This window comes from Amycolatopsis sacchari, from assembly GCF_900114035.1.
Classification (GTDB): domain Bacteria; phylum Actinomycetota; class Actinomycetes; order Mycobacteriales; family Pseudonocardiaceae; genus Amycolatopsis_E; species Amycolatopsis_E sacchari.
Genome location: NZ_FORP01000021.1, coordinates 56,098 through 111,555, shown reverse-complemented (window position 1 = coordinate 111,555; position 55,458 = coordinate 56,098). Strand labels below are relative to the sequence as shown.

The following is a 55,458-nucleotide window of genomic DNA, read 5'->3' as shown; positions in this document are numbered from 1 at the left end:
AACGGCGACGACCTCGACGCGGTGATCTCGCACCACGCCGCGCGGATCGGGCACGTCCAGGTCGCCGACGTGCCCGGCCGCCACGAGCCCGGCACCGGTGCCCTGGACATCCCCGGCTACCTGGCGAAACTCGCCGAGGCGGGCTACGACGGGTATGTCGGGCTCGAATACGTGCCGAGCGGGCGCACCGAGGACTCGTTCGGCTGGCTGGGAGGGCGGCGATGACGAAGATCGGCTTCATCGGCCTGGGCATCATGGGCGGTCCGATGGCGGCGAACCTGGTCAAGGCCGGGTTCGACGTGACGGGCTACAACCGCAGCCGCGCCAAGGTGGACAGGCTCGTCGAGGCCGGCGGGCGGGATGCGGACAGCGTCGCCGACGCGGTGCGCGACGCGGACGTGGTGGTCACGATGCTGCCCGACTCGCCGGACGTGGAGGCGGTCGTCCTCGGCGAGGACGGCGTGCTCGCCCACGCGAAACCGGGCACGCTCCTCGTCGACTGCAGCACCATCCGGCCGGATGTGTCCCGCGCGATCGCGGAGCGGATGCGGGCGCTCGACGCGCCCGTGTCCGGTGGTGAGCAAGGGGCGATCGAGGGCAGCCTGTCGATCATGGTCGGCGGCGGCGCCGAGGACTTCGCCGCCGCGCGCCCGGTGCTCGACGCGGTGGGCAGCACGGTCGTGCACGTGGGCGAGGCGGGCGCCGGGCAGACGGTCAAGGCCGCCAACCAGCTGATCGTCGCGGGCACGATCGAGCTCGTCGCCGAGTCGCTGGTCTTCCTCGAAGCCCACGGCGTGGACACCGAAGCCGCCATCAAGGTGCTCTCGGGCGGGCTGGCGGGAAACCGCGTCCTCGACCGCAAGGCCGCCGCGATGGTCCGGCGCGAGTTCACGCCGGGGTTCCGGGTCGAGCTGCACCACAAGGATCTCGGCATCGTGCAGGCCGCCGCGCGTGAGGCCGGGGTGGCGATCCCGCTGGGTGCGGCGGTGGCGCAGTTGATGGCCGCGCTGAACGCCCAGGGCCACGGCGGTCTCGACCACGGCGCCCTGCTGAAACTCGTAGCCCAGTTGTCCGGGCGGGAGGAGGTCTGATGCGGCTGGTGTTCCGGGCGCGGCGAGCGGTGACCGCCGCGGGTGAAGGGGCCTTCGACGTGGGGGTGGACGGCGAGACCGTGACCGCGGTCGAGCCGTACGGCACGTTGCGTGGTGACCGGGCGGTGGAGCTGGGCGAGGACGTCGTCCTGCTGCCCGGTCTCGTCGACACCCACGTGCACGTCAACGACCCCGGGCGCAGCGAGTGGGAGGGCTTCGAGACGGCCACCCGCGCGGCGGCGGCCGGCGGTGTCACGACCATCGTCGACATGCCGCTCAACAGCCTGCCGCCGACTGTGGACGTCGCCGCGCTGGACCTCAAGCGCAAGACGGCGGCCGGGCGCGTGCACGTGGACGTCGGCTTCTGGGGCGGCGCGATCCCCGGCAACGCCGGTGAGCTGCGGGCACTGCACGCGGAGGGCGTGTTCGGCTTCAAGTGCTTCCTGCTGCACTCCGGCGTCGACGAGTTCCCGCCGCTCGGCGACGAGGAGCTGGAAGGCGACCTGCGCCTGCTGCGTGACCTCGGCGCCCTGATGATCATCCACGCCGAGGACTCGGAGACGATCGAGCACGCGCCCCAGCCCCACGGCCGCCACTACGGCGACTTCCTCGGCTCCCGCCCGCGTGAGGCCGAGAACCGCGCGATCGCCCGTGTTATCGAGCTCGCCCGGCGGACCGGCGCCCGCGTGCACATCCTGCACCTGTCCTCTTCGGACGCACTGCCGCTGATCGCCGCCGCGCGAGAGGACGGGGTGTCGCTGACCGTCGAGACCTGTCCGCACTACCTGACGTTCACCGCCGAGGAGATCGCCGACGGGGCCACGCAGTTCAAGTGCTGCCCGCCGATCCGCGAAGCCGGCAACCGCGAACAGCTGTGGCAGGGGCTCGCCGACGGGCTGATCGACTTCGTGGTCAGCGACCACTCGCCGTGCACGCCCGAGCTGAAACGCTTCGACAGCGGGGACTTCGGCGAGGCGTGGGGCGGGATCTCCAGCCTGCAGGTCGGCCTGCCCGCGGTCTGGACGGGCGCTCGTGCGCGTGGTTTCGGCCTCGCCGACGTGGTGCGGTGGATGGCGGAGCGCCCCGCCGCGCAGGTCGGGCTGACCCACAAGGGCCGGATCGCGGCGGGTGCCGACGCGGACTTCTGCGTGTTCGCGCCGGACGAGGAGTTCGTGGTGGACGTGGCGAACCTGCGGCACCGCAACCCGGTGAGCGCCTACCACGGCCGGTCGCTGACCGGCGCGGTGCGCTCGACGTGGTTGCGGGGCAAGGAGATCACCGGAGAGCCGCGGGGCCGGTTGCTGGTGCGGGGGAGGAAGTAGTGGACCGTCCGGAGTGGACCGCCGACCCGGATCTGGCTTCGCGCCGGGTCGGGGGCAGCGTGGTGTGGGCGAACGACGAGCTGTTCGCCGAGCGGGAGAACCTGATCAAGCCCGAACAGCCGGAGTTCCGGCCGTGGAGCTTCGGGCACAAGGGGCAGATCTACGACGGCTGGGAAACCCGGCGGCGCCGCGAACCCGGTATCGACCAGGCGATCGTCCGCCTCGGACTGCCGGGTGTGGTGACCGGTGTCGTCGTGGACACCGCGTTCTTCACCGGCAACTACCCGCCGTTCGCGTCCGTCGAGGCGGTCGCGGTGGACGGTTACCCCAGCCCCGGGGAACTGTCCGCTTTGGACTGGACGACGCTCGTGCCGAAGTCCGCCCTGAAGGGGGACAGCGAGAACCCGTTCCAGGTTTCCTCGTCGCGTCGGTGGACGCACGTGCGGCTGAGCATCCACCCGGACGGCGGGGTGGCGCGGTTCCGGGTGCACGGCAGGCCGGTCGCGGACCCGCGGCTGCTCGACCTCGGCTCGTTCGACCTCGCCGCGCTGGAGCACGGCGCACGCGTGACGGGTGCGAGCAACATGTTCTACTCCTCGCCGAACAACCTGATCTCGCCCGGCTTCGCGAGCGTGATGGGGGAGGGCTGGGAGACCGCCCGCCGCCGCGACGACGGCAACGACTGGGTCGAGATCGCGCTCGCCGGCGAGGGCGTGCCGCGGCTGGCGGAGCTGGACACCAGCCATTTCAAGGGCAACGCGCCCGGCTGGGCGTCGCTGTCGGGTTCGCTGGACGGTGAGACGTGGTTCGAGGTGCTGCCCCGCACCCGGCTGCAGCCGGACACCCGGCACCGCTTCCCGCTGGAGCAGCCCCGCGAGCTTTCGCACCTGCGCCTGGACATCTACCCCGACGGCGGCATGGCGCGCCTGCGGTTGTACGGCGGGCTGACCGAGCGCGGCCGGTCGGAGTTCACCGAGCGGTTCCGGGCGGCGCAGTCCGGCTGATGGCCGAAAAGGTGGGTTCCTCGACGTTGTGGTCATCGGGCGGCTCCCGCCAGCATGGGTGGCATGGGAACCCGCACGGTGCTGATCGTCCTGTTCGAGGGCGTGCAGAGCCTCGACCTGACCGGGCCGCTGGAGGTGTTCAGCACCGCCAACCGGTTGCGAGGGGAGCGGGGGTACGCCGTCACGACGGCGGCCCCCGGTGGCCGTCCCGTGCACACGTCGAGCGGCCTGCTGGTCACGCCCGACGAGGACCTCGGCCGGGCCAGGGTGACGGACCTGCTGCTCGTGCCCGGCGGCGAGGGCACGCGCGATCCGGATCCTGACGTCGTCGGCTGGCTGCGGCGGCACGCGGGGGAGGCGCGGCAGGTGGTGTCCGTGTGCACGGGTGCGTTCCTGCTCGCCGAAGCCGGGCTGCTGAACGGGCACCGGGCGACGACGCACTGGGCCTACTGCGGCACGCTCGCCGGCCGCTACCCGGACGTGGAGGTGGACGCGGAGCCGATCTTCGTGCGGGACGGGCGGGTCGCGACGTCGGCCGGGGTGACCGCGGGCATCGACCTCGCGCTCGCGCTGGTCGAGGAGGACTTCGGCCGGGAGCTGGCGCTGCGCGTGGCACGGCAGCTCGTGGTGTTCCTGCGCCGTCCGGGCGGGCAGGCGCAGTTCAGCGTCCAGCTCGCGACGCAGACCGCGAGCAGCGAGCCGCTGCAGGGGATCCAGCAGTGGATCACCGAACACCCTGGCGACGACCTGACGGTGGACGCGCTGGCGCGGCGGGTGAACCTGTCGCCGCGGCACTTCGCGCGCGCGTTCACCGCGGAGGTCGGGATGTCGCCGGGCCGGTACGTCGACCGCGTGCGGCTGGAGGCCGCGCGACGGCAGCTCGAAGACACGACGGACGGGGTCATGCACATCGCGCACCGGTGTGGTTTCGGCACACCGGAAGCGATGCGGCGCGCGTTCCTGCGCACGCTCGGCGTCGGCCCCGCCGAATACCGCCGCCGGTTCCAGTCCGGCCTACGGAGGGAAAGAGATGCAGATCGCCATCCTGCTGTATGACCGCCTCACGGCGCTCGACGCCGTCGGACCGTACGAGGTGTTCAGCCGGATCCCGGAGGCGCAGGTCGTCTTCACGGGTGAGCGCACCGGTCCCGTGCGCACTGACATCGGCAGCCTCGGGCTGGTGGTGGACGCGCCGCTGGAGGAGGTGACGCGGCCGGACATCGTGGTGGTGCCGGGCGGACCGGGCCAGACGGCGCTCATGGCCGACGGCCCGGTGCACGAGTGGCTGCGGGCGGTGGACGCGACGAGCACGTGGACGACCTCGGTGTGCACGGGCTCCCTGATCCTCGGCGCGGCGGGGTTGCTGAAGGGGAAGCGCGCCACGTCGCACTGGCTGGCGCTGGAGCAGCTGCCCGCGCTGGGCGCGACGCCGGTGAGCGAGCGCGTGGTCTTCGACGGCAAGTACGTGACCGCGGCGGGCGTGTCGTCGGGCATCGACATGGCGCTGACGCTGGCGAACCGCTTGGGCGGGGATTTCCTGTCGCAGGCCGTGCAACTGGGCATCGAGTACGACCCCCAGCCACCCCACGACGCGGGCAGCCCGGCGAAGGCCCCGGCGGAGGTGGTGGAGTTCCTCCGCTCGCGGAGCCGCTTCGTGCTGGAGGGGGCGGAGTAGGGGTTAGCGGGCGTCGAACTCGTACACCACCCAGGGGCCGCCGGGCTCGTCATGCGCGGGCACCTCGACGAAGCCGCACTGCGCGACGAGGCGGCGCGAGGGGACGTTGTCCGGGCGGATCACCGCCCGTACGGTCACCACCTCCGGCGCCCTGACCGACCGCGCGAGCAGCTGCTTCAGCGCGGCACGTGCGTAGCCCTGGCGGCGGTACTCGGGCTCGACCCCGTAGGTCACCTCGACGCGGCCCGCGGGGTCGGGCAGGTCGTGAAAGCCTGCCCGGCCCACGACCAGCTGCCGGTGCTCGTCCCAGATCACGTGTGCCAGCCACGCGGCGGCGCGTGGGTCGGCGTCCAGGCGGGCCCGTGCCCGCCCCCAGCCCGGCACCCACTCCGGCCGCCCGAAGAACGGCGGCAGCGGCACCGGAACCGAGCGGGCTGCCCCAGCGAAATCCCCCTCGGCGAGGGCGCGGATCGCGACTTCGCCGAGGGGCAGCAGCCTTACGCCGCTCACTCGCCGCGGCGGGAGACCAGCGTGATCGACTCGCCGGGTTCGAGCACGCGCAACCGCTCGCTCAACCCCGCGTTCGCGAACGCCTTGCGCACAGCGTCGGGGCCTTCCGTGAAGTGGCCCCAGCCGCGGGTGTGCAGCGGGATCACGATCTTCGCGTTCAGGATGCGCGTCGCCTCGGCGGCGAGTTCGCTCGTGAGCGTCAGTGGCGCGCCGTCGAACAACGAGGTGCGTGCCGCGCCCGCGAACAGCAGCGCCACGTCCACCGGACCGACCCGGCGCGCGATCGCCCGCACCTGGTCCAGCGAAGCGTTGTCACCCGACACGTACACCGACGGCACGTCCCGCCCGCGCAGCACGAACCCGATCACCTCGCCCGTCACGCCCTCGGCCCCGGCCGGGCCGTGTTGCGCGGGCACGGCGATCACCTGCAGCGAACCCAGGTTGATCGCGGCCCACGGCGGCAGGCCCTGCGCGGTCCCGCCGAGCCGGCGCGCGCCGCTCACCGTGGTGAGCGTCAGCAGGATCCGCCCGACGAGGTCACGCCCCGCCGGGTCGAGGTTGTCCGCGTGCTGGTCGTGCGACAGCAGCACGGCGTCGACCGGCTCCAGCGACTCGAGCGGCACCGCGGGCCCCTCGGTCTTCGTCAGCGTGCGTCCCGGCCCGGTCTCGTACTCCCCGGCGGGGCTGAACGTGGGGTCGGTGAGCAGCCGCCGGTCGGCGATCTCCAGCAACGCGGTCGGCCCACCGACGAACGTCACCCGCAGCTCTCCGGTCATGACAGGAACAACCGTTTCGGCATGGCGATCCTTCCCCTCACGGCGCCGACTGGCGCCGCGAGCTGACGACCCCGGTGTTGAAGCCCGCGAGGTGCAGGCCACCGGCGAACCGCGCGTGCTCGATCTTCACGCACCGGTTCATCACCACGTCCAGTCCGGCCTCGGTGGCGCGTCCGGCCACCGGCTCGTGCCACAGGCCCAGCTGCAGCCACAACGTGCGCGCCCCGGCCTTGATCACCTCTTCCGCGACGTCCGGCAGGTCGGAGTGCTTGCGGAACACGCTCACCAGGTCCACGTCCGGCACGTCCGCCAGCGACGCGTACACCGGCTGCCCGAGCAGCGTCTTCAGCCGCGGGTTGACGAAGTTCACCCGGTACCGGCTGGACGACAGCAGGTACGTCGCGACGAAGAAGCTCGGCCGCGCCGGGTTGTCCGACGCGCCGATGATCGTCACCGACTTCGTCCGGCGCAGGATCGCCTGCCGTTCCCGCGCGGTCGGCGCCGTCCACGACACCGCACCCTCCGACCGCACCGCCCCGGCCGGAACACTCGTCTCCAGACTCATGCGGCCTCCCGTCGGACGCGGCAAGCCGCGGCAGTGTCCTTTGCCAGCATGGTGTTCGATGATTCGGACCTGCAAGCAGTCCTCATGCCTTCACCGCCGCAGCCAAAGCCTGGTCGATGTCCCAGCAGATGTCCTCGACGTCCTCCAGACCGATCGACAGGCGGATCAGGTCCGGCCCCACGCCACCGGCCTCCAGCTGCTCGTCGGACAACTGCTGGTGCGTCGTCGACGCCGGGTGGATCACCAGCGTGCGGGCGTCGCCGACGTTCGCCAGGTGGGACAGCAGCTCCACCGACTCGACGAACTTCTCGCCCGCCGCCCGGCCGCCCTTGACGCCGAACGAGAACACCGCGCCCGGCCCGAGCGGCAGGTACTTCTTCGCGCGCTCGTGGTGCGGGTGGTCGGGCAGGCCCGCGTAGCTCACCCACGCCACGCGCTCGTCGGCGGCCAGGAACTCCGCCACCGCCTGCGCGTTGCGCACGTGCGCGTCCATCCGCTGCGGCAGCGTCTCCACGCCCTGCAGCAGCAGGAACGCCGAATGCGGCGAGAGCACCGCGCCGATGTCACGCAGCTGCTCGGCGCGCAGCCGCGTGCAGAACGCGTACTCGCCGAAGTTCTCCCAGTACTTCAGGCCGCCGTAGGAGGGCACGACCTCCGTCATCCGCGGGAACTTGCCGTTGCCCCAGTCGAACTTCCCCGACTCGACGACGACGCCGCCGAGCGTGGTGCCGTGCCCGCCGAGGAACTTCGTCGCCGAGTGCAGCACGATGTCCGCCCCGTACTCGATCGGCCGGCACAGGTACGGCGTCGCGAGTGTGGCGTCGACCACCAGCGGGATGCCGTGGGCGTGCGCGAGGTCGGCCAGGCCGGAAATGTCCGCTATGCCGCCGCTCGGGTTGCCGATGACCTCGGTGTAGATCAGTTTCGTGCGGTCGGTGATCGCCGCCGCGTACGCGTCGAGGTCGTCCCCCGGTACGAACGTCGTGTCCACGCCGAACCGGCGCAGCGTGCCGTCGAGCTGGGTGACCGTGCCGCCGTAGAGCCCGCTGGCCGACACGATGTGGTCCCCGGCCTCGGCGAGCGCGGCGAACGTGAGGAACTCGGCCGCCTGCCCGCTGCTCGTCGCGACCCCGCCGATACCGCCTTCCAGGCTCGCGAGCCGCTCCTCGAAGGCGGCCACCGTCGGGTTGCCGATGCGGCTGTAGATGTTGCCGTACTTCTGCAACGCGAACAGGTTGGCCGCGTCGGCCGCGTCTTCGAACACGAAGCTCGTCGTCTGGTAGATCGGGACCGCCCTGGCCCCCGTCGCCGGGTCGGGGGTGCCCCCGGCGTGCAGGGCACGGGTGCGGAAACCCCAGCTGCGCTCACTCACCCCTGGGACGTTACCCAGGATTTCCCCGGCAGGCCAAGGTTCCCGGCCGTTGGAAGTGGGTAGTTGCCCTGCCATGACGAACTTCCAGTCCGCTCCAGGAGGCACTTTCCCGCTCGGCGGCGACCTGCCCGTGCACCGGCTCGGCTACGGCGCGATGCAGCTCACCGGCCCCGGCGTCTGGGGCCCGCCGGCGGACTCCGAAGGCGCCGTCGCCGTGCTGCACCGGGCCGTCGAACTCGGCGTGAACCTCATCGACACGGCCGATTCCTACGGGCCGTCGGTGGCCGAGGAGCTGATCCGGGAGGCGCTGTACCCGTACCCGGACGACCTGGTCATCGCCACCAAGGCGGGGCTGCTGCGGACCGGTCCCGACGAGTGGGTGCCGTGCGGCCGCCCGGCGTACCTGCGGCAGCAGCTCGAAATGAGCCTGCGCCGGCTCGGGCGGGACCGCATCGACCTGTTCCAGCTGCACCGCGTCGACCCCGAGGTCCCGCTGGCGGACCAGGTCGGTGAGCTCAAACTGCTGCGGGACGAGGGCAAGATCCGGCACATCGGACTGTCCGAGGTGAACGTCGACCAGCTGGAACAGGCGCGCGAGGTGGTCGAGATCGTCAGCGTGCAGAACCTGTTCAACCTGGCGGACCGGCACAACGAGGCCGTGCTGGAGCACGGGGAGGCCGAGGGCATCGCCTTCATCCCGTGGTTCCCGATCGCGACCGGTCAGCTCGCCCAGCCCGGCGGTGTGCTGGAGCAGGCGGCCAAGGAGCACGACGCGACGCCCGCGCAGCTGGCGCTGGCGTGGCTGCTGCGGCGGTCCCCGGTCATGCTGCCGATCCCGGGCACGCGTTCGGTGGCGCACCTGGAGGAGAACGTCGGCGCCGCGGACGTGGAGTTGACCGACGAGGAGTTCGCGTCACTGTCCGCGCTGGGCGAAGGCTGACCGCAGGCGCCGCTCGCGCTCGGCGGGGGTCTGCCGCGGGCAGCTCAGGCACTTGTCCTGCCGGGTGGCGAGGTAGATGAGGCAGCACGACGCGCGCCGGACGACCGTCGTGCCGTCCACGTCGGTGTAACGCGGCTTCGGCAGGCCGATGGCGGTGGCGAGCGGTTCCGCGAGCGCGGGCGCGCCGTTCCACAGTAGACGGTTGGCGATCGAGTCCGTCGCGATCGCGCGCAGTGCCGGGGCGCGGGCGCCGGTCACGTCGGCGAGTGCCGCGACGACGGACTCGATCATCCCGGCGAACGCCGTCGCGACGTCACCGGTGAGCCGCCGTGCGGAGTGCGCGGCGACGAGGCTGCCGTCTTCGAGCAGGTCCAGGCTGAGCGCGTCGAGCGCCGGGTCGAGGAGCGGTTCGGCCCTCGCCAGCGTTTCCAGCGTCGGGGCGACCAGCACGGACGACGCCGAGTACCACCAGATCGTGCCGAGCACGTCCGGCGCCGCGCAGCCGTAGCGCCGGGCGGCGAGGCCGATCTGCGCGCGCAGCCACGCCCGGTCTTCGATGCGTGCCGCCGGGACGGCGATCACGGCAGCCGCCGGTATTCGGACAGCAGGAAGGACGCGGTCACGTCGAGCGGCTCGGTCACGTCGCCGAGCCGCGTCAGCCGTTCGGGGTGGTGGGCGTTGGGGCCCATCAGCACCGCGCGCCGGACGTCCACAGGGGACAGTGTGAGCCGCTCGGTGTGCTCGGTGCGGGACACCGGTGCGAAGTGCCCGGCCAGCGCCGCGTCGAGCCGCTCCTCCTTGCGCCCGTCCACCTCCAGCAGGTCTGCCACCGACGCCAGCTCCCGCAGGTGCGCCGGCTGCGGCGACACCACGAGCAGGCGCCCGCCGGGCCGCAGCACGCGGGCGAACTCCGCCCCGTTGCGGGGTGCGAACACGTTCAGCACCAGCTCCGCCGAACCGCTCGCGACCGGCCACGGCTCCCACAGGTTCCACACCGCGGCGCCGATGCGCTCGTGCGCCCGTGCCGCGCGCCGCAACGCGAGCGCGGACACGTCCAGGGCCAGCCCGTGTGCCCCGGAGACCTCGTCCAGCACCCGCGCGAGGTGGTAACCGGTGCCCGCGCCCGCGTCCACCACGAGTTCCGGCCGCAGCTCCGCCGCGCGGCGCGCCAGCGCGTCCGCGAGCCCGGCGTAGTGCCCCGCGCCGAGGAACTCGACCCGCGCCGCGACCATCTCCGCGGTGTCGGCCGTGCCCGACGGGACCTTCGCGTGCAGGAGGTTCACGTACCCCTGTTTCGCCAGGTCGAAGGCGTGCGCACGGGCGCAGCGCAGGGCGCGGCCGGTCAGCTCGACGGGATCGCCGCACACCGAGCACCGCAGCGCGGCGACGACGGGAGCCGGAAGCGTCATTGCTCCATCTCAGCACGCGCCCGCCGCCCGTCACGCACGGTATCTGACGACGACGTTTCGTGAATGGACACCACGACCTCGGCGGCGGGAAACCTGGTCGTAACACTCGCGCCCGGACAGTTCACGTCGGTGAAACGTCCGATGCGGTCCGGTGAAACACCCGAATTCAAAACTCCCGGGCAATATCTCGAGCCGGGAGGAAGATGTGCTGAACGCAGGAGACACCGCATGGGTGTTGGCCAGCGCCGCGCTGGTCATGCTCATGACACCAGGGCTGGCGTTCTTCTATGGCGGCATGGTTCGCGTGAAGAGCGTCCTGAACATGCTCATGATGAACTTCATCTGCTTGGCGATCGTGTCCGTGCTGTGGGTCCTCTACGGGTTCGGGGAGACGTTCTCGACCGACGCGTTCAGCGGCCTGATCGGCAACTTCCACCACGCCGGTTTCGCGGACACGTGGGGCCAGCTCGCCGGGTTCGCCACGGCGGCCACCAGCACGAGCCCCGCGGTCGCGTGGCCGGGCGCCGACGCGCTGCCGGTGCTCGCGTTCGCCATGTTCCAGCTGATGTTCGCGATCATCACCCCCGCGCTGATCTCCGGTGCGATCGCCGACCGCGCCAAGTTCTGGGGCTGGGCCCTGTTCGTGGTCCTGTGGGTGACGATCGTCTACTTCCCGGTCGCGCACTGGGTGTTCTCGTTCGACGGCTTCATCGGCCCCGACTCGGCCGGTGGCTGGATCGCCAACAAGCTCAAGGCGCTCGACTTCGCGGGCGGGACGGCGGTGCACATCAACGCCGGTGCCGCGGGTCTCGCGCTCGCGATCGTGCTGGGCAAGCGCAAGGGCTGGCCGAAGGACACCGGACGCCCGCACAACGTGCCGTTCGTCCTCCTGGGCGCCGCGTTGCTGTGGTTCGGCTGGTACGGCTTCAACGCGGGCTCGGCCCTGTCCGCCGGTGACCTCGCCGGCGTCGCCTTCACCAACACCACCGTCGCCACCGCGGCCGCGGTACTGGGCTGGCTGCTCGTCGAGCAGCTCCGCTTCGGCAAGCCGACCACGCTGGGTGCCGCGTCCGGTGCCGTCGCCGGTCTCGTCGCGATCACCCCGGCGTGTGGTTTCGTCACCCCGCTCGGCGCGATCGCGATCGGGGTCATCGCCGGTGCCCTGTGCGCGCTGGCGATCAGCCTGAAGTACAAGCTCGGCTTCGACGACTCGCTCGACGTCGTGGGCGTGCACCTGGTCGGCGGTCTCGTCGGCACCCTGCTGATCGGCTTCTTCGGCACCACCAAGGTCAACTCGCTCGGCGCGGACGGCCTGTTCTACGGCGGTGGCCTCGGGCTGCTGGGCAAGCAGGCGGCCGCGGCCGTCACGGTGATGGTCTACTCGTTCGTGATCACGCTCATCCTCGGCTTCCTCATCAAGGCCGCGGGCGGCTTCCGCGTCAGCACGGAGGACGAGGTCAGCGGTATCGACGAGGCGCAGCACGCGGAGAGCGCCTACGACTTCGGCGGGTCCGTCCTCGGTGGCCACAGCGGTGCCACCCCGGCGGCGGTCGCCTCGGCCAAGGACGGCGCGGCACTGGAAGGGAGCAAGGCATGAAGCTGATCACCGCCATCGTCAAGCCGTTCACGCTCGACGACATCAGGGCCGCGCTGGAGCAGCTGGGCGCGCTGGGCATGACCGTCAGCGAGGTCCAGGGCTACGGCAGGCAGAAGGGCCACACCGAGGTCTACCGCGGCGCCGAGTACGCCGTGGACTTCGTGGCCAAGCTCCGCGTCGAGGTCGTCACGGACGACGCGAACGTGGAGAAGGTCATCGAGGCGATCGTCAACGCCGCGCACACCGGCAAGATCGGTGACGGCAAGGTGTGGGTGACGCCGGTCGAGACCGTGGTCCGGGTTCGCACCGGCGAGCGCGGCACGGACGCGCTGTAGGCGCGGATGGTTCTCGGGGGGGAACTCGCGCAGGCCGCGAACCGGCTGCTGGAAGGTCGCCACGGCCGGCTCGGCGCCGCCGCACTGCGGGCGGCACTGGTGGACCTGTACGAGTTCTGGCTCAGCAAGGCCGCGGCGGCGGCCGGCGTCGACACCGCTGAACCCGGTGTCGCGCTGGTCGCCGTCGGCGGCCTCGGACGGCGCGAACTGGTGCCGTTCTCCGACCTCGACCTGGTGCTGGTGCACAACCAGAACCCCGGTGTCGCCGAAATCGCCGACGCGCTGTGGTACCCGCTGTGGGACGCGCGCATCGGCCTCGACCACTCCGTGCGCACCCCGGCCGAAGCGCTGCAGGTGGCGTCGGAGGACCTGCGGACCGCGATGGGCCTGCTCGACGCCCGCCACCTCGCGGGTGACGAGCAGCTCGCGGACCGGCTCATCACCGCGGCGCGCGACCAGTGGCGCCGCACGGCCCGCAAACGCCTGCCGGACCTGGCGGAGTCGACCCGCAAACGCTGGCAGCGCAGCGGGGAGATCGCCCAGTCCGCCGAGCCGGACCTCAAGTACGGCAAGGGCGGGCTGCGGGACCTCGGCGTGCTGGACGCGCTCGCCGCGGCCCAGCTGACCGACCGCCCCGGCGAGGAGCTGCGCGCGGCGAAGGAACTGCTGCTCGACGTGCGCACCGAGATGCGGCGTGAACTCCGGCGCGACCGGGACGTCCTTGGCGCGGTGGACGCCGAGCTGGTGGCCGCCGAACTCGGTTTCGGTGACCGCTTCACGCTCGCCCGCAAGCTCGCCGGTGCCGGCCGCACGGTCGGCTACGCCGTCGAGGTCGCCCTTCGGTCCACTGTGGACCAGCCGAAGGGCAGGTTCGGGCGGCGCCCCAGCCGCACCCCGCTCGACGAGGGCGTGGTGCTGCACGGCAGCGAGGTGTCGCTGGCCCGCGACGCCGTGCCCGCCAAGGACCCGGGCCTGTTGCTGCGGGTCGCGGCCGCCTCGGCACGGACCGGAGCGCCGATCGCGCACGGCACGCTGCGCACGCTCGCCGACTCCGCACCGGAACTGCGCACCCCGTGGCCGCCCGACGCGCGTGACGCCCTCACCGAGCTGCTCGGTGCGGGCGACGGGCTCGTCGACGCGGTCGAGGCGCTGGACCGCACGGGTCTGTGGGCGCGGTTGTTCCCGGAGTGGGGCGCGGTGCGTGACCTGCCGCCGCGCGAGCCGGTGCACGCGTGGACCGTGGACCGGCACCTCGTGCAGACGTGCGTGGAGGCGGCGAAGCTGGCCACCACGGTGTCGCGGCCGGACCTGCTGCTGCTCGGTGCCCTGCTGCACGACATCGGCAAGGGCCGCGAGGCCGACCACTCGGAGCTGGGTGCGGCGATCTCGGCGCAGGTGGCCCGGCGGATCGGCCTGTCCGAGCCCGACGCCTCGACGGTGTCGGCGATGGTGCGGCACCACCTGCTGCTGGCGCACACCGCCACCCGGCGGGACATCGAGGAGCCGGGCACGGTCGCGCGGGTCGCCAAGACGCTGGACAACGACGTCGTCCTGCTGGAGCTGCTGCACGCGCTCACGGAGGCCGACTCGCGGGCCACCGGGCCGGGCGTGTGGACCGACTGGAAGGCGGGGCTGGTCGCGAACCTGGTGAGCCGCTGCCGGCACGTGGTGCAGGGCAAGGGTTTCGCGCCGCCGGAGCCGCTCGACGCCGAGCAGCGGGAGCTCGTCGCCACCGCCGTGCGCACCGGTCGCGGGGAGGTGTCGATCAGCTCGGAGGGCAACCTGGCGAAGGTCGTGCTCGCCGTGCCCGAACGCGTCGAGCTGCTCGCGCCGGCCGCCGGGGTGCTCGCGCTGCACTCGCTGGAGGTGCACACGGCGGTGCTGCGCAGCTCCGGCAACGGCCGCGCGGGGATCTTCACGGCCTCGCCGAAGTTCGGTTCGCTGCCGGATCCGGCGTTGCTGCGGGAGCAGTTCTCGCGGGCGGTGTCGGGCGGGCTCGCGCTGGAGCAGAAGCTGGCCGCGAAGGAGCGGGACTACTCGTCGCCGGTGCGGATCGTGGCGAAGCCGAAGGTGCTGTGGTTCGACGACGAGACCTCCGGCGCCAGCACGGTCGTGCTGGAACTGCGGGCGCAGGACCGGATCGGCCTGCTGCACCGGGTCGCGGCCGCGTTGCAGGCGTGCGACGCGGAGGTGCGCTGGGCGAAGGTCGCGACGCTCGGCGGGGCGGTGGTGGACTCGTTCGCCGTCGCGCCGAGGGGTGCGCCGCTGGACCAGACGTGGCGGCGGCGGGTCGAGCGGGCGGTGCTGGCGGCGGCGTCCTGATCGGTGTCGGGCGGGCGGCGCGGGCCGCGGCCCGGGATCGTGCGGCCGCGGCCTCCCGCCCCAGCCGGGTCGCGGGCGCGAGCGGTCCCGGACGGATTCGGGGAGCGGCCGGGGTGTCGCACGGGCGTTCGGTGATCGCGATGGCAGGATGGCCGCCATGCCGGAGATCGAGCCGACGGTCCTGCCGTCCACCGTGGCCGCTTCCCACCTCCGCGCCTGCGCCGCCGAACTCGACAACGCCGACGAGGTGGAGCTGGGTGAACTGGCCACGGTGATCAGCGATCTGGTGAACGGGCAGCGGCTGCTGTCGAGCGCGCTGGCCCGGCTCGCGGAGCGGGTCGAGGACGGGCGCTCGGGCGTGCTCGCGGCGGCGCCCTCACCGGAGGTCGGCGCGTTGTCGCAGGTGCTCCAGGCGGCGGCGGGTGCGTTCGGCTATTCGGCGGACGCGTTGGCGGAGAGCCAGCCGTTCGCCCAGCTCGCGGCCGAATTCGCCGGGCCGAACACCCGTTTGTAGCAAGAATTGCGAGCTGGTGTTCGCTACGCTGTTCGAATGCGGACCGTGTGGAAAGGCACCATCGGCTTCGGCAGCTCGGCGATCCCGGTGAAGGCCTACAGCGCCACCGAGGACCACAGCACCGGGCTGCACCAGTTGCACGCGGTGGACGGCGGGCGCATCCGCCTCAAGCGCGTGTGCGAGGTGGACGGTGCCGAGATCCCGCAGGAGGAGGTCGGCCGGGGCTACGTGCTGCCGGGCGGTGACGTCGTCGTGCTGTCCGAGGACGAGCTGGCCGACCTGCCGTTGCCCACGGCGCATTCGATCGAGATCTGCGGGTTCGTCCCGCCGGGCCAGCTGGATCCGCTGTACTTCCTGAAGAGCTACTACCTAGAGCCCGAAGTGGCCGGCACCAAGCCGTACGTGCTGCTCAGTGAAGCGCTGCAGCAGGCCGACCGGCTCGCGATCGTGCGGGTCGCGTTGCGGCAGAAGGAAACGCTGGGCGCGCTGCGCGTGCGCGGGCAGGTGCTGATGCTCGACACGCTGCACTGGCCGGACGAGGTGCGGGCCCCGGATTTCCCGTTCCTGCACGAGGACATGGACATCCACACGGCACAGGTGCGGGCCGCCGCCAACATCATCGAGAACCTGTCCGGCAATTTCGAACCGGCGCGCTACGCGGACAGGTATTCGGCGGCGCTGCAGGAGCTGATCCAGGCGAAGGTCGAGGACCGCGAGGTACTGCGCCCGACGGCGGCGATCCAGGACGCGGGTGTCGAGGCGTTGCTGGACGCGTTGCAGGAGACGGCGCAGGAGCGCACGGACACCGACCAGGCCACGTCGCCTGCGGTGAAACGCGCCAAGGCGGCGGCGAAGAAGGCGGCGGAGGCCAAGGAAGGCGCCAAGAAGGCGGCGTCGAAGGCCCGCTCCGCGCCGAAGTCGAAGCGCTGAAAAAAATCTTGGAAAAGTCGCGTCACGGGGTTCTCCGTGCCGCGTCACCCCTGCGCGTGCGAACGAAGCCGCGGGAAACCTGAGTAGATCTACGCAGCGCTACTTGGGGGTCTTCACGCTGCCGGGCGCACCCCGGGACCGGGCAGGCTAAGGCCATCGCGTCGGAGACGGCGAAGGCCATCTCGCCAGGTACTGGGGGTCCGGCGAGCGGAAGCCCACCCGCTTTCGACGCGACCATGCGGGTGGCTCGGCGAGGGGGCGAGCCACCCGCATGAGTATTTCCGGGGGTTTTCAGGCTCGTGGTCCGGGTTTCTCGGCTCCGCACCCCACCTCGCTGCGGCTCCCGGCTCCGACTTCGCGCCCTCGGAGGCCGCCGCCGCGGGGCTCCCGGCCCGCCACCGTCGCAGGCCTCCGCCCGATCCGGCCCGCCGCCCCGCCACCGCCGGGCCCGCCGCCCGTCGTCGGGCACCCGCCCCGCCACCCGCCGCAGGCCTTCGCCCGATCCGGCCCGCCGCCCCACCACCGTCGGGCCCGCAGCCCGTCGTCGGGCACCCGCCCCGCCGCCGCCGGGCCTGGCCTCCGCCCTCAGCCGCCGGGCACCCGCCCCGTCACCCGCCCCGGCGCAGCCAACCCTCGCCACCCGCCGTCGGTCCGCCCCGCCGCTCGCCGCCGCTCGCCGCCGCTCGCCGCCGCTCGCCGCCGCTCGCCGCCGCTCGCCGCCGCTCGCCGCCGCTCGCCGCCGCTCGCCGCCGCTCGCCGCCGCTCGCCGCCGCTCGCCGCCGCTCGCCGCCGCGCCTGCGCGCCGCCAACCCCCCACCGCCGAGCCCGCCCCCATCCCCGGCCACCCCCCAAACCCCACCCCTCAACTGTCCGCGAGCCGCATCATCACCTTCGCCGCCAGGCGGAGCAGTTCCCGCTCCGTCTCCGTCAGCGTCTCCGCCATCGCGGCGGCCAGCCACCGTTCGCGCTCTTCGCTGTAGTCCCGCAACGCCGTCCGCCCCTGCTCGGTGATGTCCAGCAGCGACCGCCGCCGGTCGGCCGGGTCGGGCCGCCGCGACACGAGCCCGTCACGCTCCATCGCCGCCAGCACGCGCGTGAGCGACTGCGGCTGGATCTTCTCCCCGTCCGACACCTCCTTGGGTGTCTGCGTGCCCGCCCGGTACAGCCGCGAGAGCACGGCCAGCACCAGCGTGCTCTCCCCGCCGCGTTCGGCGCGCATCCGCCAGTTCAGCCTGCCGACCCCCTCCCGCACGACGCGGGCGAGGTCGGGGTCCGGATCCGCCATGCACCACACCCTACGAGGAACCCCGGACCAATCGGGCGTAGCGCCCACCCAGTGCCAGCAGTTCCGCGTGCTTGCCCCGTTCCACGATCCGCCCGCGGTCGAGCACCACGATCTGGTCCGCGTGCTCCACTGTGGACAGCCGGTGGGCGATGGCGATCGTCGTGCGCTGCGCCGCCAGGCGGTCCAGCTCCGCCTGCACCGCCCGCTCGGTGCGGTTGTCGAGTGCGCTCGTCGCCTCGTCGAGGACGAGGATGGGCGGGTTGCGCAACAGGATCCGCGCGATCGCCATCCGCTGCTTCTCCCCGCCGGAGAACCGGTAGCCGCGCTGGCCCACCACCGTGTCGTACCCGTCGGGCAGCGCGGCGAGCGTGTCGTGGATGTGCGCCGCGCGGGCGGCCCGTTCGATCTCCTCGTCAGTCGCGTCCGGTTTCGCGAACCGCAGGTTGTCCCGCACGCTCGCGTGGAACAGGTACGTCTCCTGCGAGACCAGCCCGACCGCCCCGGCCAGCGAGGCCAGTGTCACGTCCCGGACGTCGACGCCGTCGATCAGCACCGAGCCCTCACTCGGCTCGTACAGGCGCGCCACCAGGTACGCCAGCGTCGTCTTGCCCGAGCCCGTCGCGCCCACGAGCGCCGTCGTCGAACCGGCGGGGATCTCCAGGTCGATGTCCCGCAGCGTCCAGTCGTCCCCGTACCGGAACGAGACCCCGCGCAGGCTCACCGCACCCTCCCGGACGGTCAGCTCCCCGGCGCCCGGCCGGTCCGCGATCTCGGCGGGCAGGTCCAGCACCTCGAAGATCCGGCCGAACAACGCGGTCGCGGCCGACACGTTCTGCCCCACCGACTGCAGCGCGCTCGCCGGCGCGACCAGCCGGTTGAGCATGCTGGTGAACGCCACGACCGTGCCGAGCGAGGCCGGGCTCGCGCCGTGTGCCAGTGCCATCCCGGTGATCCAGTAGACGATCGCGGGCACGCAGGTCAGGCAGATCCGCCGTGACGCCAGCTGCCAGCGCCCGGCCAGCGCCGACTCCCGTTCCAGCCGCGAGATCTCCGCCGACTCCCTGGCGAACCGCTCGCGCAGCTCCCGCTCGCCGCCCATGGTCTTCGCCAGGAGCACCCCGGCGACCGACAGAGACTCCTCGACCATCGTGGTCAACCGCGCGAGCCGGGTCTGCCGCCCGCGGGCCAGTGCCCGGCGCTTGGTGCCCAGCCGCAGCGTGAACAGCAGGAACACCGGCACCGTGACCAGTCCGAGCAGCGCCAGCTGCCAGTTCATCACCAGCAGCGCGACGGCGATCGCGAGCGTCGTGATCCCGTTCTGCGCGATGGTGGCCGCGGTCGTGTTGACGACGTTGTCCACGCCACCGATGTCGTTGAACACCCGTGACAGCACCTCGCCGGTGCGCGTGCGGGTGTAGAAGGCCAGCGACATGCGCTGGAGGTGCTCGTAGACGCCGACGCGCAGGTCGTTCATCACCCGCTGGCCGATGGTGTTCGCGACGCCGGTGGTCGTCACGCTCATCGCGCCGCTGCCGACGGAGGAGGCGATCATCCCGGCCGCGAGCAGCGTGAGCAGGACGGTGTCGCGGTGGGGGAGCGCCGTGTCGAGGATCTCGCGCAGGAAGAACGGTGCGGCCACCCCCAGCGCGGCCTGCACGGCGATGAGCCCCAGCAGCCCGGCCATCGCCCACCGGTAGGGCCGGAACAGGGCGACGATCCGGCGCAGCGGGACGCGGTGTTCCGCATCCTCGACGAGTGAAGTCATACACATGAGCGTACTAATCGCTGCAAGGTATTTGCCCAACAGAGCCAATCAAGAGCGCGGATAACTACGCATATGAGTCTTATCGACTCGGCGACGGTTCGCGGCACCCGCAGGTCGGGCACGGCGGGCGGCTACCCTGGTCTGCGGAGCAACCACGACCAGCTGGAGCGTGCACACCCGTGTTCGACACCCTCTCCGACCGGCTCACCTCCGCCCTGCAGAACCTGCGGGGCAAGGGGAGGCTGACCGACGCCGACATCGACGCCACCGCGCGCGAGATCCGCATCGCGCTGCTGGAGGCCGACGTCGCGCTGCCCGTGGTACGGGAGTTCATCGCGCAGGTCAAACAGCGCGCGAAGGGCGCCGAGGTCTCGGGCGCGCTCAACCCGGCCCAGCAGGTCGTCAAGATCGTCAACGAGGAGCTCATCGCGATCCTCGGCGGCGAGACGCGGCGGCTCAACCTCGCCAAGAACCCGCCGACGGTGATCATGCTCGCCGGTCTGCAGGGTTCCGGTAAGACGACGCTCGCGGGCAAGCTCGCCCTGTGGCTGAAGAAGCAGGGGCACGCGCCGCTGCTCGTGGCCTGTGACCTCCAGCGCCCGAACGCGGTCACCCAGCTCCAGGTGGTCGGCGAGCGGGCCGGCGTGCCGACCTTCGCGCCCGAGCCGGGCAACGGCGTCGGCGACCCGGTCGACGTCGCGCGCCGCGGTGTCGCCGAGGCCAAGCACGCGCAGCACGACGTCGTCATCGTCGACACCGCGGGCCGCCTCGGTGTCGACGAGGAGCTGATGCGGCAGGCCGCGGACATCCGTGACGCGGTCGAGCCCGACGAGACGCTGTTCGTCGTCGACGCGATGATCGGTCAGGACGCGGTCACCACGGCCGAGGCGTTCCGCGACGGCGTCGGGTTCACCGGCGTGGTCCTCACCAAGCTCGACGGTGACGCGCGCGGTGGTGCGGCGCTGTCCGTCCGGCAGGTCACCGGCCAGCCGATCCTGTTCGCCTCCAACGGCGAGAAGCTCGAGGACTTCGACACCTTCCACCCGGACCGGATGGCCAGCCGGATCCTGGGCATGGGTGACCTGCTCACCCTGATCGAGCAGGCCGAGCAGGCCTTCGACCAGGAGCAGGCGGAGAAGGCGGCGGCGAAGCTGGGCACCGGCCAGCTGACGCTGGAGGACTTCCTGGAGCAGATGCTCGCGGTCCGCAAGATGGGCCCGATCGGCAACCTGCTCGGCATGCTGCCGGGTGCCGGCCAGATGAAGGACCAGCTGGCCCAGGTCGACGACAAGCAGCTGGACCGGGTGCAGGCGATCATCCGCGGCATGACCCCGGCGGAGCGCGCCGACCCGAAGATCATCAACGGCTCGCGGCGGCAGCGCATCGCGGTCGGGTCCGGCGTGACGGTGCGCGAGGTCAACGACCTGGTCAACCGGTTCTTCGAAGCCCGCAAGATGATGCAGCAGATGGCGGGCCGGTTCGGCTTCGGCGGCGGCAGCGCCACCAAGCGCAAGAACAAGAAGGGCAAGAAGGGCAAGGGCAAGGGCCCGACGCAGCCCAAGGTGCGGGGCGGGTTCCCCGGCGGCATGCCGATGCTGCCGCCCGGTGGCGGCGGGATGCCCGACCTGTCCCAGCTCGGTGGCGGCATGAACGACGTGCCCGGGTTCGACCCGTCGAAGTTCAAGCTGCCGAAGAACAAGTAATGCACCTGCGGGGTGTCGTCCTGCCCTCGGACGAGGAGCGGGACGTCTGGATCAGCGACGGCAGGCTCACGTTCGAGCCGGTGGCCGACGCGCCGACCCTGGTGTCCGGCGGTTTCCTCGTGCCGGGTCTGGTCGACGCGCACTGCCACCCGGCGATCGGCGTGCACGGACCGGCCACTGTGGACGAAGCGATCGCGAACGCGCTCGTGGACAGGGACGCCGGCACGCTGCTGATCCGGGACTGCGGGCAGCCCATCGACACCCGGCCGCTGCAGGAGCGCGCCGACCTGCCCCGCATCATCCGCGCGGGCAAGCACCTGGCGCTGCCCAAGCGCTACATCCCCGGCCTCGGTCTGGAACTGGACTCGCCGGACGACCTGCCCTCAGCGGTGGCGGCGCAGGCCGCTGACGGCGACGGCTGGGTCAAGCTGGTGGGGGACTGGATCGACCGCTCCGCCGGTGACCTCGCCCCGCTGTGGCCCGACGACGTCCTCGCCGAGGCGGTCAAGGTCGCGCACGAGGCGGGCGCCCGCGTCACGGCCCACGTCTTCGGCGAGGACGCGTTGCCGGGTCTGCTCGCCGCCGGGATCGACTGCCTGGAGCACGGCACCGGCCTGACCCCGGACCTGCTCGCCGAGATGGCCCGCCGGGGCACCGCGCTCGTGCCGACGTTGATCAACATCGAGAACTTCCCCGGTATCGCGGACAAGGCGGGCAAGTACCCGGTGTACGCGGCACACATGCGTGCCCTGCACGCGGGAGTGGGCGACATGGTCGCGGCCGCGCTGTCGGCGGGCGTTCCCGTCTACGCGGGCAGCGACGCCGGTGGCATGGTCGAGCACGGGCGTCTCGTCGACGAGATCGAGGCCCTGTGGCGCGCGGGCATGTCACGCACGGAGGCGCTCGCCGCGGCGTCGTGGGCGGCGCGGGAGTGGCTGGGCCACCCGTCGCTGACCGAGGGCGCCCCCGCCGACCTCCTCGTCTACGACCGCGACCCGCGCGAGGACCTGTCCGTCCTGCGCCATCCCCGCCACATCGTCCTGCGCGGAGCCCTCATCCGGTAAGGCCGGTCGCCGATCCTTCTCATTTCCGATCAGGATCCGGCCGCGGGAGTTAGCTTCGGTCCGTGCGATACCAGAAGCCGGTCCCGGCCCGTTTCGTCAGCTGCGTCAACACAGGTGTCCTGCGGCTGCGTTCCTCGCCCCGCTGGGGCAACCTGATGAACAGGCGTTTCACGGTGATCACGTACACCGGCCGCCGCTCGGGCGGCACCTTCAGCACCCCGGTGGCGTACCGGCGGACCGGTGACGTCGTGACGATCAGCGTGCAGCTGCCGGAGCGCAAGAAGTGGTGGCGCAACTTCACCGGCGAGGGCGGCCCGATCTCGCTCGAACTGGACGGGATCCAGCGCACCGGCCACGCGACCGCCCGGGCCGACGAGAAGAACCGCGTCACGGTCACGGTGCGCCTGTCAGGCGAGGACGCCGCTGCGCGGTGAGGAGTCGGCCGGGGAGCGGCCGACGCACTCCGGGCAGGGGCAGTGCGGGCACCCGAGCGAATGCGGCCGCTCCGGCGCCGTCGTGGTGACCGCGCACAGCAGGCACGTCATCTCGCCGTCGAGCGAGATGACCTCCTCGTACGGCACGGGAGCCATCCGGTCCTCGGCGTCGATCTGCTTGTGCGGGGAGCCGACCGCGAGGATCACGTGGTCGGTGATCGCGCCGACGGCGTGGGGCACCGCGCCTTCCACCAGGTACACCTGTCCCGCGCGGGTTTCGTGGATCCGCCCCGCGTAGGTGATCGTGCCGATGCCCGCCACCACCACGAGCACGTGGTGCCCGGGGTGGGTGTGCGGCACGAAACCGGACCCGCCGGGCAGGCGCAGCAGGTCCGCGCCGACCGCACCGTTGGTCACGAGCGCCTGCCCGCTGGCGTCGGGCGCGCCGTGGATGCGCGTGGGGCGGCCGTCGTGGCCGATGGTCAGCTCCGTGTGCTCCTCGGCGATGAGGCTTTCCGCCCAGGTGACGATGTCCAGTGGCATGGCGGCCCTCCCTTGGGTGAACCCGTCCACCATCGCGTGCGGGAGGTCCCCGGTGGAAAGAGGCGAGTTCTCCCCGCGTTGACGATCGCTCACGCCCCGGGTTCGATTGGTCGCGGGGCGCCACCTAGCCTGGGCGCCGTGGAAGGGGGCACCGGGGTGAACCAGCGCAGCCGCACCCGAGCCCACTGGGGTTTCCCGGCGTTCTTCACCGGCCTCGGCCTGTACTACCTGGTCACGCTCGGTATCACCGCGCTGCGCTCGGGACGGCCCACGGCGGACCCGCTGGAGCTGCTGGACGTGGGTCCCGTGCTCCTGCTGGCGTTCCTGCCGACGGTGCTGCTCGGCCTGCCCCCGGTGCTCGCCGCCCGCCGGCACGGCGAGAGCTTCGGCCTCGTGCCCACCCCGCGGGACGTCAAGGTCGGCCTCGCGTGCGGCGCGGCGGCGGTCGGCATCGGCTACCTGCTCAACCTCCTGCTGCTCGGGCTGTACGGCACCGACCGGGTGTCCGACGGCCCGCTCTCGGACCTCGCGCGGAGCGACGGCGACGCCACGCTCTGGCTCGCGCTGGCGGCGCTCGTGGTCGTGGTCGCGACTCCACTGGCGGAGGAACTGCTGGTCAGGGGCGCGCTCTGGCGAGCGCTGGACCGGCACGGCCTCCCGCCGTGGGTGGTGCTGGTGCTGACCGCGCTGGTCTTCGCGTACCTGCACGGCGAGCCGACGCGCACCGTCGCGCTCGTCGCGCAGGGGGTCGCGATCGGCTGGGCGCGGCTGCGCACCGGCCGGGTGGGGGCGAGCCTGGTCGCCCACGCGGTCAACAACCTGCCTCCGGCGTTGCTGCTGTTCACGGGCTCCTGACCGGTATGGCGATGGGGACTAGGCTCGGCAGGTGGTTCGGACGGACGGGACGGAGGAAACGGGTGACGGCGACGCAACCGGACGAACCGCTGGACTCCGTCGACCTGCCGGAAACCCCGCCGGCGCCGAAGCACCGCTGGGGGTTCGGGGCCTTCCTCGTCGTCGAGGCGGTGCTGCTCGCCTCGGCCGCGTTCGTCAGCGTGCTGCTCGGCCCGGCCCCGCCGGGACGGCCGACGCCGCCGCGTGACGTCCTGATCGGCACGATCACCCCGACCGTCCTCGCGGCGCTCGTCGCGGTGCTGTTCACCGTCTGGCGGGGCAACGGGCCGCGCCTCGACCTGCGGCTGGACTGGCGCTGGGCCGACGTCCGGCTCGGCCTCAAGCTCGGGGTGCTCGGCCTGGTGCTGACCACCGTCAGCGCGTTCGTCTGGACCAGGGCCGTGGGCGAGCACAACGCCACGTCCGCGATCACCGCGCTGGTCGAGGACCAGCCGATGTCGGTGACCTCGGCGATCATCATGTTCTGCTACCTCTGGCTGCTCGGCCCCATCTGCGAGGAGGTCATCTACCGCGGCCTGCTGTGGGGCGCGGTCGAGCGGCTGCAGTGGGGTGCGGAGAAGTGGGGCAGGCTCGCGGCCTTCCTGCTGTCCACGGCGGTGTTCGCCGTGAGCCACCTCGAACCGCTGCGCACGACGCTGCTGCTGGTGATCGCGGTCCCGATCGGCCTGGCCAGGCTGTTCACCGGCAGGCTGCCCGCCGCGATCGTGGCGCACCAGATGAACAACTTCCTCCCGGCGCTGGCCCTCCTGCTCACCACACTGGGCGTGCCGACCCTCTAGTGCACCGGCCGGGAGGCGTCTGGCAGAATTGACGCTTGCCCGCTCCGGCCGGTCCCTCTCACCGTGCCGTGGCGACCCCAAAGCTTCGGGTATTCGTGTCCGTTTCCCCACTCGGATCGTGACCCGGCACCAGCGAGCACCGAGAACACCAAGGAGTACCCACACCCGTGGCCGTCAAGATCAAGCTGCAGCGCCTCGGCAAGATCCGTGCGCCGTACTACCGCATCATCGTCGCCGACGCGCGCACCCGCCGGGATGGCAAGGCCATCGAGACGATCGGCAAGTACCACCCGAAGGAGGAGCCGAGCTTCATCGAGGTCGACTCCGAGCGCGCCCAGTACTGGCTGGGTGTCGGCGCGCAGCCGACCGAGCCGGTGCAGCGCATCCTCGAGATCACCGGTGACTGGCAGAAGTTCAAGGGCCTGCCGGGTGCCGAGGGCACGCTGAAGGTGCGTGAGCCGAAGCCGTCGAAGCAGGAGCTGTTCAACGCCGCGCTCGCGGCCGCCGGCGAGGAGCCGTCGACCGACGCGACCACGCCGAAGAAGAAGGCCCCGAAGAAGGCCGACGACGAGGCGGGCAAGGAAGAGGCGTGAGCTTCCTCGCCGACTCCCTCGAACACCTGGTGCGCGGGATCGTCGACAACCCGGACGACGTCCGGGTCGAACTGATCACCACCCGGCGCGGCCGCACGCTCGAGGTGCACGTCCACCCCGACGACCTGGGCAAGGTCATCGGCCGGGGTGGCCGCACCGCGACCGCGCTGCGCACGGTGATGGGCGGCATCGGTGGCCGCGGCGTCCGCGTGGACGTCGTCGACACCGATCGCTGACCGCGCGGCCGTGGAGGTCGTGGTCGGGCGGATCGCGAAGTCGCACGGGGTCCGCGGCGAACTCGCCGTGGACGTGCGCACCGATTCGCCCGAGGAGCGGTTCGCCGCGGGTGCCGTGCTGACCGCGCGGCACCGCGACGGCCGCACCCGTGAGCTCACCATCGCGGCCGCCCGCCCCCACAGCGGGCGGCTGCTGGTGACGTTCGAGCAGATCCGGTCCCGCGAGGAGGCCGACGCCGTGCGCGGCGTGCTGCTGCTCGCCGACACCGCCGACCTGCCGCCCACGGACGACCCCGACGAGTTCTACGACCACGAGCTCGAAGGGCTGCGTGCCGAGCTGGCGGACGGCACGGTCGTCGGCGCGGTGCAGGAGATCGTGCACGCGCCCGGCGGCGAGCTGCTGTCGCTGGACCGCGAGGGCCGGACGGTGCTGGTGCCTTTCGTGCGGGAGATCGTGCCCGTCGTCGACGTGGCCGGGGGCCGGGTCGTGCTCGACCCGCCCGAGGGCCTGCTCGACGACACCGACTGAGTGGGGGCGGCCATGCGGATCGACGTCATCACGATCTTCCCCGAGTACCTGGACCCGCTGCGGGCGGCGTTGCTGGGCCGCGCCATCGAGCGCGGCCTGATCGAGATCGGCGTGCACGACCTGCGGAACTGGACGCACGACGTGCACCGCGCCGTGGACGACGCGCCGTACGGCGGCGGTCCCGGCATGGTCATGAAGCCCCAGGTCTGGGGCGACGCGCTGGACGAGGTGTGCGGCGAGGCCACGCGCCTCGTCGTGCCCACCCCCGCCGGCCGCCCGTTCACGCAGGAGATGGCCCACGCGTACGCGCGGGAGGAGCACCTGGTGTTCGCCTGCGGCCGCTACGAGGGCATCGACCAGCGCGTGATCGACGACGCGGCGCGCCGCATGCCGGTGGACGAGGTGTCGATCGGCGACTACGTGCTGGTCGGCGGCGAGGCCGCGGTGCTGGTGATGGTCGAGGCGGCGGTCCGGCTGCTGCCCGGCGTGCTGGGCAACCCGGTGTCGGCCGAGCAGGACTCGTTCTCCGACGGCCTGCTCGAAGGCCCCAGCTACACGCGCCCCGAGGTGTGGCGCGACCTGGCCGTGCCGGAGGTGCTGCGCTCGGGCAACCACGCGCTGATCGACCGCTGGCGGCGCGACCAGGCGCTGGAGCGCACGGCGCGGCGGCGGCCCGATCTCCTCGACCGGCTGCCGGAAGGTAGCCTTGATGCGCGCGACCTCGCCGTGCTCGACCGCGTGCGCGGGGAGCAGCGGCAGGCCGGGTGACCCGGTCGCGGTGGCGTCTGGAATACTTGACGTTTGGCACGCCGTTTCCCGGTGTGCCCCATGAGCCCCCGGGTCGATCGCTGCCGAGCAGGTGCGCGCCCGGAAACACGGAGAACTGACGAAGGACGAGGACGGAATCCCGATGAACACCCTGGACGCCCTGGACGCTCAGTCGCTGCGTTCCGACATTCCGAACTTCCGCCCGGGTGACACGCTGAAGGTGCACGTTCGCGTCATCGAGGGAAACCGCGAGCGCAACCAGATCTTCCAGGGCGTGGTCATCCGCCGGCAGGGTGGTGGCATCCGCGAGACCTTCACCGTGCGCAAGGTTTCGTTCGGCGTCGGCGTTGAGCGCACCTTCCCGGTGCACTCGCCGAACATCGCCAAGATCGAGGTCTTCAAGCGCGGTGACGTGCGGCGCGCCAAGCTGTACTACCTGCGCGAGCTGCGCGGCAAGGCGGCCAAGATCAAGGAGCGGCGCGAAGCCCCCACTGCCTCCTGATCGGGGTCCTAGTAGCCTGGCGACGTGGTTGAGCCTGTGCCCTCGAGTGCTGCCGAGGACGAACCGGAACGTGCCGAAAACGGCGAAAACGCGGAAACGCGCGCAAATCGGAAGCGCCGTAACCGCAAGGCCAAGAAACAGCGGTCGTTCTGGGTCGAACTGCCGATCCTGATCGTGGTCGCGCTCGTGCTGGCCTTCGTTTTCCAGCAATTCTTCGCGCGCGTCTACACGATTCCGTCGGCTTCGATGGAATCCACGCTGCACGGGTGCACGGGCTGCTACGGCGACAAGGTGCTGGTCGACAAGATCACCTACGACTTCACCGACCCCGGTCCTGGTGACGTCGTGGTGTTCAAGGGCCCGGCGCCGTGGCTGGAGAACGACGTGCCGACCCAGCGGTCGGACAACCCGGTCGTGCGGTTCTTCCAGGACATCGGTTCGGTGTTCGGGCTCGCCCCGCCGGACGAGCGCGACTTCGTGAAGCGGATCATCGCCACCGGCGGGCAGACCGTGCAGTGCTGCGACGCGCAGAACCGCGTCGTGGTCGACGGCAAGGCGCTCAACGAGCCGTACATCCACTGGGTGGATCCGGACAACCCGCGCCAGGACGAGTTCCCGCCGGTCAAGGTGCCGCAGGGTGACGTCTGGGTGATGGGCGACAACCGCAACGACTCGTGTGACTCGCGCTGCCAGGGCGGCGGTGGGCTCAACGGTGTCGTGCCGGTGGAGAACATCATCGGCAAGGCGCGGATCATCGTCCTGCCGCCGAGCCGCTGGGGTGGCGTGAGCGACACGAACCCGCAGGAGAACGCGCAGCCGGCGGCGCTGAGCCTGAGCGCCGCGAGCTGGCAGCAGGGTGTGCCGCTCGCGGTGGGCGCGGTCGGGGCGTGGCCGGCGGTCGCGTTGAGCCGCAGGGTCGGTTCCGGTGTGCGCAGGGCGGTCAAGCGAAAGCGGTAGCCAGTGGGTAGCTCTTCGGCGCTCGCGGCCCCGGTGAAGCCTCCCCGGGCGGTGGTCCGCGGCGAGACCCCGTGGGGCCTGTTGTCCGCACTCGACCGGCGTGGTCTGGGGCCGGTCGCCGGGGTCGACGAGGCGGGGCGTGGTGCCTGCGCCGGCCCGCTGGTGGTGGCGGCCTGTGTGCTCAAACCGGGTGACGCGGCGCGGCTGGAGGAGCTGACGGACTCGAAGCTGCTCACCGCGCTCGCTCGTGAGCGGGTGTACGAACGGGTGCTGAAGCGCGCGCTGGACTACTCCATCGTGGTGATTCCGGCGGCGGAGGTGGACCGCCTCGGCATCCACGTGATGAACATCGAGGGCATGCGGCGGGCGGTCGCCGGGCTGCGGACGTGTCCCGGTTACGTGCTGACCGACGGGTTCAAGGTGCCGGGGCTGCCCGCGCCGAGCCTGGCGGTGGTGAAGGGGGACCGGGCGGTCGCGTGCGTGGCGGCGGCGTCGGTGCTGGCGAAGGTGACGAGGGACCGCATCATGGCGGACCTGCACGGCGAGCACCCGGTGTACGGCTTCGACGTGCACAAGGGTTACACGACGACCGAGCACGGCGCGGCGCTCGCCGAACACGGGCCGAGTGCGGTACATCGGTGGTCGTACACCAACGTGGCGATGGCGGCGGCCGCGCACGGGAGGCGGCCACCGCACAAGGTGATGCTGACGGCGGCGGCGCTGGGGCAGCGGGAGGCGCCGGTGCGTGCCCTGGACGGCGACGTGAGTCAGAATGAGGGTTCCGCCGCCGGATTGTCGGTTTAGCTCGCGAGGAGGGGCGCGGATTCCATGAGCGCAGAGGATCTCGAGAAGTACGAGACCGAGATGGAGTTGTCGCTGTACCGGGAGTACCGCGACATCGTCAGCCAGTTCTCGTACGTGGTGGAGACCGAGCGGCGGTTCTACCTGGCGAACGCCGTGGACGTCCAGGTCCGCGACGGTGGGGGTGAGGTCTACTTCGAGGTGCGCATGTCCGACGCCTGGGTGTGGGACATGTACCGGCCGGCCAGGTTCGTGAAGAACGTTCGTGTCATCACCTTCAAGGACGTCAACGTGGAGGAGCTGGAGAAGCCAGACCTACGCCTCCCCGAAGACGGCCCGTTCTCGGGCTGATTTCCGCCAGGGCCGCTGCGTCCTGGCTCCAGCGTCCCGGCTCGGCTCTGGGGAGCGCTGCCCCGACAGCCCCTGACGCTGCCCTCTTGCTCTACCCCTCCCGCCTGCGTCCATGCTCCCGCCCTCTTGGCTCTACCGCCGCGGTCAATCCCTTCCCGCCCTGCCGCTGCTCGGCCCCTTCCCGCCCTACCGCCGCTCGGCCCCTTCCCGCCCTACCGCCGCCAATTCGGTCCTCAATCCGCCCTTCTCGCTCCACCGGCGCAGCTTCAGCCCTCGCTCAGCGCACCTGTGGCGGCCCGCTCACCTGCTGCGGCTGTGCTCAGTTCCGTCCCGTTCCCGCGCCGGTGTCCCTGCCCGCCGTCCTGCCTGCCCCTTCCCGCTCCACCGGCGCCCCCAACCGGGCGCCGCAGCGCCGCCGCCCGCCCTCCAACACTCGCTACGCCGCGCCCCCACCCGCCTCCGGCCTGCGCCCCCTGGCCCACTGCCTCCCGGCCCGCACCCCCTAACCCACCTCCTCCCGGCCCTGCCTCTCCCCGCCCTGCGCCCCTCCAACCCACCACCCACCATCTCCCGGCCCTACCGCCCGCCTGCTCCCGTCAACCCACCACCCACCGCCGCCCCACCCACCCGCTCCCCACCCCGCCGCGCGCCCCGAGTTATCCACAAGGGGTGGGTTATCCACAGGTACCCCGATTCGTTCTGGTGCCCGCTTGCCGAACCTGGCAGCGTTTTCGGCAACGCGAAGAACGATCTCTGGGGGAAGTACTGATGAGCGCTGTGGCAGGGCAAGGAACCGCGCCCCATCTCGACCTCGGCCGCAAGGGGGAGGACCTGGCCGCGCAGCACCTGCAGAAACTCGGTTTCGTGGTGCTGTCGAGGAATTGGCGTTGCCGCGAAGGCGAGCTGGACATCGTGGCCACCAACGGCCGGATCCTCGTCGTGTGCGAGGTGAAGACGAGGGCGGGGCAGAACTTCGGTGACCCGGCCGAGGCGGTGACCGACGACAAGATCGCCCGCATCCGGCGCATCACCGGCCAGTGGCTCCGCACGGTCAGCGTGGGCTGGTGCCCGATCCGGTTCGACGTGATCGGCGTGCTCGTCTCGCCCGGCGGTGAGCTGCGGCTCGAACACTTCCCCGGAGCGTTCTGATGCCCATCGGACACTCCTGGTCGGTCGCTGTGCTCGGTATCGACGGCCGGGTCATCGAGGTCGAGGCCGATCTCGGCGGCGGCCTGCCCATGACCAAGCTCGTCGGCCTGCCGGACGCGGGGCTCCGCGAGGCGAAGGACAGGGTGCGCTCCGCCGTCCGCAACTCCGGACAGCAGTGGCCGGGGGAGAAGCTCACCCTCGGCCTGTCCCCGGCCAACCTGCCCAAACTCGGCTCCGGCTACGACCTCGCGATCGCCGTCGCCGTTCTCGCCGCGTCCGGCAAGGTGCCCGCAACCCGCCTCCCCGGCACAGTCCTGCTCGGCGAGCTCTCCCTCGACGGGCGGGTGCGCGAAGTCCGGGGCGTCCTGCCGGGGCTGCTCGCCGCTAGGCGGGCAGGGGTGAAACGGGCTGTGGTTCCGGCGCACTCACTGTTCGAGGCGGCGCTCGTCGAGGGTGTGGAGGTCCTGGGTGCCGTCCGCCTCGCCGACGTGATCGCCTGGCTCCACGGCGAGGGCACGCTGGTCGAGCCGAAGGCACCCGTCGAGACGGAAACCCAGCCGGTGCTCGACCTGGCGGACGTCCTGGGGCAGCCGGAAGGCCGCTGGGCGTTGGAGGTCGCCGCGGCGGGTGGTCACCACCTCCTCTTCAAGGGCCCGCCGGGCATCGGCAAGACGATGCTCGCGAAGCGATTGCCGGGCCTGTTGCCGCCCCTGTCCGTGGACGAGGCGCTCGAAGTGACGGCCGTGCACTCCGTGCACGGTTCCCTGTCGCGCACCTCGCCCCTGGTCAAGACGCCACCGTTCGTCGCGCCACACCACAGCGTGTCCGTCGCGGCCTTGGTGGGAGGGGGCAGCGGGCTCGCCGCGCCCGGGTTGATCAGCCAGGCCCACCGCGGAGTGCTCCTGCTCGACGAAGCTTGCGAATTCGCGGCACCGGCGCTGGAATCCCTGCGCACCGCGCTGGAAGACGGAGAGGTGCGGATTTCACGCTCGAAGGGTTCCGTCCGCTACCCCGCCCGGTTCCAGCTCGTCCTCGCCACCAACCCGTGTCCGTGCGCTCCGCCCCGCGAGACGGACTGCACCTGCACTCCGGCAGCGCGGCGCCGCTACCTCAACCGGCTCTCGGGGCCGCTGCTCGACCGCGTCGACCTGCATGTGCGGATGCGGCCCATCACCGCGATGAACACGCACTCCGACGAACCCGAGCCCACAGCCGTGGTCCGCGAACGCGTCCTGTCGGCCCGTGCACGCGCCGCGAAACGCTGGTCGTCGCACGGCTGGCGCACCAATGCGGAGGTGCCTGGTTCGGTGCTGCGCCGGGAGTTCGCCTTGCCGAGCGAGACCACCGCGCTGCTCGACCGTGCGCTCGACAGAGGCTTCCTCACTGCGCGGGGTGCCGATCGTTGCCTCCGGCTGTCGTGGACTCTCGCCGACTTGGCCAAGGACGAGCAACCCACCGCGGACCACGTTGCCGCCGCCCTCGAATTCCGAGACCGGGGTGCGGCATGACGACCGAAACGGTCACGAGCGACACGAAGGGCGGGTCCCGGCATGTCGCTGGATGACGTGCGTCTCGCCCGGGCGTACTTGGCGCGAGTCGCCGAGCCTCCCGCCAAGGCGCTGGCCGCCTTCGTGGCCAGTGTAGGGCCGGTCGATGCGGCCGAAGCGGTGCGGAAAGGGGACTGCCCGCAGGACGTGATCGACGAGACCATCGCACGCCGTGACCGGGATCGAGCCGAGGCCGACCTGGAAGCCGCAGGCAAAACCGGGGCGCGCCTGATCATCCCGGAGGACGACGAGTGGCCTGCCTGGTCCCTCCTGTGCCTCGACATCGCCGGCCAGCGGGGCATCCCGAGCGCGGTCCCACCGCTCGCCCTGTGGGCGCGCGGCGAAGCGCACCTCGGTGATGCCACCGAGGGAGCGGTGGCGATCGTGGGCGCTCGCGCGTCGAGCGGCTACGGCGAGAGCGTCGCGGGAGAGTTCGCCTACGGCCTGGTCCAGCGAGACCTCGCGATCTTCTCAGGCGCGGCGCTCGGCATCGACGGCGCCGCACATCGCGGTGCCCTTGCCGCGAGAGGAACGACAGTCGCGCTGCTGGGCTGCGCGCTTGACGCCGGCTACCCGGCCGGACATGTGACCTTGCTGAACATGATCGCCGAACGCGGCGGTCTCGTGGTCAGCGAGTACCCGCCGGGTACGCCGCCGGCGCGGCACCGCTTCCTCGTCCGCAACCGGCTCATCGCGGCGCTGAGTGAGGGCACCGTGGTGGTCGAAGCAGGCCGGCGCAGCGGGGCGCGCAACACGGCGAACACCGCCGGGATACTCGGCAAGATCGTGATGGCGGTACCGGGCCCGATCGGTTCGGCCACATCCGTGGGATGCCACGACCTCATCCGCAATGCCGACGCCACACTGGTCGGCTCCGTCGAGGACGTGATCGAGATCGTGGGCAGGCTCGGCACCCACATCCCGGAACGCCTCAGGCCCAGACGTCCGACCGACGGGCTGGGCAAAGAAGCCCTCCGCGTGCACGACGCCCTCGAACGGCGGGAGGGGAAGTCCGCGGACGAGATCGCGGCCGAGTCCGGGGTTCCGCTGCAACGAGTTCGCGCCATGCTGCCGGCCCTGGAGATGGAAGGCCTCGCCGAGCGCCACGAGAGCGGGTGGCGGCAGCACCGCCGGCCGCGGGAGATCAGCGAGGGTGCGTGAATGGAACAGGCGTTCCGAGTCGAAGGAAGGAGGTGACGCGATAGACCGGTAACGCGGTGTGGCGATGCTTGACCAGAGCGGTGATTTCACCGAGCGTGAGTACCTATGTCGCCGTCTTTTCCGGAGTGGACAAGGGACGAACGCGTGTACGCCATGCGCACGCCCGCTCTCGGTGAACTGCGACCGGCAGAGCGGCTCGAGCGGCCGGACGGATGTGGGCAGCCGTGACCGCCAAGGACAGGGAAGCGGCACGCGTCGACCTGCACGCGATCCGTGCGGCGTTGCCGTCGGCAGCACGGGAGCTGATCACCGAGTACGAGCGGCACCTGAGCCTGGAACGCGGGCTCTCGGAGCACACGGTGCGGGCGTACGTGGGTGATGTGGTGTCCCTGCTCGGGTTTCTGCACCGGGACCACGGCGCCGACGACGAACGGCGCGCGTTGGACGGACTCGACGTGGCAGTGCTCCGGGCGTGGCTGGCTCACCAGCGCGGTGACGGTGCGAGCCGTACGACGTTGGCTCGACGCTCGGCGGCGGCGCGCACATTCACGGCCTGGGCGCGTCGGCAGGGAGCGATCGAGGGGGACCCGGGTGCTCGCCTGGTATCACCGCGAACGCATCGGACTTTGCCCGCGGTACTCCGCCCAGACGAGGCCGGCGAGGTGCTGCAAAGCGCCGAGTCCGGCGCGGCGGAACTGGATCCGCAGGGCTTGCGTGACCGCGCCGTCCTCGAACTCCTTTACGCGACGGGCGTTCGGGTTTCGGAGCTTTGTGGACTCGACGTCGACGACGTGGACTTCGGCGGTCGCGTCGTGCGGGTCCTGGGCAAGGGGAGCAAGGAACGCGTGGTGCCGTTCGGGGTGCCGGCGGAGCGTGCCTTGCGGTCCTGGTTGGAGACCGGGCGCCCGGCGATGGCCGCGGCCGCGTCGAAGGCCGATCCGGCCGCGTTGTTCCTGGGCGTTCGAGGGGGCCGGCTGGACCCGCGGGCTGTGCGGCGGGTAGTGCACGACGCGGTCGGATCTGTGCCTGGTGCTGCGGATATGGGTCCGCACGGGCTGCGGCACACCGCGGCGACGCACTTGCTGGAAGGTGGCGCCGATCTCCGCAGCGTTCAGGAACTGCTCGGTCACGCTACGCTTGCCACGACGCAGCTCTACACTCACGTGACAGTCGAGCGGCTGAAGGCGATCCACGACCGTGCCCACCCTCGCGCGCGATGACCCCGGAACGCGCTGAGGACGGGGCGGCGGGGGAGTCTTCACCAACCCCGACCAGACCTGAGCCCGGAGACCGAACTGAGCCCGTTGCCGAGGGCGGCCGCCACATGACCGCCGACCTGCGACTCACCGACGCAGACCGTTCGGACACCCACCCGAACGGCGACCTCGGCGTACCCGCGGCGGCAGCCCCAGCAACTCGGCCGGCCGACGCCGCCAAGGAGCGCGAGCAGCCGGCTCCAGCCACCGGCGACACCCCGGCAAAAGCCACCGGCAATGCCCCGGCGAACGCGGCCGGTGGCGATTCGGCGAACGCCGCTGGTGGTGCCTCGAAAGGCGGCGGCGACGCCTCGGCGAACACCGTCGATGGTGCCTCGGCGAACGCCGCCGATAATGCCTCGAAAGACGCCGGTGATGCCTCAGCGGAGGTTGCCTGTGGTGCCTCGGAAGGCGCCGCTGATGCCCTGGCCAAGGCCACCGGTGATGCCCAGGCGGAGTCGGCGGAGCTTGCAACTCCTCCCGCGGACCCGCCTGCCACCGCCCCGACGGTGCCCGAGGCCGTCGGGCAACCTGACGCGAATCCCGTCGCAGGGCACGGATCCTCCACAGTCGCCGATCGTTCCGGCGAGGCTTTTGTCAACGGTTCCGGCGAGGCTCGCGTCAACGGCGAAGGCCATGCCCACGCCGGCAACGGCGCAAGCGGACAGCAGCCCGCTTCCCGTGGCGGGGGCACCAACGGTGACGCGCCGAACGAGGTCGACGCAGCCATCAACGCCCTGTGGCGCGAGTTCCGGGAGCGGCCGAACCAGCGGTTGCGTGAGCGGCTCGTGCTGCATTACGCCCCGCTGGTCAAGTACGTCGCCGGGCGAGTGGGTACCGGGCTGCCCACACACGTCGACGTCGGTGACCTCGTGCAGTCAGGGATCTTCGGGCTGATCGACGCGATCGAGAAGTTCGATCCCGACCGCGGCTGGCGGTTCGAGACCTACGCGATGCAGCGGATCCGTGGTGCGATCCTCGATGACCTCCGTTCTCAGGATTGGGTACCCCGTGTCGTGCGCAGTCGGCTCCGGGAGGCCGAGCGCGCCCTCGAACGCCTCGGCGCGCGCCTGCACCGCACGCCGACCGACACCGAGCTGGCCGAGGAACTCGGCATCGGACTCGACGAGCTGCGCGACCTGTACGGACAGCTGCGGCTGACGAGCGTCGTCGCGCTCGAGGACCTCATCGCCGCGGGTAAGGACAGCGGTTCCCTCGTCGACACCCTGCAGGACGAGGACGCCGTCGACCCCGTCGCGGTCTTGGTCGACCGCGACAACCGCCGCCAGCTCGCGGAAGCCATCGCCCAACTCACCGAACGCGACCGGATCGTGGTCAGCCTCTACTACTTCGAGAGCCTGACCCTGGCCGAGATCGGCAAGGTCCTCGGCGTGACCGAATCGCGGGTCAGCCAGCTGCACACCCGCGCGGTCCTCCGGTTGCGTGCGCGCCTGACCGAGCAAGCCGGCGTCTGACGAGCCCTCCCCGCACTCGAGCCCAGCTCGCCGCCAGCGGGAACGGAGCTGGTGGCCGTTGACCGCGTGGGGGCTCCTGCCGTGGGTCGCGGGCGGGCGGGTTGGCGCGGCCCCGGTGACCGCAGCGCCGGTGACCGCAGCCTCGGTGATCGCAGTCCCGGTGACTTCAGCACTCCGTGTTGGCGAACTCGGTCGTCTGCGGGCCGGGATGACTGCGGCCTGGGTGACTGGAGGCGTGGCTGGTCCTAGCCCCCGAGTGCCTGCAGTCTGGAGTGCCGGAGGCCCCGAGCGCCTGCAGCTCGGAGGGGCCTGCAGCGCGGAGTGCCGCAGCCCGAAGGTGCCTCTGGTCTGGGTGACCGCGGCCCGAGTGCCTGTGGGCTCCAGCGCTCGCGGCCCGGAGGTGCTTGCGGCCCCGATTGCTTGCGGCCCGGAGGTGCTTGCGGCCCCGATTGCGTGGACCCCGAGTGCCTGCGGGCTCCAATGCCTGCGGCCTGGAGTGCCTGTGGCCTGGGGTGCTTGCGGCCGGAGTGCTTGCAGCCCCGAGGGGGCGCGGACGTGAGTGGCTGCAGCCTGGGTGACCGCAGCCCGCCCGGCTGACCTCAGTCGCGGGTGCCGCAGGGACCGCTGCTCCTGCGGTGCGCAGGCGCGCAAAACCTGGACGCCAGCCGGAAGCGCGCTAAGGCGGTTCCCAGGGCTTCAGGCGGATGTCGGACTTGGTCTGGATGAGGGCCAGCGGGTTCAGGTACTCCTCACCGCGCCGGACGCCCCAGTGCAGGCACGCGGCGACCGGGCACCCGGGGTGACCGGGCACCACCACGCCGATCTGCTGCCCTGTGTAGACCTGAGTACCGGCGGGCACGGTCGGCACCACGGGTTCGTACGTCGTGCGGAGGCCGCCGTCGTGGTCGATGGAGACCACGCCTTGGGCTGCGACCTGGCCCGCGAAGACCACGACGCCTGGACCGGCCGCGAGCACCGGCTGACCTGGCGTCGCCGCGAGGTCGACGCCTCGGTGGCCTGGGCCGTACTCCGTCTGCGGTTGCTGGAACGGTCTGGTCACCTCCGGCGTCGGCGAGAGGGGCCACGAGAACCTCGGCTCTTGGCCGACCTCCCGCATGCGGGGAACGTCGTTCGGGACCTGCTGATCGGCGACCACCGCTTGCCGAGCCCCCGGCTGATCACCCGCCGCTGCCCACGCGGCAGGCACCACCAGCAGCCCTGCCAGGAGCAGGAGCAGCGGTGTCGCGGGCGATATGGCGGGCATGGGTCCAGGGTGGCCGGGGCGGCGGGGAAATGGGGAACAGAATGTGATTCTGTGGATAACCGAGGGTGATGTGGACAGGTTGCCGCCTTCGCCTTGCCCGCGGTGGCCCCGCGTCCGCCTGGGCGTACACTGTTTGCGCGGCCTGTCCTGCGATGGGCCGACTTCGCGTGCACGTGCATGTCCCGACTTCTTTCGATGAGCAGGCGGGGCGCGTGGCGCCCGGGCGGTCCCCGTGGGAACACGGGGTCCGGGCACCGGCACGGCACCAGGGCTCCCGGCCACCCGGCCGGTGGCGACAACCGAACGCGGGCCCGCCGGAAAGCGGCCCGCCAGGACAAGAAGAGGTGCGAATCCGGCCATGGCCGTCGTCACCATGAAGCAGCTGCTCGACTCCGGTGTGCACTTCGGGCACCAGACGCGGCGCTGGAACCCGAAGATGAAGCGCTACATCCTCACCGAGCGCAACGGCATCTACATCATCGACCTGCAGCAGACGCTGACCTACATCGACCGTGCCTTCGAGTTCATCAAGGAAACCGTCGCGCACGGCGGCACCATCATGTTCGTCGGCACGAAGAAGCAGGCGCAGGAAGCGATCGCCAGCGAGGCGCAGCGCGTGGGCATGCCCTACGTGAACCAGCGCTGGCTCGGCGGCATGCTCACCAACTTCCAGACCGTGCACAAGCGGCTGCAGCGCCTCAAGGAGCTCGAGGCGCAGGAGCAGACCGGCGGCTTCCAGGGCCTGACCAAGCGCGAGATCCTGACGCTGACCCGCGAGAAGGACAAGCTGGAGAAGACCCTCGGCGGTATCCGCGACATGGCGAAGGTCCCCTCCGCCGTGTGGATCGTGGACACCAAGAAGGAGCACATCGCCGTCGGCGAGGCGCGCAAGCTCAACATCCCCGTGGTCGCGGTGCTCGACACCAACTGCGACCCCGACGAGGTGGACTACCCGATCCCGGGCAACGACGACGCGATCCGGTCGGCCGCGCTGCTGACCAAGGTCGTGGCCGAGGCGGCCGCCGCCGGTCTGCTGGCCCGCTCGGGCCGCAACGGCTCGGCGCCGGAGGGCCAGGACAAGCCGGAGGCCGGTGTGGCCTCCGACGAGCCGCTGGCCGAGTGGGAGAAGGAGCTGCTGGCCGGTAACGAGGGCGGCGAGCAGCAGCAGCCCGCCGAGCAGACCACCTCTTCCTGACCCACGCTTCCCCGTCCGGCCGCTCGCCGGCGGCCGGACGGGACCGAGAACCTCCGAAGGAAACACGATGGCGAACTACACCGCGGCGGACGTGAAGCGTCTCCGCGAGCTCACCGGCTCCGGCATGATGGACTGCAAGAAGGCCCTCGAGGAGAGCGGCGGCGACTTCGACAAGGCCGTCGAGTACCTCCGCATCAAGGGTGCCAAGGACGTCGGCAAGCGCGCCGAGCGCGCGACCGCCGAGGGCCTGGTCGCCGGTGACGGCGGCGTGCTGATCGAGCTCAACTCCGAGACGGACTTCGTCGCGAAGAACGAGCAGTTCCAGCAGCTGGCCGAGAAGATCGTGGCGACGGCGAAGACCGTGCGCACCGACGACGTCGAGAAGCTGGCCGCGGCGGAGATCGAGGGCGGCAAGACCGTCAACGACGCCGTGCAGGAGCTGGCCGCCAAGATCGGCGAGAAGCTCGTCCTGCGCCGGGTCGTCGCCTTCGACGGCACCGTCGAGACCTACCTGCACCGCCGTGGCGCGGGCCTCCCGCCCGCCGTCGGCGTGCTGGTCGAGTACACCGGTGACAGCGCCGAGGCGGCCCGCGGTGCGGCGCTGCAGATCGCCGCGCTCAAGCCGAAGTACCTGACCCGCGAGGAGGTGCCCGCCGAGATCGTCGAGAACGAGCGCCGCATCGCCGAGGAGACCGCGCGGGCCGAGGGCAAGCCGGAGCAGGCGCTGCCGAAGATCATCGAGGGCAAGGTCAACGCCTTCTACAAGGACACCGTGCTGCTGGAGCAGCCGTCGGTGACCGACAACAAGAAGACCGTGAAGCAGCTGCTCGACGCCGCCGGCGTGACGGTCACCCGGTTCGCCCGGTTCGAGGTGGGCCAGCAGTAAGGGCCTGCAGGCTGACGCGTATCGTGCCCCGTCTCCCGGTGATCTCGGGGACGGGGCACGATGCCGAACGAGCACTGAAGGCAGAGCGGTACCCACGGAGGTGAGGGCGGGCATGACGGAGCAACGAGCCGATCAGGGCTATCGGCGGGTACTGCTGAAACTCGGTGGTGAGATGCTCGGCGGCGGATCGCTGGGCGTCGACCCGGACGTGGTGCACTCGGTGGCCGTGCAGATCGCCGCCGTCGTGCGCACCGGGGTGCAGATGGCCGTCGTCATCGGCGGTGGCAACTACTTCCGCGGCGCGGAACTGTCGCAGCGCGGCATGGACCGCGACCGCGCCGACTACATGGCCATGCTCGGCACCGTGATGAACTGCCTCGCGCTGCAGGACTTCCTGGAGAAGGAAGGCGTGCCGACGCGCGTGCAGAGCGCCATCACGATGGGACAGGTGGCCGAGCCCTACATCCCCCGGCGCGCGGAGCGGCACCTGGAGAAGGGCCGTGTGGTCATCTTCGCCGCCGGTGTCGGGATGCCGTACTTCTCCACCGACACGGCCGCGGCCCAGCGTGCGCTCGAGATCGGGTGCGAGGCGGTGCTGATGGCCAAGGCGGTCGACGGCGTGTTCACCGCGGACCCGAAGACCGACCCGGGCGCGAAGATGTTCGAGGAGATCACGCACCGCGAGGTGCTGGAACGCGGGCTGAAGGTCGCCGACGCGACCGCGTTCAGCCTCTGCATGGACAACAACATGCCGATCATCGTGTTCAACCTCCTCACGGAGGGGAACATCGCGCGCGCGGTGCGTGGTGAGAGGATCGGGACACTGGTCAGCACCCCCGCCGCGGGCTGACCGACCAGTACTGCTGGGACCTGGCGGAGACAACAGAGAAGACAACGGGAGTAGCCGTGATCGACGAGACCCTCCTCGATGCCGAGGAGAAGATGGAAAAAGCGGTGTCCTTCGCGAAGGAGGATCTGTCGTCGGTGCGCACCGGCCGGGCCAACCCGTCGATGTTCTCCCGCGTGGTGGTCGAGGCCTACGGTTCCACGATGCCGCTGAACCAGGTGGCGAGCGTGAACATCCCCGAGGCGCGGATGGCGATCGTGAAGCCCTACGACCAGAGCCAGCTCAACGCGATCGAGAAGGCCATCCGGGAGTCCGACCTCGGGGTGAACCCGAGCAACGACGGCCAGATCATCCGGATCGTCATCCCGCAGCTGACCGAGGAGCGTCGCCGCGAGATGGTGAAGATGGCCAAGTCCAAGGGTGAGGACGCCAAGGTCCACATCCGCGGCGTGCGCCGCAAGGCCAAGGAGGAGCTCGACCGCATCGCCAAGGACGGCGAGGCCGGCGAGGACGACGTCGCCCGTGCGGAGAAGGAGCTGCAGAACCTCACGGACAGCTACGTCTCGCAGATCGACGAACTCGTCAAACACAAGGAAGCCGAGCTACTCGAGGTCTGATGGCCCAGGTGAGCGAAGAACAGGAGAAGGTGCCGACACCTTCTCCCGAGCCGGGGGAACCCGCCCCGCCGGCCAAGAAGGCGTCGCGGGCGGGGCGCAACCTGCCCGCGGCGATCGCGGTCGGGCTGGTGCTGGGGGCGGCGATCCTCGTCTCGCTGCTCACCGTGCGGTACCTGTTCATCGGGATCATCGCGGTCGCCGTCGCGGTCGGCACGATCGAGTTCGCCCAGGCCGTGCGCCGGGCGGCCGGTATCCGGCTCGCGCTGGTCCCGCTGCTGGTCGGCGGCCAGGCGATGGTGTGGCTGACCTGGCCGTTCGGGCTGAAGGGTGCGGTGATCGCGTTCGCGCTCACCGTGCTCGCCTGCTTGCTGTGGCGGTTGCCCGGCGGTGCGGACGGCTACCTGCGCGACATCGCGACGTCGGTGTTCGCGGCGGCTTACCTGCCGATGTTCGCGTCGTTCGCGGCGATGCTCGTGCCGCCCGCGGACGGGGTGGGCCGCGTGCTGACGTTCATGATCGGCGTGGTCGCCTCCGACACCGGTGGTTACGCGGCCGGGGTGCTGAAGGGCAAGCACCCGATGGCGCCGACGATCAGCCCGAAGAAGACGTGGGAGGGCTTCACCGGCTCACTCGTCGCGGGCATCGTCGGCGGCGCGCTGTCGGTGCACTTCCTGCTGGACGGGCACGTGTGGCAGGGCGTGCTGTTCGGCGCCGCGATCGTGCTCACCGCGACGCTCGGGGACCTCGTCGAGTCGCTCATCAAGCGCGACCTGGGGATCAAGGACATGGGCACGATGCTGCCGGGGCACGGCGGGCTGATGGACCGGCTCGACTCGCTGCTCCCGTCGGCCGTGGTTTCGTGGGTGCTGTTGACGGCCTTTGTGGGCTAGTCGTCGTACGGGTCGTCCACCTCGGCGCGGCCTGATTCGTCGACCAGCACCAGGCTGCGGTCGATCACCGAGAACACCGCGCCACACGGGTCGGCGAGCACGGCGATCCGGCCCCACGGCGTGTCGTACGGTTCGACGACCACGCGCCCGCCCAGCATGATCGCGTGCCCCGCCGTGGCGTCCGTCCCGCGAGCGGGATCGACCTCGAAGTACACCATCCAGTGCGGCAGCGTCTCCGGCGGGTACTCGGGCCCCATGACGTACCGGTAGAGCACGGGCTGCTGGTCGATCAGCCATTCCGAGTAGTCGATCCCGCGGTCGTCGCCGATCTGGCGGGCGTTGTAGTTGAACAAGCGGCAGAAGAACCCGTCCGCGGCTTCGCCGTTGTGCGTGTTCAGGTCGGCGCTGACGAAGGTGTTCGGCACTCCGGTCAGGAAGTCCCACGCCGCCGACGGCTGCCAGAACACGGTCGGCGCGCCGGACGGGTCCACCACGTGCACGATGCTGCCCCGGCCCGGGATCGCGACCGGCCCCAGGGTGACCGTGCCGCCGAGGTGCTGCGTCCATTCGGCCGCGTTCGCGGTGCTCTGCACGGAGATGTTGATGGTCCACAGGCTCGGTTGCCTGGCGCCGCCGAGGTAGATGCCCGCCACGTCGCGGTTGCCGAGCGCGGCGATGAGGTAGCGGCCGCTGGGAGCGGCGGGGTCGCGGCTGAGGTGGAAGGTCCAGCCGAAGAGTCCGTTGTAGAACTGCTGCGCGATGCCCTCGTCCAGGGTCGCCAGTTCCACCCAGCAGGGGATACCGGAGGGGAGTATCGCCTGGGTGGGCAGCGGGCCGAGTGCCATGGGTGCCTCCTGTCCCGGGGAGGCTTCGAGTCTACGGCTGTCGCAAGAATTTTTCGTCGTTCGATCCCGTATCCTGCGATTATGTGGCAAGCCGCCCGGCGCGGGCTGAAAGCGCTCTCCCGCGACGGCGGTGTCGTGCCCAGCCCGAACATCTGGTACTACCCCGACACGTACGAGCTGGAGAACCGCGCGCAGGACGTCGACGGCGAGATCTGGCGTGTCCTCGACCGCGAATCCCCTTGGGCGGGCAGGGATGTCCTCGACCTCGGGTGTGGGGACGGTTTTCACCTGCCGAAGTTCGCCGGGACGGCACGTTCGGTGATCGGCGTCGAGCCGCATGAACCGTTGGTGCACAAGGCGCGACGGAGAGTTTCCGGATCCGGCAACGTCCGCGTGCTGACCGGTTCCGCGCAACGCGTTCCGTTGCCGGACGCGAGCGTCGACGTCGTGCACGCGCGGACGGCGTACTTCTTCGGTCCCGGCTGTGAGCCCGGTTTGCGGGAAACCGACCGGGTTCTGCGGCCGGGCGGGGTGCTGGCGATCGTGGACCTGGACGCGACGGCCGAACCGTACGGGCGCTGGATGCGGGAGGACCTGCCGCACTACGACGCGCGGGCCGTGGAGGATTTCTTCGAGCGCAACGGTTTCCGGTGTCACCGCGTGGCGACGCGGTGGCGCTTCGAAAGCCGCGCGGAGCTGGAAGCGGTGCTCAAGATCGAGTTCAGCCCCGCGGTCGCCCAGCGCGCGATCGGGGATGTGTTACGCCACAACGGGAACCACGACGGGTACACGGTGCCGGTGGGCTATCGCGTGCATATCCGCGGAAAGCCCACCGGCCTCGTGCTGCCTGGTCACTCGGCGTCTTCCTCGTCGATCTCGCCGAGGATGCCGTAGAGCGCACGCCGCGCCTCGTTGAGGACGGTCACAGCGCGCTTCTTCTGCTCCGGCGTGCCGGCCTGCGACACCTGGATCGCCGCCGCGGCCAGCGTCGCGCCGGCCTTGCGCAGGTCGATCTCGACGGGGTCGACGTCGTGCGCGATCTGCTCCCACGGCGGGCTGCTGTCGAGCCGCTCGGCGGCGGCGCGGCCCTCGTCGGTCAGCTCGAACAACTTCTTGCCGCCTTCGTCACGGCTGACCACCAGGCCTTCGTCGGCCAGCAGCTGCAGCGTCGGGTACACCGAGCCGGGGCTCGGGCGCCAGAAGCCGCCACTGCGTTCGCCGATCTCGCTGATGATCTCGTAACCGTGCCGCGGCTGCTCTGCGAGCAGGGCCAGGATCGCCGCGCGGACGTCACCACGCCGGCCGCGACGACCGCCGCGCTGGTGTGGACCGCCGTGACCGCGTCCGCGTCCACGGTGCGGGCCGCCGGGGCCCCAGCCAGGGGGGAACTCGCCGAAGCCGCCGCGGGACCAGGGCCCGAACGCGCCTCGTGCTTCTCGACCAGGGGGGAAGGGTGGACGGTTTCTCATGTCGGTCTCCTTTCGTTGTGTTCCGACATGTTCACGATATATCGGAAACAGTCGGAACGCAACCGCCCTGGTCGTGGCACACTGGAACGGTTATGACTGCCCTTCCCCTGGTCTTCGAAGCGCCCAAGCGCGGCCTGCCGCCGCGCCACCTCGCCGACCTCTCCGTGGCCGAGCGCGCCGAAGCCGTCGCGGAGCTCGGTGAGAAGCCGTTCCGCGCCAAGCAGCTGTCGAACCACTACTTCTCGCGGCTGACCGTGGACCCCGAGGCGATGACCGACATCCCGGCCGCCTCGCGCGAGCGCCTGGTCACCGAGCTGATGCCGCCGTTGCTCACCGAGGTCAGGGCGCTGGAGGCCGACGGCGGCGCGACGCGCAAGACGCTGTGGCGCGCGCACGACGGCACCCTGCTGGAGAGCGTGCTCATGCGCTACCCCGACCGCGCCACGCTGTGCATCTCCAGCCAGGCGGGGTGCGGGATGGCGTGCCCGTTCTGCGCGACCGGGCAGGGTGGGCTCGACCGCAACCTGTCGACCGCGGAGATCGTCGACCAGGTGCGGTCGGCGGCGGCCGTGATGCGGGACGGGCTGATGCCCGGCGGTCCGGGGCGGCTGTCGAACATCGTGTTCATGGGTATGGGTGAGCCGCTGGCGAACTACAAGCGCGTGGTCGCGGCGGTCCGCCGGATCACCGAGCCCGCGCCCTCGGGGCTGGGGATTTCGCAGCGGTCGGTGACGGTCTCGACGGTCGGGCTCGCGCCGGCGATCCGCAAGCTCGCGGACGAGAAGATGCAGGTCAGGCTGGCGGTGTCGCTGCACACGCCGGACGACGAGCTGCGCGACACGCTGGTGCCGGTCAACAACCGCTGGTCGGTGGACGAGGTGCTGGAGGCGGCGCGGTACTACGCCGACACCTCAGGGCGGCGCGTGTCGATCGAGTACGCGCTGATCCGGGACATCAACGACCAGCCGTGGCGCGCGGACCTGCTGGCCAAGCGGTTGCGCAAGCACCTCGGGCAGCTGGTGCACGTCAACGTCATCCCGCTGAACCCCACGCCGGGCTCGAAGTGGGACGCGTCGCCGAAGCCGGTGGAACGCGAGTTCGTGCGGCGCGTCAACGCCGGGGGAGTTGCGTGCACGGTGCGGGACACGCGAGGCCAGGAGATCGCGGCCGCCTGCGGGCAGCTCGCCGCGGAGGGCTGACCGGAGCGGGGCCTGTCAACGTTCCGATCGGCGAAGAGGGTTTGAGACACAGCAGCGGTGGGTCTGGAACGTGTCCAGGCCCACCGATGTGTTTCCGGTATCCCCCTCAGCTGTAGAAGACCTGGGTGGTGTTGTTGCTGGCGTTCCAGGTGATGTAGCCGTGTTGGAAGTCGCTGCGGCGGCCGCCTGCGATGCCGTATTCGTCGCTGGTGGGGTAGCCGAGCCGGCTTCGTTCCCAGCCGAGTGAGGCCCAGGTGTCGCGGATGGTGCCGACTACGGAGTGAACCCCACTACTGGGGCTCCAGTAGATGGACGTGTTGTTGGTGAAGTGGTTGAACCGGCCGATGCCGTCGGGGGTGGTGGTTTCGTCGGTGGTGGGGTAGCCGGGGCCGGTTTCCCAGCCCATCGCGGCCCACTTGTTCCGGATGGCGCCCTGGATTTGGTGTGCTCCGGTGTTGGGCGTCCAGTAGATGGATGCGCCGTCGGGGTGGTTGAAGTGGTTGTAGCGGCCGATTCCGTCAGGCGTGATCGACTCGTCGGTAGTCGGGTAGCCCAGTCGTGGTCCGGCGCCCATGGCGAGCCACTTCTTGCGGATGTCGCCTTGGATTTCGTAGGCGCCGGTGGTGGAGGTCCAGTAGATGGAGGCGCCGTCGGGCAGGCTGAAGTCGTTGTAGTGCGCGCCGTCGGTGGTGGTGACCTCGTCGTTGACGGGGTAGCCGAGGCCCCTTTCCCAGCCCATCGCGGCCCACTTGTTCCGGATGGCGCCGTGGATTTCGTGTGCTCCGGTGGTGGGTGTCCAGTAGATGGATGCGCCGTCGGGGTGGTTGAAGTGGTTGTAGCGGCCGACTCCGTCCGGGGTCGCGGTTTCGTCGGTGGCGGGGAAGCCGAGCGAGGCGGGCCCGCCCAGTTCGCGGTAGTGCTGCAGGATCGGCCCCTCCATCCAGTGGGCGCCGCTGGCGGAGGAGTAGTAGATCGCCCCGTGCTCGTAGTCCTGCACACTACCGCCGGAAACAGTGGTCTCGACGCCGACCGCAGCGCCGAGGAACGACGTGGCGCCCCCGAGATCGAGGTAACGGGCGACGATCGGGCTGGTCGTTTGCTGGACGAGCCAGTCGTGCAGGTCGTCGGTGCGCGCTTCGGTGGCGCCCGTGCGGGTCTCGGTTTCACCGAAGCAACCGCTCTGCCACGACGAATGGTTGACAGCCAGCAATTCGAGGTGTCCGTTGTTCTGCCGGAAGGCGGGCCCGCCCGCGTCTCCCTTGCAGGTACTGCCGTTCACGGCGAGGGTGGTGTCACCGAGGGAAGCGATGCCGGCCGTGGTGATGTGCAGCTGGTCGGGCACCCAGTCGGTGGCGGTCCGCCCGAAGCCGGCCAAGGACACGGTGTCCCCGGCCTGGGGGGCGGTGGTCGCCAGCGTGATCGGAGCGATGTCGGTGACCGCGGTGTCCAGCCGGACCAAGGCGAGGTTGCGGTCAGGGCGGGGGATGACGGACGCGGCCTGCACGGTGTGACCGGTAGTCGTGGTCAGGTCCGGTCGGCCCACCGTGATCGTGGCGGGGTGCGCGGGTGCGCCGGGTTTGGTGGTGTCGGGAAAGCACGTGCTGGAGGTCAGCACCCAGCGTGAGTCGACGAGCACCCCGGTGCAGGCACTGGTGCCGGTGGAAATCTTCGCGACGAAACCGTAAGAGGCATCGGTGGCCGTGCTGCCGGCGACCGCGTCGGCAGCGTTGGCGGTCAGCAACGCGATGCCGAACGGCAACGCTGCGAGCGTGCTGTAAGCGACTCCGCGTCTGAGGCGGTTCAAGTGCATGTTGGTGTACTCCCCAGTGGATCTGTGTGGATGGTGGTCAGGAGCTGGCGTCGAGCCGCAGCAGGGTGGTGGGGTCGCCGGGCGGGTTCGTGGTGATGCCGACCTGGGTGGTACCGCTGGGGTTGACGTCGACGGTCGTGGTCGTCGTGCCGTTCGTGGTCAGCGTCGCCTTGAGTTTGTGTCCTTGGCCCGCTTGCAGCCCGTCACCCCGGATGGAGTACACGGCGGGAATCTTCATGGTGAGGTAGCCGCTCCTACCGAGGACGTGGAAGCAGACCTTGCCGTCGCCGGCAGGGCCGACGAGGTCGGTGGTTCGAACCATGATGAGCCCGACGGTGTCCGGGCCGCTGGGGCAATCGGTGTAGACGATGTGGCCGTCGCCGCTGAGCAGCTCGACCTTGTCGCTCGCCTGGATCTGTGCTGCCCCGGGATAGGTGAAGTCCTCGACGATGGATGGCTGGTCATCTGTCGCCGACTCCTGGCCCGTCGCCGAGACCGCCGCAATCGTTCCGCCGGCCAGTGCTACCGCGGCGGCGGCTGCCACAAGCAGGGCACGCCTGAATATGCGCATGTGTTCCCCCAAAACTGTTCTCCGCAGAAGGAGAACGGTACTATTCGGACATTTGCCGCCTGATGTCAGACTCGTTCTGGATGGTGGACTGCGGCGCGGTGAAGCGTAAATCATCCTTTTCCTAAATGCACAAGTGATCTACGTTACCGCCATTTGGCGGTAACGGAAACCGGATTTTTGCGGTTAGCGTCCATCGCGACCAGCGTGTCATCGGTTTCTGATTATCGGGAAAACTCGGGTACTGGGGGAGTTTCCAACATGGGCCTGGCATTAGGACGTTTTCGTGCCTTCTTGGCGACGGCTGTGGCCGTGATCGTCGTGAGTGGGACAGTCGTCGCTCCCGAATCCGTGGCGGCCCCGGTTCCTCGTGCCATGACGAGCGCCACCGACCCCGCGCCCAGCCCCGACAGCGACCGCGAGAAGGTGGCGCGGTTGTGGGAGTTCGGCGGTCCCGCCACGAAACGGGATGCCGAGAAGGCGCTGCTCGGCAGCGATGCCGACGTAACCGCGTTCTTGACGACGCAGAAGGATCCGGACGCTTCCATCGACCGGGACGTGCAGGTCAACAAGATGATGGCGGCGGGTGGGCCTTCGACGGTCACGGCCGCGCAGCAGGCGCTGGACGCGGGAACCGACGACGCGCTGACGGCTTTCCTGACGACGGGCTGGCAGGCCGCGAGCGACAACGACCTGAGCGTGCGGGTCAACCAGATGATGTCCGTCGGCGGTCCGCAGGTTCAGAAGGCGGCCCAGCAGGCGCTCGACGCGGGGACCACGGAGGCCCTGCGGACCTTTCTCGACAGTGGTTGGCAGGCGCCGTACGAGATCGACCAGTCGATCCGGGTGAACCAGCTGATGGCGGCGGGTGGGCCGGAGGTGCGTCAGGCCGCCCAACAGGCACTCGACGCGAACACCGTCGAGGCGCTGAATCAGTTCCTCAGCGTCGACCTGCCAGTGGCGCAGGCACGGGACGCCGAGACGGACTCGATAGCGCAGCTTGTGTCCACCGCGAAGGCGGCATCGGACCAAGCGGCGACAGAAACCCAAATCGCGAAGCAGCAGTCCGACCGTGCCGTGGCCGAGGCCGCCGCCGCGCAGCGGGCGGCGCAGGCGGCGAAGGACGCGGCCGCGGCAGCCCAGGGAGATGTGGGGCGGGCGACCGACGCAGCGGCTCGCGCGGCATACGCCGCCAACCAAGCGGCGGCCACAGCGCGGCAGGCGATCGGCGCGTCAAACGCCGCGACCCGGGCCGCGAACACCGCTGCCGCTGCCGCTTCCCGTGCCGCCGCGGCGGCCTCGCGGGCCGGCACGGCAGCGACCAACGCGTACAACGCCGCGGCTGCTGCTGTGATGGACAAGGGCAAGGCTGACGCGGCGCGTTCGGCGGCGGAGACAGCACGCAACGCCGCAGTCGCGGCGTCGACCGCTGCTGACGCGGCGAGGTCGGCCCGTACGGCTTCGGAACAGGCCGAGATCGCGGGCGGGGCAGCCAACGACGCTGCCGCGCAATCGCGCATTGCCGCCGACAACGCGACCATTGCTGCGAACAATGCTGCCGCTGCCGGTGCTGACGCGCGCCAAGCACGGGCGGCCGCGGCGACAGCGCGAGCCCAGGCAGCCCGAGCGACTGCTGCGGCACAGGCCAGTCAGTCCTGGGCGCACGAAGCGAGCGTTGACGCAGGTCAGGCCGCTGATGCCGCAGCCGCCGCCGCAAGCGCCGCACAGGCTGCTGCGGCCGCAGCGGATGACGCCGCCGCGCACGCCGGGCAGGCCGCGGACGCAGCGCAGCAGGCGACCAATCACGCCAATGCGGCGACGGCGGCAGCGAACGCGGCCGTCGCGGCGGCGAACCAGGCCGCGCAGATAGCCCAGGCGGCGCGGACCGCCGACGACAACCGGATCGCCCTCGCAGGGCAGGAAGCCGACGACGCCGCCAAGGCTGCACTCGCCGACTTCGCGGCGCAACCGGCGCAACAGCGGACGGACGTGGACCAGGCGAGCACCTGGGACGCGGAGACGAACAGGCTCATCGCGGAAGCGGCCGATCCGGCCACCGATCACACCGTTGCCGTCTCCGATGCGCGCAAGGTCGCGCTGACCCTGGCCGGCAGCAGCGGGCAGTGGACGAAGGAGACCGCCCTCAGTGCTCTGGGGGGCACCGAAGACGAGGTGCTCGCCTACGTAACCACCGGTGTGTGGAGAGCAGCCGGTCAAGACGACCGCGCCACCCTGAACCTGCTCAAGGATTCCGGAACTTCCGGTTTCCAGGCCGCGGCCGACACCGCGCTGGCCGGCACCGACACCGACGTGCGCGACTTCTTGCGCAGCCGCGACTACCCCGGGCGTGAGCAGGACGACTCGATCCAGGTCAACCAGATCATGTCCGCCGCCCGCGACGCGGGACGGACCGTCGTCGTCGACGCGGCCCAGAAAGCCCTTGATGCCGGCACCGACCAGGCGCTGCGCGAGTTCCTCGACCACGGTCAGTACACGGCGCTGACCACTGACGACAACGTCAAGGTCAACCAGATCCTGTCCGCCGCACGTGCCAACGGCGCCAGGGAAGTGGCGGCGATGGCACAAGCCGCGCTCGACGGGCCACCCGCGCTCGCCCACGAGTTCCTCACGGTCGGCCAGTTCACCGCTGCTCGGCGAGACCAGAACACTGCCGCCCACAACGCCGCCATCGACGGCTTACTCGCCCAGGCCTCCGCCGCAGCGGCGTCCGCCACCCAGAACGCGAACGAAGCCCAGGCCGCCGCCGCCCGGGCGCGCAACGCCGCGGCAGAAGCGGCGGACTATGCCAACCAGGCACAGGCCGCCGCAGCGCAGGCCGCTGACTACGCCAACCAGGCCCAAGCCGCAGCCAACCGCGCAGCAGCATCCGCGCAGCAGGCCCAGGAATCAGCCAACACAGCCAGCCGTGCCGCCGCCACAGCAGTGGCCGCAGCCGACCGGGCATCACGCTCGGCTGTGCGGGCCGCACGGTCGGCCCAGCAGGCATCCAGTTATGCGCGGGAAGCGTCGCGATCCGCGAGGACGGCGCTCGACGCCGCCTTCGCCGCCGGGAAGGACGCCGCCGACGCCGCTGCGGCAGCCGAAGCTGCTTGGCAAGCAGTTGCTGCGAAGGCGGAAACGGAAAAACAACAGCTGATTCAGCTACGTCAGGCACAATGCAACGACAACGTCCGCATGGTCTCCTCGAGGAGTGTGCTCAGTTCCTCTGACTGCATACTGCTGTTCACCGGGACGCCAGCTGACCAGGAGCGCATTCTTTCTCACCTGCAAGATCTGTGCCGAAAATTGAATCCAGCAGGGAGCCAAGGGCTCGCGGCCTGCCTCGATGTGAATAATCTCTTCAGCCCCAACTTCAGGATCCGGCCTGTCGACCCGACGCCAGGTTGGCTCGAAGATGGCGTGGTATTTGCGTTCATCGGTCTCATCGCGCTGGCGTGTCCTGAATGTGAGCTCGCAGACCTCCTCGTGGGCGGAGCGGCCGACCTCGGCGAGGCTCTGGGGCTCGGCGATCTGGCCACTCTGGCGAACGTCGCGGCCCTTGGTGGAGATCTCACCGAGATAGCTGGTGTTCGTATCGCCGCCGAGGCTGCAGAAACCGAGCGGATGGCGCAAGAAGCAGCCGCTGTGGAAGCCCTCATGGCGAAGATGGCGGAGGATTTGGCCGTCGACACGGCCGCTTGTATCATCAACAACTTCTCGCCGAAATCAGGCGCTTCGGTGTCATCTGCTACCGCCCGACTTAGCACCGCATCGACGAGCGATGAGAACTGGGTGACCATTTATAGAAATGTTATTGATCCGGAATTCACGGCGATTGCGAACAGTCAAAAGTGGACCTGTGGGGGAACGTCGACACTAGGCAAGTGGTTTGCGGTGACCAAGGCAGACGCCGATGAGTGGGGCAAACGTCTCAACGGCGATGATGGGATCACGTTCGCAAGCACCATTCCACGATGGGTATACGATCAACTTCTACAGCGCTCGATGCTTGACGGCATCGGCCCGGCTGTCTACGCAGACCCAGAGGATCTTTACCTCATCAACGTGACTATGGATGGGATCAGGATCACGTGACGAAATTGTCAGGATGGCATCCTGCCGCAGTCGTTCATCTTCGCTGGCTGTCCCCTGAGGCAGGGGGTCGGGCGTGTGGCCCGCCTACCTCCGGTGACTATGCGGCCAACGTAGTCTTTCTCAGCGAGGGAGAGCCTGAGCGCGCTGATCCGTGGAATGCGACGTCCTACATGAGCATCGTCGTCCGCCTCGACGAGGCAGAGCCCGGCGTGGCGGTCGCCGGTTTTCTTGCACCTGAGCTCGCGTCGGAATACCTTCAAGCGGGGCGAAAGATGCTCCTCATGGAAGGCCCCAAGGTGGTCGGAGAAGGCACGATCGTCAGCCTCATCTGAACCGTGGATGTCGGACGTCCAAGGCCTCCCGCCCTCTGAGCAGGTGGCAGGCTCTACATGCAGTCGGCGCAAACGCTGGAGTAGCCTGCACCGCTTGATGCCGGACGGCAGATTCGACCACTGGTTGCCTGGACTCAGGTACCCCGCCGGTGCCGGGCCCTCAGCCCTACGCGTTACCAGCGAGTCCCTGGCTGCTGGTTCGTGTCGAGTTTGACGAAATTGCCGCGCCGGTCCACGCGCTCTTCGGCTGGAACAAGGGGGACTTGCTGTGGTGGGAAAGGTTCGGCGGGAAGCCGATCGGCGGCTGGTTCACACAGGGCTGCCGTTCTCACCCCCGCAGACCGCTAACTCGAGGGTCTGCGTACCCAGTTCGGACGCCGCAGCGACTTGAGCCAACACTTCGGCAACCTGGCCCTGTGATCGCGAAGTGATAGAACGCATCGTTCGCGTTCTCGGCCAATTGCCTCGTCTCCCACAGGCCGGTTCGACGTTCTGCTTCGTCAGGTCCGGCGAGCCCTTCCCTCAGCGCTCCGGCGGCTCCGGCAGCCCCTCGATCCGCGGTCCTTCCCCGGGATAGGGCGTGGGCGACTCGTGCGGGTACTGGTCAGGCGCGCCCTCGGGCTTGCGCCTGCGGGGGAACGGCGGCTGCTCGCCAGGCCGTTCCGGCGGCTTGTCCGGCCCCGGCACGGTGTGCCTACCGGCGCCAGGCGGTGCGGCGCTTCTTCAGGTCGATCAGCAGGGCGATGACGATGCCCGCCGCGATGCCCACGAGCCACACGTTCTCCGTGTTGTTCTCGTGGTTGTTGTAGATCATGATCAGCAGGATCGCGGCGCTGAGCCAGCCCGCGATGCGCGAGCCCTTGGGGAAGCCGCCGTGCCAGCCCCACTCGGCCGACGGCTCGTCCCGCGGGTCCACCTTCTTGACCTCGGACTGCTGCCGCTTGACGACCGCCTTGGTAGCCACGATCAACTCCTCAACGCCTGCGTTCACCTGCGACAGTGATAATCCCACATGCGCTCGAGACGCGCGCCGGGCGGTTCGCGACAATGGGCGTGATGAACACGACCCGCTCAGTCCTCGTGCTCGGTTCGACCGGTTCGATCGGCACCCAGGCCCTCGACGTCACCGGCCGCAACCCCGACCTCTTCCGCGTCGCCGGCATCGCCGCGGGCGGCTCCGACCCGGCGGCGCTCGCGGCGCAGGCGCTCGCCCACGAGGTCGACGCCGTGGCCATCACCAAGGCCACCGCCGCCGAGGACCTGCAGCTCGCGCTGTACGCCGAGGCGCAGAAGCGCGGCTACTCCCGCGGCGAGTTCAAGCTGCCGAGGATCTTCGCGGGCGCCGACGCCGTCGTCGAGCTGATCGGCGCCGTACCGGTGGACATCGTGCTCAACGGGCTCCCGGGGTCCCAGGGGCTGGCGCCGACCCTGCGCGCGCTCGAAACCGGAGCGACGCTGGCGCTGGCGAACAAGGAATCCCTCATCGCGGGCGGCCCGCTCGTGCTGAAGGCCGCGAAGCCGGGTCAGCTCGTGCCCGTCGACTCCGAGCACTCGGCGATGGCGCAGGCCCTGCGTGGCGGCCGGGCCGAGGAGGTGGACCGGCTCGTGCTCACCGCCTCCGGTGGCCCCTTCCGCGGCCGCACGCGCGAGCAGATGGCGGACGTGACGGTCTCCGACGCGCTGGCCCACCCCACCTGGTCCATGGGCAGGCTCATCACGATCAACTCGGCGACCCTGGTCAACAAGGGGCTGGAGCTGATCGAGGCGAGCCTGCTGTTCGACGTGCCGTGCGACCGGATCGACGTGGTGGTGCACCCGCAGTCGATCGTGCACTCGATGGTCACCTTCGTCGACGGCTCGACGCTGGCCCAGGCCAGCCCGCCCGACATGCGCCTGCCCATCGCACTGGCGCTGAACTGGCCGAACCGCGTCGCGGACGCCGCCCGCGCCTGCCGCTGGGACGAGGCCACCGCCTGGACCTTCGAGCCGCTGGACACCACCGCGTTCCCCGCCGTCGAGCTGGCGCGGCACGCCGGCACCGTCGGCGGCTGCCTCCCGGCGGTCTTCAACGCCGCGAACGAGGTCATGGTGGAAGCCTTCCTGGCGCAAGACGCCCGCTTCACGTCCATCGTGGACACTGTGGAGAGGGTGGTTCGGGAGGCGGACGAGTGGCGCCGGGAACCGCGCGACCTGGAGGACGTATTCGCCGCGGAGCGGTGGGCGCGCACGCGCGCCGCCGAGCTGAACTCGACCGGGAGGAAGTAGGGCGTGCTCGCCTACATTTTCGGAGTCGTGCTGTTCGCGCTGGGCATCTGCGTGTCCGTCGCGCTGCACGAGGCGGGGCACATGGTCACCGCGAAGGCCTTCGGGATGAAGGTCCGGCGCTACTTCATCGGGTTCGGGCCCAAGGTGTTCTCGTTCCGCCGCGGCGAGACCGAGTACGGCCTGAAGTGGATCCCGCTCGGCGGGTTCTGCGACATCGCGGGCATGACCGCGCTCGACGAGGTCACCCCGGACGAGGCCCCGCGCGCGATGTGGCGGTTCAAGACGTGGAAGCGGACCGTGGTGCTCGCCGCGGGCTCCGTGACGCACTTCATCCTCGGGTTCGTCGTGCTCTACCTGATGGCCGTCACGATGGGCCTGCCGAACGCGACCGGGAAACCGCAGATCTCCACGGTCTCGGAGTGCGTGCGCAACGCGCAGACCGACGAGGAGTTCGCGCACCCGAACTGCCAGCCCGGCGACCCCGCGCCCGCCAAGCAGGGCGGCCTGCTGCCCGGCGACGTGGTGCGCGCCGTCAACGGCAAGAGCACGCCCACCTACATCGACGTGACCGCCGCGATCCAGCAGCTGTCCGGGCCCGCGACGTTCGAGGTCGAGCGAGACGGCAGGACGGTCCCGCTGACGATCGACGTGGTGCAGGTCGACCGCCCCGTCCAGGACGCGCAGGGCACCGAGAAGATCGTCAAGGTCGGCTCGCTCGGGGTGACCTTCGCCAACAACTTCACCTACAACCCGGTCACCGGGTTCGCCGGTGCCGGTTCGTTCACCGCGGACATGTTCGTCCAGACCTGGGACCGGCTGCTGGAGTTCCCCGAGCGGATCCCCGCCGTCGTGCACTCGATCTTCGGCGGCGAGCGCGACCCGAACACGCCGGTGAGCGTCGTCGGCGCGAGCCGGATCGGTGGTGAGGCCGTCGAGCAGGGCCTGTGGCCGTTGTTCCTGCTGTTGCTGGCGAGCCTGAACTTCTTCGTCGGCGTCTTCAA

General features: G+C 70.7%; 57 protein-coding genes (2 of these 57 cut by a window edge). 41 read left to right on the top strand and 16 right to left on the bottom strand.

Annotated features, from left to right (window positions below; genetic code table 11):
• The 6 genes from BMZ92_RS27975 to BMZ92_RS27950 all read left to right on the top strand — a co-directional run.
• A protein-coding gene (locus BMZ92_RS27975) for a hydroxypyruvate isomerase family protein (RefSeq protein ID WP_091513528.1) crosses the window boundary here: on the top strand, positions 1-225 show its final stretch. 561 nt of this gene lie to the left of the window's left edge; only the last 225 of its 786 coding nucleotides appear in the window; its start codon lies beyond the left edge, outside the window; it ends in the stop codon at positions 223-225.
• Entirely contained in the window at positions 222-1,091 is an 870-nt protein-coding gene (locus BMZ92_RS27970) for a 2-hydroxy-3-oxopropionate reductase (protein ID WP_091513525.1), read from the top strand. Before BMZ92_RS27975 ends, BMZ92_RS27970 begins: the two co-directional genes overlap by 4 nt.
• Positions 1,091-2,413: an allantoinase AllB gene (gene allB, locus BMZ92_RS27965; RefSeq protein ID WP_091513523.1), complete on the top strand. Its 1,323-nt coding sequence runs from the start codon at positions 1,091-1,093 to the stop codon at positions 2,411-2,413. The genes BMZ92_RS27970 and allB overlap by 1 nt, the downstream gene beginning before the upstream one ends.
• The gene (alc, locus tag BMZ92_RS27960) at positions 2,413-3,417 is read left to right on the top strand and encodes an allantoicase (RefSeq protein ID WP_091513520.1); all 1,005 of its coding nucleotides are present in this window, start codon (positions 2,413-2,415) and stop codon (positions 3,415-3,417) included. Before allB ends, alc begins: the two co-directional genes overlap by 1 nt.
• Positions 3,418-3,480: 63 nt before the next feature.
• On the top strand, positions 3,481-4,473 hold the full coding sequence (locus BMZ92_RS27955) for a GlxA family transcriptional regulator (RefSeq protein WP_091513517.1): 993 nt from the start codon (positions 3,481-3,483) through the stop codon (positions 4,471-4,473).
• Positions 4,448-5,092 (top strand): DJ-1/PfpI family protein, encoded by a 645-nt coding sequence (locus BMZ92_RS27950; protein WP_091513516.1) that lies wholly within the window; start codon positions 4,448-4,450, stop codon positions 5,090-5,092. The genes BMZ92_RS27955 and BMZ92_RS27950 overlap by 26 nt, the downstream gene beginning before the upstream one ends.
• Before the next feature lie 3 nt (positions 5,093-5,095).
• On the opposite strand, the gene BMZ92_RS27945 is transcribed toward BMZ92_RS27950, so the two are convergent.
• The 4 genes from BMZ92_RS27945 to BMZ92_RS27930 form a co-directional block, all read right to left on the bottom strand.
• Entirely contained in the window at positions 5,096-5,602 is a 507-nt protein-coding gene (locus tag BMZ92_RS27945; protein ID WP_091513513.1) for a GNAT family N-acetyltransferase, read from the bottom strand.
• Positions 5,599-6,378, bottom strand: coding sequence for an MBL fold metallo-hydrolase (locus BMZ92_RS27940; RefSeq protein ID WP_091513511.1), 780 nt, complete (start codon positions 6,376-6,378; stop codon positions 5,599-5,601). Before BMZ92_RS27940 ends, BMZ92_RS27945 begins: the two co-directional genes overlap by 4 nt.
• Before the next feature lie 37 nt (positions 6,379-6,415).
• Positions 6,416-6,943 carry a CoA-binding protein gene (locus BMZ92_RS27935; protein ID WP_091513508.1) on the bottom strand — a complete coding sequence of 176 codons (528 nt, stop codon included), beginning with the start codon at positions 6,941-6,943 and terminating at the stop codon, positions 6,416-6,418.
• 82 nt (positions 6,944-7,025) lie between these two features.
• The gene (locus BMZ92_RS27930) at positions 7,026-8,315 is read right to left on the bottom strand and encodes an O-acetylhomoserine aminocarboxypropyltransferase/cysteine synthase family protein (protein ID WP_091513506.1); all 1,290 of its coding nucleotides are present in this window, start codon (positions 8,313-8,315) and stop codon (positions 7,026-7,028) included.
• Positions 8,316-8,388: 73 nt separating this feature from the next.
• Between BMZ92_RS27930 and BMZ92_RS27925 the strand changes: the two genes are divergently transcribed.
• The gene (locus BMZ92_RS27925; RefSeq protein WP_091513504.1) at positions 8,389-9,255 is read left to right on the top strand and encodes an aldo/keto reductase; all 867 of its coding nucleotides are present in this window, start codon (positions 8,389-8,391) and stop codon (positions 9,253-9,255) included.
• Here the strand turns inward: BMZ92_RS27925 and BMZ92_RS27920 are convergent.
• Both BMZ92_RS27920 and BMZ92_RS27915 read right to left on the bottom strand, forming a co-directional pair.
• Entirely contained in the window at positions 9,229-9,834 is a 606-nt protein-coding gene (locus BMZ92_RS27920; protein WP_091513590.1) for a (2Fe-2S)-binding protein, read from the bottom strand. The genes BMZ92_RS27925 and BMZ92_RS27920 overlap by 27 nt on opposite strands.
• Complete coding sequence (locus BMZ92_RS27915; RefSeq protein ID WP_091513502.1) at positions 9,834-10,664, bottom strand: putative RNA methyltransferase; 831 nt, start codon at positions 10,662-10,664, stop codon at positions 9,834-9,836. The genes BMZ92_RS27920 and BMZ92_RS27915 overlap by 1 nt, the downstream gene beginning before the upstream one ends.
• Before the next feature lie 205 nt (positions 10,665-10,869).
• On the opposite strand from BMZ92_RS27915, the gene BMZ92_RS27910 reads away from it, so the two are divergent.
• The 5 genes from BMZ92_RS27910 (at position 10,870) to ku (ending at position 16,362) form a co-directional block, all read left to right on the top strand.
• Positions 10,870-12,261 (top strand): ammonium transporter, encoded by a 1,392-nt coding sequence (locus BMZ92_RS27910; protein ID WP_177228895.1) that lies wholly within the window; start codon positions 10,870-10,872, stop codon positions 12,259-12,261.
• A complete protein-coding gene (locus BMZ92_RS27905; RefSeq protein WP_091513500.1) occupies positions 12,258-12,596 on the top strand; it encodes a P-II family nitrogen regulator in 339 nt (112 codons plus the stop codon). The genes BMZ92_RS27910 and BMZ92_RS27905 overlap by 4 nt, the downstream gene beginning before the upstream one ends.
• A gap of 6 nt (positions 12,597-12,602) precedes the next feature.
• Positions 12,603-14,918, top strand: a complete 2,316-nt coding sequence (locus tag BMZ92_RS27900) for a [protein-PII] uridylyltransferase (protein ID WP_091513497.1) — start codon at positions 12,603-12,605, stop codon at positions 14,916-14,918.
• A 157-nt stretch (positions 14,919-15,075) separates the two neighbouring features.
• Entirely contained in the window at positions 15,076-15,432 is a 357-nt protein-coding gene (locus BMZ92_RS27895; RefSeq protein ID WP_091513494.1) for a hypothetical protein, read from the top strand.
• Between the two features lie 36 nt (positions 15,433-15,468).
• Positions 15,469-16,362 (top strand): non-homologous end joining protein Ku, encoded by an 894-nt coding sequence (gene ku / locus BMZ92_RS27890; RefSeq protein WP_091513491.1) that lies wholly within the window; start codon positions 15,469-15,471, stop codon positions 16,360-16,362.
• A 608-nt stretch (positions 16,363-16,970) separates the two neighbouring features.
• On the opposite strand, the gene BMZ92_RS37575 is transcribed toward ku, so the two are convergent.
• From BMZ92_RS37575 to BMZ92_RS27875, 3 genes are read right to left on the bottom strand one after another with little or no spacing between them, the layout of a single operon-like run.
• Positions 16,971-17,171: a hypothetical protein gene (locus BMZ92_RS37575; RefSeq protein WP_177228894.1), complete on the bottom strand. Its 201-nt coding sequence runs from the start codon at positions 17,169-17,171 to the stop codon at positions 16,971-16,973.
• Positions 17,172-17,224: 53 nt separating this feature from the next.
• The gene (locus BMZ92_RS27880; protein ID WP_091513488.1) at positions 17,225-17,647 is read right to left on the bottom strand and encodes a MarR family winged helix-turn-helix transcriptional regulator; all 423 of its coding nucleotides are present in this window, start codon (positions 17,645-17,647) and stop codon (positions 17,225-17,227) included.
• Positions 17,648-17,657: 10 nt separating this feature from the next.
• A complete protein-coding gene (locus BMZ92_RS27875) occupies positions 17,658-19,412 on the bottom strand; it encodes an ABC transporter ATP-binding protein (protein ID WP_245783292.1) in 1,755 nt (584 codons plus the stop codon).
• 179 nt (positions 19,413-19,591) lie between these two features.
• Between BMZ92_RS27875 and ffh the strand changes: the two genes are divergently transcribed.
• The 3 genes from ffh to BMZ92_RS27860 all read left to right on the top strand — a co-directional run bounded on the left by ffh (position 19,592) and on the right by BMZ92_RS27860 (position 22,613).
• A complete protein-coding gene (gene ffh / locus BMZ92_RS27870; RefSeq protein ID WP_091513484.1) occupies positions 19,592-21,115 on the top strand; it encodes a signal recognition particle protein in 1,524 nt (507 codons plus the stop codon).
• Positions 21,115-22,179 carry an amidohydrolase family protein gene (locus tag BMZ92_RS27865; RefSeq protein WP_091513482.1) on the top strand — a complete coding sequence of 355 codons (1,065 nt, stop codon included), beginning with the start codon at positions 21,115-21,117 and terminating at the stop codon, positions 22,177-22,179. Before ffh ends, BMZ92_RS27865 begins: the two co-directional genes overlap by 1 nt.
• Before the next feature lie 62 nt (positions 22,180-22,241).
• Positions 22,242-22,613 (top strand): nitroreductase/quinone reductase family protein, encoded by a 372-nt coding sequence (locus BMZ92_RS27860; RefSeq protein ID WP_091513480.1) that lies wholly within the window; start codon positions 22,242-22,244, stop codon positions 22,611-22,613.
• Here the strand turns inward: BMZ92_RS27860 and BMZ92_RS27855 are convergent.
• Entirely contained in the window at positions 22,587-23,156 is a 570-nt protein-coding gene (locus BMZ92_RS27855) for a cupin domain-containing protein (protein WP_091513478.1), read from the bottom strand. The genes BMZ92_RS27860 and BMZ92_RS27855 overlap by 27 nt on opposite strands.
• A gap of 138 nt (positions 23,157-23,294) precedes the next feature.
• On the opposite strand from BMZ92_RS27855, the gene BMZ92_RS27850 reads away from it, so the two are divergent.
• The 15 genes from BMZ92_RS27850 (at position 23,295) to BMZ92_RS27780 (ending at position 36,175) form a co-directional block, all read left to right on the top strand.
• Complete coding sequence (locus BMZ92_RS27850; RefSeq protein ID WP_245783291.1) at positions 23,295-24,011, top strand: CPBP family intramembrane glutamic endopeptidase; 717 nt, start codon at positions 23,295-23,297, stop codon at positions 24,009-24,011.
• Positions 24,012-24,073: 62 nt separating this feature from the next.
• Entirely contained in the window at positions 24,074-24,850 is a 777-nt protein-coding gene (locus BMZ92_RS27845) for a CPBP family intramembrane glutamic endopeptidase (protein WP_245783290.1), read from the top strand.
• 167 nt (positions 24,851-25,017) lie between these two features.
• Positions 25,018-25,443, top strand: a complete 426-nt coding sequence (gene rpsP / locus BMZ92_RS27840; RefSeq protein ID WP_091513470.1) for a 30S ribosomal protein S16 — start codon at positions 25,018-25,020, stop codon at positions 25,441-25,443.
• Positions 25,440-25,679, top strand: a complete 240-nt coding sequence (locus BMZ92_RS27835; protein WP_020671256.1) for an RNA-binding protein — start codon at positions 25,440-25,442, stop codon at positions 25,677-25,679. The genes rpsP and BMZ92_RS27835 overlap by 4 nt, the downstream gene beginning before the upstream one ends.
• Before the next feature lie 10 nt (positions 25,680-25,689).
• Positions 25,690-26,208: a ribosome maturation factor RimM gene (rimM, locus tag BMZ92_RS27830; protein ID WP_091513585.1), complete on the top strand. Its 519-nt coding sequence runs from the start codon at positions 25,690-25,692 to the stop codon at positions 26,206-26,208.
• Between the two features lie 12 nt (positions 26,209-26,220).
• The gene (trmD, locus tag BMZ92_RS27825; RefSeq protein WP_091513583.1) at positions 26,221-26,976 is read left to right on the top strand and encodes a tRNA (guanosine(37)-N1)-methyltransferase TrmD; all 756 of its coding nucleotides are present in this window, start codon (positions 26,221-26,223) and stop codon (positions 26,974-26,976) included.
• 142 nt (positions 26,977-27,118) lie between these two features.
• Positions 27,119-27,478 carry a 50S ribosomal protein L19 gene (rplS, locus tag BMZ92_RS27820; RefSeq protein ID WP_091513469.1) on the top strand — a complete coding sequence of 120 codons (360 nt, stop codon included), beginning with the start codon at positions 27,119-27,121 and terminating at the stop codon, positions 27,476-27,478.
• 24 nt (positions 27,479-27,502) lie between these two features.
• Entirely contained in the window at positions 27,503-28,435 is a 933-nt protein-coding gene (gene lepB / locus BMZ92_RS27815; RefSeq protein ID WP_091513465.1) for a signal peptidase I, read from the top strand.
• A 3-nt stretch (positions 28,436-28,438) separates the two neighbouring features.
• Complete coding sequence (locus BMZ92_RS27810) at positions 28,439-29,239, top strand: ribonuclease HII (RefSeq protein WP_091513462.1); 801 nt, start codon at positions 28,439-28,441, stop codon at positions 29,237-29,239.
• 24 nt (positions 29,240-29,263) lie between these two features.
• The gene (locus BMZ92_RS27805; protein WP_027946358.1) at positions 29,264-29,587 is read left to right on the top strand and encodes a DUF2469 domain-containing protein; all 324 of its coding nucleotides are present in this window, start codon (positions 29,264-29,266) and stop codon (positions 29,585-29,587) included.
• 768 nt (positions 29,588-30,355) lie between these two features.
• A complete protein-coding gene (locus tag BMZ92_RS27800) occupies positions 30,356-30,736 on the top strand; it encodes a YraN family protein (protein ID WP_091513460.1) in 381 nt (126 codons plus the stop codon).
• Positions 30,736-32,244, top strand: coding sequence for a YifB family Mg chelatase-like AAA ATPase (locus BMZ92_RS27795; protein WP_091513457.1), 1,509 nt, complete (start codon positions 30,736-30,738; stop codon positions 32,242-32,244). Before BMZ92_RS27800 ends, BMZ92_RS27795 begins: the two co-directional genes overlap by 1 nt.
• A gap of 42 nt (positions 32,245-32,286) precedes the next feature.
• A complete protein-coding gene (dprA, locus tag BMZ92_RS27790; RefSeq protein WP_091513456.1) occupies positions 32,287-33,444 on the top strand; it encodes a DNA-processing protein DprA in 1,158 nt (385 codons plus the stop codon).
• 212 nt (positions 33,445-33,656) lie between these two features.
• Positions 33,657-34,664 carry a tyrosine recombinase XerC gene (locus tag BMZ92_RS27785; RefSeq protein ID WP_177228893.1) on the top strand — a complete coding sequence of 336 codons (1,008 nt, stop codon included), beginning with the start codon at positions 33,657-33,659 and terminating at the stop codon, positions 34,662-34,664.
• A gap of 545 nt (positions 34,665-35,209) precedes the next feature.
• On the top strand, positions 35,210-36,175 hold the full coding sequence (locus tag BMZ92_RS27780; RefSeq protein ID WP_245783294.1) for a FliA/WhiG family RNA polymerase sigma factor: 966 nt from the start codon (positions 35,210-35,212) through the stop codon (positions 36,173-36,175).
• Between the two features lie 676 nt (positions 36,176-36,851).
• Here BMZ92_RS27780 and BMZ92_RS27775 read toward each other — a convergent pair.
• Positions 36,852-37,439: a M23 family metallopeptidase gene (locus BMZ92_RS27775; protein WP_091513452.1), complete on the bottom strand. Its 588-nt coding sequence runs from the start codon at positions 37,437-37,439 to the stop codon at positions 36,852-36,854.
• Positions 37,440-37,797: 358 nt separating this feature from the next.
• On the opposite strand from BMZ92_RS27775, the gene rpsB reads away from it, so the two are divergent.
• From rpsB to BMZ92_RS27750, 5 genes are all read left to right on the top strand, one after another.
• Positions 37,798-38,634, top strand: coding sequence for a 30S ribosomal protein S2 (gene rpsB / locus BMZ92_RS27770; protein WP_091513449.1), 837 nt, complete (start codon positions 37,798-37,800; stop codon positions 38,632-38,634).
• A 67-nt stretch (positions 38,635-38,701) separates the two neighbouring features.
• Positions 38,702-39,520, top strand: coding sequence for a translation elongation factor Ts (gene tsf, locus BMZ92_RS27765; RefSeq protein ID WP_091513446.1), 819 nt, complete (start codon positions 38,702-38,704; stop codon positions 39,518-39,520).
• A gap of 112 nt (positions 39,521-39,632) precedes the next feature.
• Entirely contained in the window at positions 39,633-40,370 is a 738-nt protein-coding gene (pyrH, locus tag BMZ92_RS27760; RefSeq protein WP_091513442.1) for a UMP kinase, read from the top strand.
• A gap of 56 nt (positions 40,371-40,426) precedes the next feature.
• Positions 40,427-40,984 (top strand): ribosome recycling factor, encoded by a 558-nt coding sequence (gene frr / locus BMZ92_RS27755; RefSeq protein WP_091513440.1) that lies wholly within the window; start codon positions 40,427-40,429, stop codon positions 40,982-40,984.
• On the top strand, positions 40,984-41,874 hold the full coding sequence (locus BMZ92_RS27750) for a phosphatidate cytidylyltransferase (RefSeq protein ID WP_091513436.1): 891 nt from the start codon (positions 40,984-40,986) through the stop codon (positions 41,872-41,874). Before frr ends, BMZ92_RS27750 begins: the two co-directional genes overlap by 1 nt.
• Here the strand turns inward: BMZ92_RS27750 and BMZ92_RS27745 are convergent.
• On the bottom strand, positions 41,871-42,719 hold the full coding sequence (locus BMZ92_RS27745) for a VOC family protein (protein ID WP_091513433.1): 849 nt from the start codon (positions 42,717-42,719) through the stop codon (positions 41,871-41,873). The genes BMZ92_RS27750 and BMZ92_RS27745 overlap by 4 nt on opposite strands.
• 81 nt (positions 42,720-42,800) lie before the next feature.
• On the opposite strand from BMZ92_RS27745, the gene BMZ92_RS27740 reads away from it, so the two are divergent.
• Complete coding sequence (locus tag BMZ92_RS27740) at positions 42,801-43,613, top strand: class I SAM-dependent methyltransferase (RefSeq protein ID WP_091513428.1); 813 nt, start codon at positions 42,801-42,803, stop codon at positions 43,611-43,613.
• On the opposite strand, the gene BMZ92_RS27735 is transcribed toward BMZ92_RS27740, so the two are convergent.
• Positions 43,571-44,188 carry a PadR family transcriptional regulator gene (locus BMZ92_RS27735; protein WP_091513424.1) on the bottom strand — a complete coding sequence of 206 codons (618 nt, stop codon included), beginning with the start codon at positions 44,186-44,188 and terminating at the stop codon, positions 43,571-43,573. The two genes, BMZ92_RS27740 and BMZ92_RS27735, sit on opposite strands and share 43 nt — an antisense overlap.
• A 92-nt stretch (positions 44,189-44,280) precedes the next feature.
• On the opposite strand from BMZ92_RS27735, the gene rlmN reads away from it, so the two are divergent.
• On the top strand, positions 44,281-45,387 hold the full coding sequence (rlmN, locus tag BMZ92_RS27730; protein ID WP_091513422.1) for a dual-specificity RNA methyltransferase RlmN: 1,107 nt from the start codon (positions 44,281-44,283) through the stop codon (positions 45,385-45,387).
• A 106-nt stretch (positions 45,388-45,493) separates the two neighbouring features.
• On the opposite strand, the gene BMZ92_RS27725 is transcribed toward rlmN, so the two are convergent.
• Together BMZ92_RS27725 and BMZ92_RS27720 are read right to left on the bottom strand one after the other, a co-directional pair.
• Positions 45,494-47,146 (bottom strand): trypsin-like serine protease, encoded by a 1,653-nt coding sequence (locus BMZ92_RS27725; RefSeq protein WP_245783289.1) that lies wholly within the window; start codon positions 47,144-47,146, stop codon positions 45,494-45,496.
• Positions 47,147-47,234: 88 nt separating this feature from the next.
• Entirely contained in the window at positions 47,235-47,741 is a 507-nt protein-coding gene (locus BMZ92_RS27720; RefSeq protein ID WP_245783288.1) for a hypothetical protein, read from the bottom strand.
• A 399-nt stretch (positions 47,742-48,140) separates the two neighbouring features.
• On the opposite strand from BMZ92_RS27720, the gene BMZ92_RS27715 reads away from it, so the two are divergent.
• Together BMZ92_RS27715 and BMZ92_RS37570 are read left to right on the top strand one after the other, a co-directional pair.
• Positions 48,141-51,860, top strand: a complete 3,720-nt coding sequence (locus tag BMZ92_RS27715; protein WP_091513414.1) for an ALF repeat-containing protein — start codon at positions 48,141-48,143, stop codon at positions 51,858-51,860.
• 170 nt (positions 51,861-52,030) lie between these two features.
• Positions 52,031-52,192 carry a hypothetical protein gene (locus BMZ92_RS37570; protein WP_177228892.1) on the top strand — a complete coding sequence of 54 codons (162 nt, stop codon included), beginning with the start codon at positions 52,031-52,033 and terminating at the stop codon, positions 52,190-52,192.
• Positions 52,193-52,886: 694 nt separating this feature from the next.
• Here BMZ92_RS37570 and BMZ92_RS27710 read toward each other — a convergent pair.
• Positions 52,887-53,156, bottom strand: a complete 270-nt coding sequence (locus BMZ92_RS27710) for a DUF2631 domain-containing protein (protein WP_177228891.1) — start codon at positions 53,154-53,156, stop codon at positions 52,887-52,889.
• 92 nt (positions 53,157-53,248) lie between these two features.
• On the opposite strand from BMZ92_RS27710, the gene dxr reads away from it, so the two are divergent.
• Positions 53,249-54,457: a 1-deoxy-D-xylulose-5-phosphate reductoisomerase gene (dxr, locus tag BMZ92_RS27705; RefSeq protein ID WP_091513578.1), complete on the top strand. Its 1,209-nt coding sequence runs from the start codon at positions 53,249-53,251 to the stop codon at positions 54,455-54,457.
• 3 nt (positions 54,458-54,460) lie between these two features.
• Positions 54,461-55,458, top strand: the 5' portion of a protein-coding gene (locus BMZ92_RS27700; protein WP_091513407.1) for a M50 family metallopeptidase. The gene runs 217 nt beyond the window's last position; 998 of the gene's 1,215 nt are visible here — the first part of the coding sequence; its start codon is at positions 54,461-54,463; its stop codon lies off the right edge, out of view.

Excerpts from the sequence above, each read along its gene's own strand:
- BMZ92_RS27795 (WP_091513457.1), top strand. The coding sequence starts at position 30,736 with ATGCCCATCGGACACTCCTGGTCGGTCGCTGTGCTCGGTATCGACGGC.
- BMZ92_RS27715 (WP_091513414.1), top strand. The coding sequence starts at position 48,141 with ATGACGAGCGCCACCGACCCCGCGCCCAGCCCCGACAGCGACCGCGAG.
- tsf (WP_091513446.1), top strand. The coding sequence starts at position 38,702 with ATGGCGAACTACACCGCGGCGGACGTGAAGCGTCTCCGCGAGCTCACC.
- BMZ92_RS27950 (WP_091513516.1), top strand. The coding sequence starts at position 4,448 with ATGCAGATCGCCATCCTGCTGTATGACCGCCTCACGGCGCTCGACGCC.
- BMZ92_RS27900 (WP_091513497.1), top strand. The coding sequence starts at position 12,603 with ATGGTTCTCGGGGGGGAACTCGCGCAGGCCGCGAACCGGCTGCTGGAA.
- dprA (WP_091513456.1), top strand. The coding sequence starts at position 32,287 with ATGTCGCTGGATGACGTGCGTCTCGCCCGGGCGTACTTGGCGCGAGTC.
- BMZ92_RS27800 (WP_091513460.1), top strand. The coding sequence starts at position 30,356 with ATGAGCGCTGTGGCAGGGCAAGGAACCGCGCCCCATCTCGACCTCGGC.
- allB (WP_091513523.1), top strand. The coding sequence starts at position 1,091 with ATGCGGCTGGTGTTCCGGGCGCGGCGAGCGGTGACCGCCGCGGGTGAA.
- BMZ92_RS27855 (WP_091513478.1), bottom strand. The coding sequence starts at position 23,156 with ATGCCACTGGACATCGTCACCTGGGCGGAAAGCCTCATCGCCGAGGAG.
- BMZ92_RS27805 (WP_027946358.1), top strand. The coding sequence starts at position 29,264 with ATGAGCGCAGAGGATCTCGAGAAGTACGAGACCGAGATGGAGTTGTCG.
- BMZ92_RS27785 (WP_177228893.1), top strand. The coding sequence starts at position 33,657 with ATGTGGGCAGCCGTGACCGCCAAGGACAGGGAAGCGGCACGCGTCGAC.
- BMZ92_RS27970 (WP_091513525.1), top strand. The coding sequence starts at position 222 with ATGACGAAGATCGGCTTCATCGGCCTGGGCATCATGGGCGGTCCGATG.
- pyrH (WP_091513442.1), top strand. The coding sequence starts at position 39,633 with ATGACGGAGCAACGAGCCGATCAGGGCTATCGGCGGGTACTGCTGAAA.
- BMZ92_RS27880 (WP_091513488.1), bottom strand. The coding sequence starts at position 17,647 with ATGGCGGATCCGGACCCCGACCTCGCCCGCGTCGTGCGGGAGGGGGTC.
- BMZ92_RS27865 (WP_091513482.1), top strand. The coding sequence starts at position 21,115 with ATGCACCTGCGGGGTGTCGTCCTGCCCTCGGACGAGGAGCGGGACGTC.
- BMZ92_RS27750 (WP_091513436.1), top strand. The coding sequence starts at position 40,984 with ATGGCCCAGGTGAGCGAAGAACAGGAGAAGGTGCCGACACCTTCTCCC.
- BMZ92_RS27955 (WP_091513517.1), top strand. The coding sequence starts at position 3,481 with ATGGGAACCCGCACGGTGCTGATCGTCCTGTTCGAGGGCGTGCAGAGC.
- BMZ92_RS27925 (WP_091513504.1), top strand. The coding sequence starts at position 8,389 with ATGACGAACTTCCAGTCCGCTCCAGGAGGCACTTTCCCGCTCGGCGGC.
- rplS (WP_091513469.1), top strand. The coding sequence starts at position 27,119 with ATGAACACCCTGGACGCCCTGGACGCTCAGTCGCTGCGTTCCGACATT.
- BMZ92_RS27895 (WP_091513494.1), top strand. The coding sequence starts at position 15,076 with ATGCCGGAGATCGAGCCGACGGTCCTGCCGTCCACCGTGGCCGCTTCC.
- BMZ92_RS27745 (WP_091513433.1), bottom strand. The coding sequence starts at position 42,719 with ATGGCACTCGGCCCGCTGCCCACCCAGGCGATACTCCCCTCCGGTATC.
- ku (WP_091513491.1), top strand. The coding sequence starts at position 15,469 with ATGCGGACCGTGTGGAAAGGCACCATCGGCTTCGGCAGCTCGGCGATC.
- BMZ92_RS27740 (WP_091513428.1), top strand. The coding sequence starts at position 42,801 with ATGTGGCAAGCCGCCCGGCGCGGGCTGAAAGCGCTCTCCCGCGACGGC.
- BMZ92_RS27735 (WP_091513424.1), bottom strand. The coding sequence starts at position 44,188 with ATGAGAAACCGTCCACCCTTCCCCCCTGGTCGAGAAGCACGAGGCGCG.
- BMZ92_RS27775 (WP_091513452.1), bottom strand. The coding sequence starts at position 37,439 with ATGCCCGCCATATCGCCCGCGACACCGCTGCTCCTGCTCCTGGCAGGG.
- BMZ92_RS27935 (WP_091513508.1), bottom strand. The coding sequence starts at position 6,943 with ATGAGTCTGGAGACGAGTGTTCCGGCCGGGGCGGTGCGGTCGGAGGGT.
- BMZ92_RS27875 (WP_245783292.1), bottom strand. The coding sequence starts at position 19,412 with ATGACTTCACTCGTCGAGGATGCGGAACACCGCGTCCCGCTGCGCCGG.
- BMZ92_RS27940 (WP_091513511.1), bottom strand. The coding sequence starts at position 6,378 with ATGACCGGAGAGCTGCGGGTGACGTTCGTCGGTGGGCCGACCGCGTTG.
- rpsB (WP_091513449.1), top strand. The coding sequence starts at position 37,798 with ATGGCCGTCGTCACCATGAAGCAGCTGCTCGACTCCGGTGTGCACTTC.
- BMZ92_RS37570 (WP_177228892.1), top strand. The coding sequence starts at position 52,031 with ATGAGCATCGTCGTCCGCCTCGACGAGGCAGAGCCCGGCGTGGCGGTC.
- dxr (WP_091513578.1), top strand. The coding sequence starts at position 53,249 with ATGAACACGACCCGCTCAGTCCTCGTGCTCGGTTCGACCGGTTCGATC.
- BMZ92_RS27905 (WP_091513500.1), top strand. The coding sequence starts at position 12,258 with ATGAAGCTGATCACCGCCATCGTCAAGCCGTTCACGCTCGACGACATC.
- rlmN (WP_091513422.1), top strand. The coding sequence starts at position 44,281 with ATGACTGCCCTTCCCCTGGTCTTCGAAGCGCCCAAGCGCGGCCTGCCG.
- trmD (WP_091513583.1), top strand. The coding sequence starts at position 26,221 with ATGCGGATCGACGTCATCACGATCTTCCCCGAGTACCTGGACCCGCTG.
- BMZ92_RS27915 (WP_091513502.1), bottom strand. The coding sequence starts at position 10,664 with ATGACGCTTCCGGCTCCCGTCGTCGCCGCGCTGCGGTGCTCGGTGTGC.